This is a genomic window from Actinomycetospora sp. (genome assembly GCF_036497245.1).
Lineage (GTDB): Bacteria > Actinomycetota > Actinomycetes > Mycobacteriales > Pseudonocardiaceae > Actinomycetospora.
The window spans coordinates 1-57,671 of record NZ_DASXJS010000286.1 but is presented as its reverse complement, the minus strand read 5'-3'; the positions used below and the strand labels follow the sequence as shown (position 1 = coordinate 57,671).

Annotated in this window: 47 protein-coding genes and 2 pseudogenes (1 of these 49 running past the window's edge); 39 read left to right on the top strand and 10 right to left on the bottom strand. The window is 74.9% G+C overall.

Annotated features, from left to right (window positions below; translation table 11 throughout):
- The 9 genes from sucC to VGI02_RS28985 all read left to right on the top strand — a co-directional run.
- A protein-coding gene (gene sucC, locus VGI02_RS29025) for an ADP-forming succinate--CoA ligase subunit beta (RefSeq protein WP_331633587.1) crosses the window boundary here: on the top strand, positions 1-241 show its final stretch. Its footprint begins 935 nt before the window's first position; 241 of the gene's 1,176 nt are visible here — the last part of the coding sequence; its start codon lies off the left edge, out of view; it ends in the stop codon at positions 239-241.
- A gap of 1 nt (position 242) precedes the next feature.
- Entirely contained in the window at positions 243-1,124 is an 882-nt protein-coding gene (sucD, locus tag VGI02_RS29020) for a succinate--CoA ligase subunit alpha (RefSeq protein ID WP_331633585.1), read from the top strand.
- A gap of 96 nt (positions 1,125-1,220) precedes the next feature.
- A complete protein-coding gene (locus VGI02_RS29015; protein ID WP_331633582.1) occupies positions 1,221-3,026 on the top strand; it encodes a DUF5336 domain-containing protein in 1,806 nt (601 codons plus the stop codon).
- 117 nt (positions 3,027-3,143) lie between these two features.
- Positions 3,144-4,670 carry a cell division protein PerM gene (locus tag VGI02_RS29010; RefSeq protein ID WP_331633580.1) on the top strand — a complete coding sequence of 509 codons (1,527 nt, stop codon included), beginning with the start codon at positions 3,144-3,146 and terminating at the stop codon, positions 4,668-4,670.
- A gap of 436 nt (positions 4,671-5,106) precedes the next feature.
- A complete protein-coding gene (gene purN, locus VGI02_RS29005; RefSeq protein WP_414638399.1) occupies positions 5,107-5,793 on the top strand; it encodes a phosphoribosylglycinamide formyltransferase in 687 nt (228 codons plus the stop codon).
- Entirely contained in the window at positions 5,790-7,406 is a 1,617-nt protein-coding gene (gene purH / locus VGI02_RS29000; RefSeq protein ID WP_331633578.1) for a bifunctional phosphoribosylaminoimidazolecarboxamide formyltransferase/IMP cyclohydrolase, read from the top strand. Before purN ends, purH begins: the two co-directional genes overlap by 4 nt.
- A gap of 309 nt (positions 7,407-7,715) precedes the next feature.
- On the top strand, positions 7,716-8,297 hold the full coding sequence (locus tag VGI02_RS28995) for a hypothetical protein (protein WP_331633576.1): 582 nt from the start codon (positions 7,716-7,718) through the stop codon (positions 8,295-8,297).
- 101 nt (positions 8,298-8,398) lie between these two features.
- Positions 8,399-9,211 carry a DnaE2-dependent mutagenesis accessory factor ImuA' gene (gene imuA', locus VGI02_RS28990; RefSeq protein WP_331633573.1) on the top strand — a complete coding sequence of 271 codons (813 nt, stop codon included), beginning with the start codon at positions 8,399-8,401 and terminating at the stop codon, positions 9,209-9,211.
- Positions 9,208-10,998 (top strand): DNA polymerase Y family protein, encoded by a 1,791-nt coding sequence (locus VGI02_RS28985; RefSeq protein WP_331633571.1) that lies wholly within the window; start codon positions 9,208-9,210, stop codon positions 10,996-10,998. The genes imuA' and VGI02_RS28985 overlap by 4 nt, the downstream gene beginning before the upstream one ends.
- Before the next feature lie 174 nt (positions 10,999-11,172).
- On the opposite strand, the gene VGI02_RS28980 is transcribed toward VGI02_RS28985, so the two are convergent.
- Positions 11,173-11,613, bottom strand: coding sequence for a VOC family protein (locus VGI02_RS28980; protein WP_331633569.1), 441 nt, complete (start codon positions 11,611-11,613; stop codon positions 11,173-11,175).
- Positions 11,614-11,748: 135 nt separating this feature from the next.
- On the opposite strand from VGI02_RS28980, the gene VGI02_RS28975 reads away from it, so the two are divergent.
- Entirely contained in the window at positions 11,749-15,228 is a 3,480-nt protein-coding gene (locus VGI02_RS28975) for an error-prone DNA polymerase (RefSeq protein ID WP_331633567.1), read from the top strand.
- Between the two features lie 111 nt (positions 15,229-15,339).
- On the opposite strand, the gene VGI02_RS28970 is transcribed toward VGI02_RS28975, so the two are convergent.
- Positions 15,340-16,005 (bottom strand): GPR1/FUN34/YaaH family transporter, encoded by a 666-nt coding sequence (locus VGI02_RS28970; RefSeq protein ID WP_331633565.1) that lies wholly within the window; start codon positions 16,003-16,005, stop codon positions 15,340-15,342.
- A 329-nt stretch (positions 16,006-16,334) separates the two neighbouring features.
- Here VGI02_RS28970 and VGI02_RS28965 point away from each other — a divergent pair, with 329 nt between their 5' ends.
- Genes VGI02_RS28965 through VGI02_RS28950 form a run of 4 tightly spaced genes read left to right on the top strand, consistent with a single transcriptional unit; the run spans position 16,335 to position 20,045 of the window.
- Positions 16,335-16,787, top strand: coding sequence for a hypothetical protein (locus VGI02_RS28965; RefSeq protein ID WP_331633563.1), 453 nt, complete (start codon positions 16,335-16,337; stop codon positions 16,785-16,787).
- 25 nt (positions 16,788-16,812) lie between these two features.
- On the top strand, positions 16,813-18,684 hold the full coding sequence (locus VGI02_RS28960) for an NAD-binding protein (protein WP_331633561.1): 1,872 nt from the start codon (positions 16,813-16,815) through the stop codon (positions 18,682-18,684).
- Positions 18,685-18,691: 7 nt separating this feature from the next.
- A complete protein-coding gene (locus VGI02_RS28955; protein WP_331633558.1) occupies positions 18,692-19,552 on the top strand; it encodes a bifunctional methylenetetrahydrofolate dehydrogenase/methenyltetrahydrofolate cyclohydrolase in 861 nt (286 codons plus the stop codon).
- Between the two features lie 4 nt (positions 19,553-19,556).
- Positions 19,557-20,045 carry a DUF3017 domain-containing protein gene (locus VGI02_RS28950; RefSeq protein ID WP_331633556.1) on the top strand — a complete coding sequence of 163 codons (489 nt, stop codon included), beginning with the start codon at positions 19,557-19,559 and terminating at the stop codon, positions 20,043-20,045.
- Here VGI02_RS28950 and VGI02_RS28945 read toward each other — a convergent pair.
- Positions 20,017-21,384, bottom strand: coding sequence for an ABC1 kinase family protein (locus VGI02_RS28945; RefSeq protein ID WP_331633554.1), 1,368 nt, complete (start codon positions 21,382-21,384; stop codon positions 20,017-20,019). The genes VGI02_RS28950 and VGI02_RS28945 overlap by 29 nt on opposite strands.
- Positions 21,385-21,651: 267 nt before the next feature.
- On the opposite strand from VGI02_RS28945, the gene VGI02_RS28940 reads away from it, so the two are divergent.
- From VGI02_RS28940 to VGI02_RS28900, 9 genes are all read left to right on the top strand, one after another.
- On the top strand, positions 21,652-22,869 hold the full coding sequence (locus VGI02_RS28940; protein WP_331633552.1) for an NADP-dependent isocitrate dehydrogenase: 1,218 nt from the start codon (positions 21,652-21,654) through the stop codon (positions 22,867-22,869).
- 127 nt (positions 22,870-22,996) lie between these two features.
- On the top strand, positions 22,997-24,310 hold the full coding sequence (locus VGI02_RS28935) for an AI-2E family transporter (protein WP_331633550.1): 1,314 nt from the start codon (positions 22,997-22,999) through the stop codon (positions 24,308-24,310).
- Between the two features lie 95 nt (positions 24,311-24,405).
- Positions 24,406-24,753, top strand: a complete 348-nt coding sequence (gene uraH, locus VGI02_RS28930; protein WP_331633548.1) for a hydroxyisourate hydrolase — start codon at positions 24,406-24,408, stop codon at positions 24,751-24,753.
- A 6-nt stretch (positions 24,754-24,759) separates the two neighbouring features.
- Positions 24,760-25,671 carry a factor-independent urate hydroxylase gene (gene pucL, locus VGI02_RS28925; RefSeq protein ID WP_331633546.1) on the top strand — a complete coding sequence of 304 codons (912 nt, stop codon included), beginning with the start codon at positions 24,760-24,762 and terminating at the stop codon, positions 25,669-25,671.
- Between the two features lie 23 nt (positions 25,672-25,694).
- Positions 25,695-27,071 carry an allantoinase AllB gene (allB, locus tag VGI02_RS28920; RefSeq protein WP_331633544.1) on the top strand — a complete coding sequence of 459 codons (1,377 nt, stop codon included), beginning with the start codon at positions 25,695-25,697 and terminating at the stop codon, positions 27,069-27,071.
- Entirely contained in the window at positions 27,068-28,633 is a 1,566-nt protein-coding gene (alc, locus tag VGI02_RS28915; RefSeq protein WP_331633542.1) for an allantoicase, read from the top strand. Before allB ends, alc begins: the two co-directional genes overlap by 4 nt.
- Before the next feature lie 35 nt (positions 28,634-28,668).
- On the top strand, positions 28,669-30,072 hold the full coding sequence (locus tag VGI02_RS28910; protein ID WP_331633540.1) for an 8-oxoguanine deaminase: 1,404 nt from the start codon (positions 28,669-28,671) through the stop codon (positions 30,070-30,072).
- A complete protein-coding gene (locus VGI02_RS28905) occupies positions 30,069-31,331 on the top strand; it encodes a DUF6986 family protein (protein WP_331633538.1) in 1,263 nt (420 codons plus the stop codon). Before VGI02_RS28910 ends, VGI02_RS28905 begins: the two co-directional genes overlap by 4 nt.
- Before the next feature lie 20 nt (positions 31,332-31,351).
- The gene (locus VGI02_RS28900; protein ID WP_331633536.1) at positions 31,352-31,789 is read left to right on the top strand and encodes a VOC family protein; all 438 of its coding nucleotides are present in this window, start codon (positions 31,352-31,354) and stop codon (positions 31,787-31,789) included.
- Positions 31,790-31,793: 4 nt separating this feature from the next.
- Here the strand turns inward: VGI02_RS28900 and VGI02_RS28895 are convergent, their stop codons facing one another.
- Positions 31,794-32,675, bottom strand: a complete 882-nt coding sequence (locus VGI02_RS28895) for an SDR family oxidoreductase (protein ID WP_331633534.1) — start codon at positions 32,673-32,675, stop codon at positions 31,794-31,796.
- Positions 32,676-32,759: 84 nt separating this feature from the next.
- Here VGI02_RS28895 and VGI02_RS28890 point away from each other — a divergent pair, with 84 nt between their 5' ends.
- From VGI02_RS28890 to VGI02_RS28870, 5 genes are all read left to right on the top strand, one after another.
- Entirely contained in the window at positions 32,760-33,332 is a 573-nt protein-coding gene (locus VGI02_RS28890) for a TetR/AcrR family transcriptional regulator (protein WP_331633532.1), read from the top strand.
- Positions 33,333-33,445: 113 nt separating this feature from the next.
- On the top strand, positions 33,446-34,465 hold the full coding sequence (locus VGI02_RS28885; protein ID WP_331633530.1) for an isopenicillin N synthase family dioxygenase: 1,020 nt from the start codon (positions 33,446-33,448) through the stop codon (positions 34,463-34,465).
- Positions 34,462-34,947, top strand: a complete 486-nt coding sequence (locus VGI02_RS28880) for a nucleoside deaminase (protein WP_331633528.1) — start codon at positions 34,462-34,464, stop codon at positions 34,945-34,947. Before VGI02_RS28885 ends, VGI02_RS28880 begins: the two co-directional genes overlap by 4 nt.
- 16 nt (positions 34,948-34,963) lie before the next feature.
- Positions 34,964-35,797, top strand: coding sequence for an FAD binding domain-containing protein (locus tag VGI02_RS28875; RefSeq protein WP_331633526.1), 834 nt, complete (start codon positions 34,964-34,966; stop codon positions 35,795-35,797).
- The gene (locus VGI02_RS28870) at positions 35,794-38,493 is read left to right on the top strand and encodes a molybdopterin-dependent oxidoreductase (protein ID WP_331633525.1); all 2,700 of its coding nucleotides are present in this window, start codon (positions 35,794-35,796) and stop codon (positions 38,491-38,493) included. Before VGI02_RS28875 ends, VGI02_RS28870 begins: the two co-directional genes overlap by 4 nt.
- A 58-nt stretch (positions 38,494-38,551) precedes the next feature.
- On the opposite strand, the gene VGI02_RS28865 is transcribed toward VGI02_RS28870, so the two are convergent.
- The 3 genes from VGI02_RS28865 to VGI02_RS28855 form a co-directional block, all read right to left on the bottom strand.
- The gene (locus VGI02_RS28865; RefSeq protein ID WP_331633523.1) at positions 38,552-39,412 is read right to left on the bottom strand and encodes an endonuclease domain-containing protein; all 861 of its coding nucleotides are present in this window, start codon (positions 39,410-39,412) and stop codon (positions 38,552-38,554) included.
- A gap of 201 nt (positions 39,413-39,613) precedes the next feature.
- Entirely contained in the window at positions 39,614-40,792 is a 1,179-nt protein-coding gene (locus VGI02_RS28860) for an MFS transporter (protein WP_331633521.1), read from the bottom strand.
- Between the two features lie 86 nt (positions 40,793-40,878).
- On the bottom strand, positions 40,879-41,871 hold the full coding sequence (locus tag VGI02_RS28855) for an LLM class flavin-dependent oxidoreductase (RefSeq protein WP_331633519.1): 993 nt from the start codon (positions 41,869-41,871) through the stop codon (positions 40,879-40,881).
- Between the two features lie 288 nt (positions 41,872-42,159).
- Between VGI02_RS28855 and VGI02_RS28850 the strand changes: the two genes are divergently transcribed.
- The 5 genes and pseudogenes from VGI02_RS28850 (at position 42,160) to yhjD (ending at position 49,611) form a co-directional block, all read left to right on the top strand.
- On the top strand, positions 42,160-42,855 hold the full coding sequence (locus VGI02_RS28850; RefSeq protein WP_331633517.1) for a response regulator: 696 nt from the start codon (positions 42,160-42,162) through the stop codon (positions 42,853-42,855).
- Positions 42,852-44,582: a GAF domain-containing sensor histidine kinase gene (locus VGI02_RS28845; protein WP_331633515.1), complete on the top strand. Its 1,731-nt coding sequence runs from the start codon at positions 42,852-42,854 to the stop codon at positions 44,580-44,582. Before VGI02_RS28850 ends, VGI02_RS28845 begins: the two co-directional genes overlap by 4 nt.
- Positions 44,575-46,055: pseudogene (gene cofG, locus VGI02_RS28840) on the top strand (7,8-didemethyl-8-hydroxy-5-deazariboflavin synthase CofG); the annotation flags it as partial. The gene VGI02_RS28845 and the pseudogene cofG, both read left to right, overlap by 8 nt.
- Positions 46,056-46,918: 863 nt before the next feature.
- Positions 46,919-48,391 carry a flavin-containing monooxygenase gene (locus VGI02_RS28830; protein WP_331633509.1) on the top strand — a complete coding sequence of 491 codons (1,473 nt, stop codon included), beginning with the start codon at positions 46,919-46,921 and terminating at the stop codon, positions 48,389-48,391.
- 158 nt (positions 48,392-48,549) lie between these two features.
- The gene (yhjD, locus tag VGI02_RS28825) at positions 48,550-49,611 is read left to right on the top strand and encodes an inner membrane protein YhjD (RefSeq protein WP_331633506.1); all 1,062 of its coding nucleotides are present in this window, start codon (positions 48,550-48,552) and stop codon (positions 49,609-49,611) included.
- A gap of 14 nt (positions 49,612-49,625) precedes the next feature.
- Here the strand turns inward: yhjD and VGI02_RS28820 are convergent, their stop codons facing one another.
- The 3 genes from VGI02_RS28820 to VGI02_RS28810 form a co-directional block, all read right to left on the bottom strand.
- The gene (locus VGI02_RS28820) at positions 49,626-50,870 is read right to left on the bottom strand and encodes a D-alanyl-D-alanine carboxypeptidase family protein (protein ID WP_331633504.1); all 1,245 of its coding nucleotides are present in this window, start codon (positions 50,868-50,870) and stop codon (positions 49,626-49,628) included.
- A 92-nt stretch (positions 50,871-50,962) separates the two neighbouring features.
- The gene (locus tag VGI02_RS28815) at positions 50,963-52,165 is read right to left on the bottom strand and encodes a PA containing protein (protein WP_331633502.1); all 1,203 of its coding nucleotides are present in this window, start codon (positions 52,163-52,165) and stop codon (positions 50,963-50,965) included.
- A 181-nt stretch (positions 52,166-52,346) separates the two neighbouring features.
- Entirely contained in the window at positions 52,347-53,756 is a 1,410-nt protein-coding gene (locus VGI02_RS28810) for a SatS C-terminal domain-containing protein (protein WP_414638401.1), read from the bottom strand.
- A gap of 115 nt (positions 53,757-53,871) precedes the next feature.
- On the opposite strand from VGI02_RS28810, the gene VGI02_RS28805 reads away from it, so the two are divergent.
- The 6 genes and pseudogenes from VGI02_RS28805 to VGI02_RS28780 all read left to right on the top strand — a co-directional run.
- Positions 53,872-54,804 carry a haloalkane dehalogenase gene (locus tag VGI02_RS28805; RefSeq protein ID WP_331633498.1) on the top strand — a complete coding sequence of 311 codons (933 nt, stop codon included), beginning with the start codon at positions 53,872-53,874 and terminating at the stop codon, positions 54,802-54,804.
- Between the two features lie 185 nt (positions 54,805-54,989).
- On the top strand, positions 54,990-55,352 hold the full coding sequence (locus VGI02_RS28800) for a hypothetical protein (protein ID WP_331633496.1): 363 nt from the start codon (positions 54,990-54,992) through the stop codon (positions 55,350-55,352).
- 300 nt (positions 55,353-55,652) lie between these two features.
- On the top strand, positions 55,653-55,955 hold the full coding sequence (locus tag VGI02_RS28795) for a hypothetical protein (RefSeq protein WP_331633494.1): 303 nt from the start codon (positions 55,653-55,655) through the stop codon (positions 55,953-55,955).
- Between the two features lie 211 nt (positions 55,956-56,166).
- The gene (locus VGI02_RS28790) at positions 56,167-56,532 is read left to right on the top strand and encodes a hypothetical protein (protein ID WP_331633493.1); all 366 of its coding nucleotides are present in this window, start codon (positions 56,167-56,169) and stop codon (positions 56,530-56,532) included.
- Positions 56,533-56,759: 227 nt separating this feature from the next.
- Positions 56,760-57,113 (top strand): hypothetical protein, encoded by a 354-nt coding sequence (locus tag VGI02_RS28785; RefSeq protein WP_331633491.1) that lies wholly within the window; start codon positions 56,760-56,762, stop codon positions 57,111-57,113.
- A 367-nt stretch (positions 57,114-57,480) separates the two neighbouring features.
- Positions 57,481-57,671 (top strand): annotated as a pseudogene (locus VGI02_RS28780) (hypothetical protein); the annotation flags it as partial.

Sequence of the window (57,671 nt, the reverse complement as noted above, 5' to 3'; positions counted from 1 at the left end):
GTTCGTCAACGTCTTCGGCGGCATCACGTCCTGCGACGCGGTCGCGAACGGCATCGTCGAGGCCCTGAAGATCCTGGGTGACGACGCCACGAAGCCGCTGGTCGTCCGGCTGGACGGCAACAACGTCGACGAGGGCCGCCAGATCCTCGCCGACGCGAACCACCCCCTGGTCACCGTGGTGGGCACGATGGACGACGCGGCAGCGAAGGCCGCCGAGCTTGCCGCAAAGGCTGGTGCGTGAGATGTCGATCTTCCTGAACGAGAACAGCAAGGTCATCGTCCAGGGGCTCACCGGCTCCGAGGGCATGAAGCACGGCCGCAAGATGCTGGCGGCGGGCACGCAGCTCGTCGGCGGTGTCAACGCCCGCAAGGCGGGGACCTCGGTCGACGTCGACGGCACCTCGGTGCCGGTGTTCGGCGGCGTCGAGGAGGCCATGAAGGAGACCGGGGCCGACGTCTCGGTGCTCTTCGTGCCGCCGAAGTTCGCCAAGGATGCCGCGGTCGAGGCCATCGACGCCGGCATCGGGCTCGCCGTCGTCATCACCGAGGGCATCCCGGTGCACGACTCGGCGTGGTTCTGGGCGCACGCCTGCGCCAACGGCAACCGCACCCGGATCATCGGCCCGAACTGCCCCGGCATCATCTCGCCCGGCCGGTCGCTCGCCGGCATCATCCCGGCGGACATCTCGGGGCCCGGGAAGATGGGCCTGGTGTCGAAGTCCGGCACGCTGACGTACCAGATGATGTTCGAGCTGCGTGACGTCGGCTTCTCCACCGGCATCGGCATCGGCGGCGACCCGGTCATCGGGACCACGCACATCGACGCCCTGGAGGCGTTCGAGGCGGACCCCGAGACCGAGGCCATCGTCATGATCGGTGAGATCGGCGGCGACGCCGAGGAGCGTGCGGCCGACTTCATCAAGGCCAACGTGACGAAGCCGGTCGTCGGCTACGTCGCCGGGTTCACCGCACCCGAAGGCAAGACCATGGGCCACGCAGGCGCGATCGTGTCCGGCTCCGCCGGCACCGCGCAGGCGAAGAAGGAGGCCCTCGAGGCGGCGGGTGTGAAGGTCGGCAAGACGCCGACCGAGACCGCCGACCTGGCCCGTTCCCTCGTCTCCTAGGGGCGGGATGTAGCAGGCTGGGCCGCCGGACCGGCCGCGGTGAGCGCCGCGGCCGGTCCGAACGCCGACGAAGCCGTCCCCCGGGGAGGACATCCCATGAGTGCAGGACCCACGAGCTCCGGTCCGTCGGGGTCCCCGGGGTGGGGTGGCCAGCCCCCTCCGCAGGCGCCGTCGGGACAGAGCCCGTCGCAGGGCGCGCCGGGACAGGGCGCTCCCGGACAGGGGAACCCCGGTGGGGACCCGTCCGCGGGACCCTCGGCGGCAGGCCCGCCGTCGCATCCCGGCCCGGCGGTCGGACCACCGAGCAGGCCGTTCGGCGGTGTCTCGCCGTACGGCGGGTCCTCGTGGGCCGGAGCCGGAGGACCGGGATCGGGCCCCGTACCGGCGAGCGGGGGCCCGGGCCAGGGTGGCCAGCCGTCGGCCTGGGGCCGCCCGGCCCCGCCGCCCACGCCCTCGCGCGGTGTCCCCGCCGAGCGCCAGGGCCACGGCGGCAATCCCGCCGCGGCCGCCACGGTCCCCGCCGCCCCCGCTGCCACGCCCGCGCCGTCACCGGTGGGCGCCACGCCCGGCGGCTCGGCGCGGGCCGCCTCCGGTGTACCGACCGGCCTCGGTCGCACCGCCGCCCTCGTCGCCGCGGGGCTGGGCGTCCTGACGTTCCTCGCGACGTTCCTCACCAGCTTCGACCCGGCCGGTCTGCTGCCCGCCCTCGTGCTCGCGGGCGGGCTCACCGTCGGGGTCGCGGTGCTGCCCGCCGCGCCGCGGACGGTGCTTCCGGGCGCGGTCGTCGCGGTCACCGCGGCGCTGGTCAGCCTGCAGACGCTCTCGGTGACCGACGGCTTCGACATCGTCGTCATCGTGCTCGCGATCCTCACCGCCGCGGCCGCGGTGGTCGCCGCCCTCTCCGCCGTCGGCCTCCTCGCCGGCGGTGGCCGCGCGGGCACGTCGTCCACCGCTGGGACGGTCGCGGGGAACACCCCGCCCGCCTTCGGCGACCAGGCCTGGTCCGCGCCCGGACCGTCCGGCCCCGGGCGTCCCGCGACGCCGCCGGGCGGGCCGCAGCACGGCCAGCAGGGTCAGCACAGCCAGCAGGGTCAGCCCGGGCAGCAGTTCGCCGGGGCGCCGTACGGCGGGGCCTCCGGGCCGTTCCCGACACCGAGCGAGCAGCCCACCCAGCGCGTCGGCCAGTCCGCGGGGCCGCCCGGGCCCGCCTCGGCGCCGACCCAGGCCGTGGGCCCGCAGGCGGGGCAGGGCTCCTCGTCCGCCGCCTCCGGCCGTCCCTGGCCGGCCGCGGGACCCTCCGGCCCCGCGCCGGTCGACGACGCCTCCGCGCGCACCCAGGTCGTGCACCGGGCGTCCGCGACCGAGCCGGGCCCGGCTGCCTCGTCCTCCGCGGCGGGCGCCGTCGCGGACCCGAGCGCGTCGGGCGCCGTCCCCGCGTCGGGCGCGTCGGGCGCCGTCCCCGCGCCGAGCGCGTCGGGCGCGATCCCCATGTCGACTCCGGTGAACGACGGCCGCACGGCGTCCGCCGCCGGTCGGGAGTCCGCGGGCCGGACCCCGGACGCCGCGCCCGCGGGCTCCGAGGCGACGACGTCCCCGGAAGCGTCCGGGGCACGGCCGTCGGCCCCGGAGGGCAGGCAGCCGGCCTCCGCGATGCTCGGCGGCGACCCGGTCGCGCCGGACCGGACGCAGGCCACCGGAGTGCCCACCCCGCCCTCGGGGGAGCACGCCGCCCGTCCGGGGACGGCCGAGCCCGACGAGTCCGGGTCCGGCGAGGACACGCCGCCCTCCGGGTTCCCGCGCGCGACCGGCTGGGGAGCCCCGCCCCGCCGCGCGGAGGCCACCACCGAGACGCAGGCCGACGCCACCGGGCGGAACCGTCCGGGCGCCCACGAGGCCGACTGAGCCGACCGGGCCGGCCGCTCGCGGTGGGGGCCGGCTCCCGAGGGGGCCGGGGCCCGGTGAGATCGGCCCGGCGTGGCGGCCGGATGCGCCCCGCACCGCGTGGAATCGTGGGTCGGCGTGAGCGCAACGGCCCCGACCTCGGGCGCCCCGACGCCGGGTGCGCCGGCCTCGGGAACGCCGACATCAGGAGCGCCCGCCCCCGGAGCGTCGGCCTCGGCCCCCGCCGGGGACGGGCCCGCCCCGCGGCCGCGGCCCGGTCCCCGCACCGGTCTGCCGCCCCGCCTCGGCGTGCTCGTCGAGGTCGCCGTGGTGCCGGTGCTGGTGTCCTACGCGGTGGTCGTGGTGCTGGCCGCGCTGATCACCGCGTCGGCGTCCGGGACCTCGCCCGGTGGAGAGCCCGGCCTCGCCCAGGCCCTCGCGTCGGGCGTGCCGCTCTGGCTGGCGGTGCACCTGGTGCCGCTGACGGTCTCCGGGGCGCCGCTCGGGATGCTGCCCCTGGCCCCGGCGATCGGCGTGGCCCTCCTCGTGGGCACGCTCGCCCGGCGCGGGGTCATCCAGCTCGGTGAGCTGGCGGCTGCCGACCACGACGACGGGACGGCGCGACCCGACCGCTGGACCTCCCACGCCGTCCCCCTCGTCGCGGCGGCCGCCGCCGTGCACGCCGCCGCCGGGGTGCTCGCGGCGGCCCTGCTGACCCCCGACACGGCGATGATCCCGGCGGACGCCTCGCCCGCGACGGCAGGCACGGTGGCGGGGCTGCTCGCCGCACTGGCCGCGGCCGCCGGGGTCGCCGGGCCCTGCGGTCTCGGCGAGCGGGTGCGCACCCTGCCGGGGTGGGTGAGCCGCGGCGTGCGCGCGGGGCTCGCGGCCGCGACCGCGCTGGTGGCGGGCGGTGCGGCACTGCTGCTCGTCGTGCTGCTCGCCCAGGCCGACGCCGTCGCCGGGGCGTTCGCCGCCATCGCTCCCCAGGCCGGCAGCGGCGCGGGACTCTGGGTCCTCGACGCCGCGTACCTGCCGAACGCCGCCGTCGCCGCGATGTCCTGGCTGCTCGGGCCCGGGTACTCCGTCGGCGCCGTCGCGGCCGCGCCGATGTCGACGACGCCGGGCCTGCTCCCACCGGTGCCGCTGGCCGCGCTCCTGCCCGCCGGGCCGCCGCCGACCTGGGCCGGCCTGGTGTTCGCGTTGCCCCTGGCCGTCGGGTCGACCGTCGGCTGGCTGCTCGCCCCCGGCGAGCCCGGCGGGTCCGGCCGCACGGGCCGGGATCTGATGCTGCGGGTGCGCCCGGTCGCGGTCGCCGCCCTGACCGCCGCCGTCGTGCTCGCGGTCGCCGCCTTCCTCGCCGGGGGGCGGCTCGGCTCCGGACCGTTCGACCCCGTCGTCGTCCCGGCCGCCGCGGTCCTGCTCACGACCTTCGTGTGGATCGCGCTGCCCGGGGCGGTCGTGGCCCTGCTCGCCGCACCCACGGGCTCCCCGGCGACGACCCGGCAGCCCGAGCGCGACACCGCCCCGTCGTCGGGCGAGGCTGCGGAGGACTCCTCCGGGGTCGCTCCCGCTCCCGCCGGCTCCGGCTCCGACTCCGGCTCCGGCTCCGAGGCGGCGGCCCCCGAGGACGGGGCCACCTCCTCCGACGACCACGCCGGCTGACGCCGGCCCGGCGGGCGATCGGCGCGATCGGCGCGATCTCGGGCACGGCCCGCTCGCTACTGCCGACGCTAGACAGATGATCATGCCGAGAGCGGCTCCGGGATGTCGCGCTCGACGTGATCATCTGCCTAGTGGGCTGCCGAACGAGCGGGTCGGCCCCGGGGCGGCGGTGATGATCACCCGGCCCTCGAACCCTGGCTCGGCGCGGTGACGGACCTCGGTCATCAGGGATCCGCGGCGATCCGGACTCCGTGAGCGCGTCGCCCCGAAGCCTCGCGCGTGTCGCTCACGAGATCGTGATCATGCTCGGCGACGCCGGGACGCCCCCGGAGTGTCGGGTCCGACACGGCCGGGTCACGGCAGGCGGACTAGGGTGATCGGCGAGGATCGTCGAGACGCCGGGAGCCCAGGTCTGTGCACCGGCGGCAAGGAGATCGTGCTGACCACGCACGCGGGCCCGGGTGATCACGGTGGCGCCCCGGCCGGAATACGGCTCGAGGTCCGGGCGCCCGCGCGCGTCGTCGTCCTCGCCTCCGGCTCGGGCACCCTGCTCCAGGCGCTGCTCGACGAGGCCGGGTCGATCGACGTCGAGGTCGTCGCCGTCGTCTCCGACCGCCCGGACGTCGCCGCGCTCGAGCGTGCCGTCGGGGCGAAGGCCGAACCCGTCGTCGTCCGCCTCGGTGATCACCGCGCCGCCGACGGCACCGTCGACCGCGCGGCCTGGGACGCCGCCCTCGCCGAGTCCGTCGCCGCCCACGACCCCGACCTGGTCGTCTCCGCCGGGTTCATGAAGGTCCTCGGGCCCGCCTTCCTCGCCCGGTTCGGCGGCCGCACCGTCAACACCCACCCGGCGCTGCTGCCCGCGTTCCCCGGCGCGCACGGCGTGGCCGACGCGCTCGCCCACGGCGTCAAGGTCACCGGCGCGACCGTCCACCTCGTCGACGCGGGCGTCGACACCGGGCCGGTCCTGGCCCAGCAGGCCGTCGTCGTCGACCCCGACGACACCGAGGGTTCGCTGCACGAACGGATCAAGGTCGTGGAGCGCCGCATGCTCGTCGAGACCGTGGCCGCCCTGGTGCGCCACGGAGCCACCATCACCGGACGAACTGTGAGGATCCCGTGACCGCCGCTCCGCAGACCGCCCCTGCCGGCCAGGGGACCGACGGCCGACGGCCGATCCGCCGCGCTCTCGTCAGCGTCTTCGACAAGGCAGGCCTGCTCGACCTCGCGACCGGCCTGCACGCCGCGGGCGTCGAGGTCGTCTCCACCGGCTCGACCGCCTCACGGATCGCCGACGCCGGGGTGCCGGTGACCCGTGTGGAGGAGCTCACCGGGTTCCCCGAGTGCCTCGACGGGCGGGTCAAGACCCTCCACCCGCGGGTGCACGCTGGGCTGCTCGCCGACTCCCGCTTGCCCACCCACGTCGAACAGCTCGAGACGCTCGGCATCGCGCCGTTCGACCTGCTCGTCGTCAACCTCTACCCGTTCACCCGGACCGTGGCGTCCGGGGCGTCGCCCGACGACTGCGTCGAGCAGATCGACATCGGCGGCCCCGCGATGATCCGGGCGGCGGCGAAGAACCACGAGACCGTCTCCGTCGTCACCGACCCGACCCGCTACGCCTGGGTGCTCTCCGAGGCCCAGGCCGGCGGGGTCACGCGCGCCGACCGCCAGGGCCTGGCCGCCGAGGCCTTCCGGCACACCGCGTCGTACGACGTGGCCGTGGCGACCTGGATGGGGTCCGTGCTCGCGCCTCCGGGGAAGGACGAGCACGCCGATCGGGGGGCGTTCCCCGACTGGACCGGGACGACCGGCCGGCTGCGCCAGTCACTGCGGTACGGGGAGAACCCGCACCAGGCGGCGGCGCTCTACGGCACGCCCGGCGACGCGTCCGGGCTCGCCGGCGCGGTGCAGCTGCACGGCAAGGAGATGTCCTACAACAACTACGTCGACGCGGACGCGGCCTGGCGCGCCGCGCACGACCACCCGGCCGCGGACGTCTGCGTCGCGATCATCAAGCACGCCAATCCCTGCGGGATCGCGGTCGGGACGGACGTGGCGGACACCCACGCGCGGGCCCACGCCTGCGACCCGACCTCGGCGTTCGGCGGCGTCATCGCGGTGAACCGTGAGGTGACGGTGGCCGCGGCCGAGCAGATCGCGGAGATCTTCACCGAGGTGCTCGTGGCGCCGTCCTACGCCGACGGAGCCCTGGACGTGCTGGCCCGGAAGAAGAACATCCGGGTCCTGACGGCGCAGTGGTCGCCCGCGTCGCTCGAGCAGCGGGCGATCTCCGGCGGGGTGCTCGTCCAGCAGCGCGACGCCATCGACGCTCCCGGGGACGACCCGGCGTCGTGGACCCTCGCCACCGGCGCGGCGGTGTCCGACGAGGTGCTGGCCGACCTCGCGTTCGCGTGGCGCGCGTGCCGGGCGGTGAAGTCGAACGCGATCCTGCTGGCGTCCGGCGGCGCGACCGTCGGCGTCGGGATGGGCCAGGTCAACCGGGTCGACTCGGCCAAGCTCGCGGTGGCGCGGGCGGGGGACCGGGTGCGCGGGTCGGTCGCGGCGTCGGACGCGTTCTTCCCCTTCCCCGACGGGTTCGAGGTGCTCGCCGAGGCCGGGATCGCCGCCGTCGTGCAGCCCGGCGGGTCGGTGCGCGACAACCTGACGATCGAGGCCGCCGAGAAGGCGGGCGTCGCGATGTACATGACGGGGACACGGCACTTCGCCCACTGAGTTGTCGGCGGGGTGGATCGCCGCCGCTGGGGTGATCGTCGCTGCGGTCAGGGCCTTGTCGCGGTCTGTTGCGCCGTCGCCGCTGCCTTGTCGTTGTGATTCACAACGACAAGGCGACTGCCCGATCGCAGTTCCCCGCGACAGGAGCGCGCACCGCTCGCCGGCCCGTTACGGCGGCATGTGGCCGGCCGCCCAGCAGGGCGGTTCCCTGATCACGCGCTGAAGGGTGGTGCCGGGCGGTGGCCGTCCGCCCGGCGGTGGGCGGAGCCTTCAGGTCGGCATCAGCTCGCCCGCCCCAGGAGGAGAACCGTGACCGGACCGCACGACCCCGACGAACGCCACGGGGCCGAGGAGGAGCCCTGGTACGCCACCGCGTCCCACGGGTCCGGGTACGACGACGAGCCCGCGGCGTCACCGTCGACGGGTGACGACGACGGCGAGGCGGCGATCGCGGGGGTCCCCGCCGGCTCGGAGCACCCCGCGGGTCCCCCGGAAGGCCCGACCGACCCTCCGACGCTGCCGGGGACCTCGGGTCCGGGAGGTGCGCACCCGTCGGCGGAGCCTCCGACGGTGCGCTCCACGACACCCGGGGGCGTGCCCGCCGCGGCTCCTCGACAGGGCTGGTGGCGATCGCGGCGGGTGCGCGTGGGAGCCGCCGCGACGCTGGCGGGCCTGGTCCTGCTCGGCGGTGGTTTCGGGGCGGGCTTCGCCGTGGCGGACGCCGCCACCCCGCCCGCCGCGACGCACGCGGCGGCCGGGGCGAAGGGGCAGGCGAAGGGGCAGGGGGCCCGGAAGCGGCACGCGGCGGCGCAGCGTCGCCAGCAGGCCCCGTCGGGGACCGCCACGACGCCGGGCACGGTCCCGGGTGCCGTGGCCGTCCCGACGTTCTGACCGTCACTCCGTCGGTCACGACGTCGTCGTGGCGCACTGTCGGTGGGGTGGGTTAGCGTTCTCCTCGTTCGAACATGTGTTCGATGATCGAGGAGGTCGGCATGACCACGTCCCCGCACGAGGTCCTCTCCCGGCGCGTCTCCGAGCTGGGGCTCGTCCGGGCCTCCGAGCTCCCGGGTCGCTCCGGGCCGGGGAGGGTGGTAGCCGGTGCCGCAGCATCGCACGCCCGCCCGTCGTCGCGGGAGGAGCCGCCGGCGCCGGAGCCCGAACCGGAGCCGGAGCGGGATCCCGAGCGGCGCCTGCTGCCGGTGGCCGGGCCGCTCACCGGCCTGCTGCCGTGGGGCGGGCTGCGACGCGGGTCGACGGTGTCGGTGCACGGGTCGACGGCGCTGCTGCTCACCCTGGTGGCGGAGGCCTCGCGGTCGGGGTCGTGGTGCGCGCTGGTCGGGCTGCCGGGCGTGGGCCTGGCCGCCGCCGACGAGGCGGGGCTGGATCTGGCGCGCACCGCGGTGGTCCCGCGTCCCGGCCCGCGCTCGGCGAGCGTCGTCGCGGCGCTGGTCGACGGGGTGGACGTGGTGGTGCTCGGTGGTGCCTCGGCCTGGCGGGCGGGGGACCGCCAGCGCCTCGCCGCGCGGGTGCGCCAGAAGGGGGCGGTGCTGGTCCCGGTCGGGGCCTGGCCGGGCGCGGACATCGAGCTGCACGCCACCGGGGGCACCTGGTCGGGGCTGCTGGGTGACGGCGCGGGCCGGCTGCGCTCGCGCCGGGTGCACCTGCGCTGCGCCGCGCGCGGGCGGGTGCGGGACCGGCGCGAGGACGTGCTGCTCCCCGGGCCCGAGGGACGTGTGGTGGAGGTCCCGGACACCGCGGGGGTGGTTCCGGCGGCCCCGCTCGACCTGCCGGCGAGGACGGGGTGAACGAGCCCGCGCCCCCGATCCGGGTGGTGGCGCTGTGGTGCCCGGACTGGCCGGTCGTCGCCGCGTGTGCCGAGTCCGGCATCCCCGCCGATCGTCCCGCCGCCGTGCTGGTGGCCCATCGGGTGGTGGCCTGCTCCGCCACCGCCCGGGCGCAGGGCGTCCGGCGGGGTCTGCGACGGCGGGAGGCCCAGGCCCGCTGCCCGGATCTCGCGGTGCTCGGCCGCGACGCCGACCGTGACGCGCGGGCCTTCGAGGTCGTCGCCGCGGCGGTGGAGGAGCTCACCCCGGGCGTCGAGGTGATCCGCCCCGGTCTCGTCGTGCTCGCGGCGCGCGGGCCCGCCCGCTACTTCGGGAGCGAGGAGGCCGTCGCCGAGCGCCTCGTCGACCACGTCGCCGCCCGCTCCCGCGTCGAGTGCCAGGTCGGGGCGGCCGACGGGGTGTTCGCCGCCGCTCTCGCCGCCCGGCACAGCGCGATCGTGCCGCCCGGCGACTCGCCGGCCTTCCTCGCCCCGCGGCCGGTCGCCGAGCTCGAGATGGAGCCCGGGGTCGAGCCGGACACCGCGGGGGCGGACGCCCGGGGGACGACCGCCCGGGCCGAGTTCGTCGGGCTGCTCCGCCGGCTGGGGCTGACCACGCTGGGGGACTTCGCCCGCCTGCCCGCGGCCGACGTCGCCTCCCGGTTCGACGCCGCCGCGGTGCGTGCCCACCGGTTGGCGCGCGGTCTCGACGAACGCCCGCCCTCCCGTCGCCGCGTGCCCGACGAGCTCACCGTCGAGGTGCCGCTCGATCCCCCGGTCGATCGGATCGACGCCGCCGCCTTCGCCTCCCGGGCGCTCGCCGAGCGGCTGCACACCGTCCTGGGCGACGCCGGGCTCGCGTGCACCCGCCTCGGGGTGCAGGCCAGGACGACGGCCGGTGAAGACCTCGCCCGCACCTGGCGCTGCGCCGAGCCGCTCACCCCGGCGGCCACGGCGGACCGCGTCCGGTGGCAGCTCGAGGGGTGGCTGTCGCGGCGGGGTCCGGCCCGGGGGCGGGGGCGGGAGGCGCGTTCGGAGGAGCATGCCGACAGCGGAGCCCGACCCGACGGGGCCGAGGGGCTCGCGCTGCTGCGACTGGTGCCGGAGGAGGTGGTCGACGCCGGACGGCTGCAGCTCGGGCTGTGGGGCGAGACCGGGGCCGCCGACGAGCGCGCCGGGCGTGCCCTGGTGCGCGTGCAGGGGCTGCTCGGCCCCGAGGAGGTGCTCACCGGGGTTCCCGGCGGCGGGCGCGGTCCCGGCGAGCGGATCCGCACCGTGCCCTGGGGGGACGAGCGCACCCCGGGGCTCGATCCGGCGGCGCCCTGGCCCGGGGCCCTGCCCGCCCCCTCACCGTCGACGGTGCCGCCCTCGCCCCTGACGGCCCGGGTCCTCGACGAGGCCGGGAGACCGGTCCGTGCGGCCCCGCGCGGTGGGCTCTCGGCGGCCCCGGCGCAGGTGACGCTCGACGTGGGCCCGGCGGCGCCGGTGCGGGCCTGGGGCGGGCCGTGGCCGGAGGAGGGCCGGTGGTGGGACCCGCGGGCCCCGGCCGGGTGCCTGCGCATCCAGGTCGTGTGCGTCCCCCCGGTCTCCTGGCCCGCGGCGGGGACCACCGGCGCGGACGACGGCCCCCGTGCCGACGGCGGCGATGATCCGGACCCGGCGGCCGACCTGGCGCCCGACCCGGTGGCCTCGTCGGCCGACGCGGTGGGCCTGGCGCTGCTGCTGGTCCTGCGCGACGACCACTGGACGGTCGAGGGGATCTACGACTGAGGCCGGCGCCGCGATGGACGACGAGTGCCGCCGCCGTGCCCTGGCGCGTCCGACCCCAGCATGATCAAGAGCACTGGGCGCAGGTTCCGGGGTGCTCCGAGCTGCCTGGTGTACCCCTCGTCGAGGCGGCGCCGGCTGCATGATCAGGGCGCCGAACGCAGCGCCTCGCTCGCCTCACCCGCCGGGGGCGTGGATGACCTGCCAGAGGTGACCGTCCGGGTCGGCGAAGAGCCCGAGGTATCCGCCCCACGGGGGTGCGGCCGGGCGGGCCACCACCGTGGCGCCCGCCTCCTCGGCCCGGGCGAACACCGCATCGACCTCGGCGTCGTCGCCCGCCGGGAGGCTCAGCAGGCACTCGCTGGTGCCCGGGGCGGCGACCTCGTGGCCACCGGTCACCCACCCGAAGCCTCCCCGGGGGATGAGCATGAGGTGCAGCCCGTCCGCGACGACGACCTGCAACGGCTCGGGCACGCCGTCGTCGGCCGGTGCGCCGACCGCGGTGAGGCCGAGGCCGTCGCGGTAGAAGGCGTGCGCCCGGACCCGGTCGTCGGTGGGGAGGGCGAGGACCACGGGTGCCATGCCGCAGTGGTAGCAGATCAGGATCAGGGAGTCCATCGACGGGATCGCCGGGAGGTCCCCGCTCGGGCGGATCCGACCGACCCGCCCCACGGTGTCGGACCCCGGCGCTACCCTCGTCATCATCGAACACATGTTCGACCACGCGGTGATCGGCGGAGCATCGGAGGGCTGATGGGCTGGGGCAATCCGGCGGTGAGCTGGTCGGAGATGGAGCGGATCCTCGCGGGGAGGCCGGCTCGCCCGTCGTCGGGGACGTCGAGGACGGGGCAGGACGGCGGGGGTGCTCCGGAGGTCGACGGTCCCGGCACGGTCCACCCGGCGGACGTGAGCGCCGTCGGGGTCCGCGAGGCCGGGCGCCGCTCCTCGCGCGACGTGCCGCACCCCGGCGACGGGGGAGACTCGCCCGCCTGGAGCCGCACGCGCGCGCCGTACCGCCCGCCCGTCGACACGGCCGCCACGGTCGCGCCCCCGAGGGTCCCCTTCGCCGAGCTGCACACGCACTCCACCTACAGCTTCCTCGACGGTGCGAGCCAGCCCGAGGAGCTCGTCGAGGAGGCCCACCGGCTGGGGCTGGAAGCCGTCGCGCTCACCGATCACGACGGCATGTACGGGGTGGTCCGCTTCGCCGAGGCCGCGCGCGAGCTCGGCGTCCGCACGGTCTTCGGTGCCGAGCTCTCGCTGGGGCTCTCCGCACCGCAGAACGGGGTGGCCGACCCGGAGGGCGAGCATCTGCTGGTCCTGGCCCGCGATCCCGCCGGCTACCGGGCGATCTCGCACGCGATCACCGAGGCCGCGATGGACCCCGCCGCCGAGAAGGGGCGCCCGATCCACGATCTCGAGCGCACCGCGGCGACGCTGCGCGACCACGTGGTCGTGCTCACCGGCTGCCGCAAGGGTCACGTACGGCGGGCCCTGGACGCGGGCGGGCCGGACGCGGCGGCCCGGGCCATGGACCGGCTGGTGGGCCTGTTCGGGACGGAGTCGGTGGCGGTCGAGCTGACCGACCACGGGCTGCCCGCCGACGTCGAGCGCAACGACGTGCTCGCCGGGCTCGCCGCCCGGGCAGGCCTGGCCACCGTCGCGAGCACGGCCGCGCACTACGCCACACCCGACCGGGCGCGGGTGGCCGCCGCGCTGGGGGCGGTCCGGGCGCGGCGCAGCCTGGACGAGGCCGAGGGCTGGCTCCCTCCGGGCACGGTGCACCTGCGCTCCGGGGCGGAGATGGCGGCCCGGTTCGCGCGGCACCCCGAGGCGGTCACGCACGCGGCGGTGCTCGGGCGGGAGTGTGCGTTCGAGCTCTCCCTGCTGGCCCCGGAGCTGCCGCCGTTCGACGTCCCGGCGGGGGAGACCGAGACGAGCTGGTTGCGCCACCTCACCGATCGGGGGGCCCGCGATCGCTACGGCAGCCGCGCCGACAACCCGCGGGCGTGGGAGGTGATCGACCACGAGATGGCGATCATCGAGGGGCAGGGCTTCCCCGGCTACTTCCTCATCGTCGCCGACATCGTGGACTTCTGCCGCAAGGAGGACATCTACTGCCAGGGCCGGGGGTCGGCCGCGAACTCGGCGGTCTGCTTCGCGCTCGGGATCACCCACGTCGACGCCGTGGAGATGGACCTGCTCTTCGAGCGGTTCCTCTCCCCGGAGCGCGACGGCTACCCCGACATCGACATGGACATCGAGTCCGACCGCCGCGAGGAGGCCATCCAGTACGTCTACGACCGTTACGGCCGGGACCGGGCCGCGCAGGTCGCCAACGTCATCACCTACCGGCCGCGCTCGGCGGTCCGCGACGCCGCCCGGGCGCTCGGCTTCGCGCAGGGGCAGCAGGACGCGTGGAGCAAGCTCATCGACCGGTGGGGGCGGGTGGGCGACGGCGGAGCCGAGCTGGGCGACCAGGTCCCGGGAATGCCGCGGTCGGTCGCCTCGCTGGCGGAGGAGATCGCGAGCTTCCCCCGCCACCTCGGTATCCACTCCGGGGGCATGGTCATCTGCGACCGGCCGGTCGACCAGGTGGTGCCGGTGGAGTGGGCGCGGATGAAGGACCGCAGCGTCATCCAGTGGGACAAGGACGATGCAGCTGCGGTCGGCCTGGTCAAGTTCGACCTGCTCGGGCTGGGCATGCTCTCGGTGCTGCACTACGCGAGCGACTACGTCGCCGCCCACCACGGCAGGCGCATCGAGCTCCATGAGCTGCAGCCCACCGACCCTGAGGTCTTCGCCATGCTGGCGCGGGGCGACTCAGTGGGCGTGTTCCAGGTGGAGTCCCGCGCGCAGATGGCCACGCTGCCGCGCTTGAAGCCCCGGGTGTTCTACGACCTGGTCGTCGAGGTCGCGCTCATCCGGCCCGGGCCGATCCAGGGCGGATCGGTCCATCCCTTCATCCGGCGCCGCAACGGCGAGGAGCGGGTCACCTACGACCATCCGCTCTGCGAGCCCGCCCTGTACAAGACCCTCGGGGTGCCGCTGTTCCAGGAGCAGCTCATGCAGCTGGCCACCGACGTCGCCGGGTTCAGCGCCGCCGAGGCCGACGAGCTGCGCCGGGCGCTGTCGTCGAAGCGGTCCGAGGAGCGGCTGGAGCGGCTGCGGGAGCGGTTCTACGCCGGCATGGCGGCCAACCAGATCACCGGGGAGCTGGCAGACCGGATCTTCGCCAAGACCAAGGCGTTCGCGAACTTCGGCTTCCCGGAGAGCCACTCGATCAGCTTCGCGTCGCTGGTCTACGTCTCGGCGTGGTTCAAGCACTACTTCCCGGCGGCGTTCTGCGCTGCCCTGCTGCGCGCCCAGCCGATGGGCTTCTACTCCCCGCAGAGTCTGGTCGCCGACGCCCGCCGCCACGGCGTGGTGGTCCTCGGCCCCGACGTGCTGCACAGCCGGGCCGAGCCCGGCCTGGAACCGCACCCGGACAGCGAGGGCGGGGTCGCGGTGCGGCTCGGGCTCGCCGGGGTGCGGGGACTCGGGGACGAGGTCGCGGAGCGGGTCGTCCAGGCCCGTGATCGAGCCCCCTTCACCGGGCCCGCCGACCTCGCCCGCCGGGCGGACCTCACCACCGCGCACCTGGAGGCCCTCGCCACCGGGGGTGCGCTCGGCTGCTTCGGGCTCGAGCGGCGGGAGGCGCTGTGGGCGGCGGGCGCGGCCGCGGCGGGCACGGCGGCGGTGCGGGCGGGCGTGCGCCACGACCGGCTCCCGGACACCGCGGTGGGGCTCGACGCCCCCGCGCTGCCGGGGATGTCGGCGGTGGAGCTGACGATCGCCGACGTGTGGGCGACCGGCCTGACCCCGGACGGCCATCCCGTCACGCACCTGCGGGCGGCGCTCGAGGAACGGGGGGCGTTCAGCGTCGCGGGGGTCGCGGGGGTCGGGGAGGGGGAGCGCATCGAGGTCGGCGGGGTGGTGACCCACCGGCAGCGCCCGGCGACCGCGGGCGGGACGACGTTCCTCAACCTCGAGGACGAGACCGGGATGCTCAACGTGGTGTGCTCGGAGGGGCTCTGGGCGCGCCACCGGGTGGTCGCGCGCACGAGTGCGGCGCTGGTGATCCGCGGGCGGGTCGAGCGGGCGCACGACGCCCCGAGCGTGGTCAACCTCGTGGCCGACCGGGTGGAACGGCTCGATCTGCGGGTCCCGTCGCGTTCCCGGGACTTCCAGTGATCATGTTGCCGACCCGACACAGAGCGGCAACGGACACCACGGACAATGACGGCGGTGCCTCCGGCCGGTCCGAACGGCCGGAGGCACCGCCATCGTCGTCGCGTCGCGGGGTCAGCCCCCGATCAGCGCCTTGCCCATCGGCAGCGATCCGCCGCCTGCGGCAGCACTCATCGCGTCGAAGAACAGGTAGACGCCGACGAGCGTGAACGCGAAGACCGCGATCCCGCCGGCGAACAGCAGCCCCGTGGACCCGGCGGCCGTGCCGAGGAGCACGAGCAGCAGCGCGAGCGCCACCAGGACGAACAGCAACGTGAACACCGACGGCAGCCGCAGTGACGCCAGGGCGAGGACCACGATGCCGATCAGCCAGGTGAGCAGGAACGTCTCCTGCGCCGCGGTCGCCGCCGCGGTCTGCGTGGCGTCACCGAACCAGTTGTGCCCCAGCCCGATCACCAGGACCGAGAAGCTCAGCCAGAACCCGGCGAAGATCCCGAAGATCGCCGCCACCGGACCGGCACCGGTCTTGATCGCCCAGATACACCCGATGAGCTGGCCGACACCGGTGCACATGATCAGGATCGGGACCATGCCGATCGCCGCGTTCGTCGATGAACCGGTGAACCCGACGAGGTAGAGGCCGAGGGCGATCGAACCGATCACGAAGGTCGGGACGCCGACCAGCGCGGGATTGGCCGCTGCCGCGGTGGCTTCCGCCGCCGCATCCGCGGCCCGGGTCTCGGCCGCGTGCGCGCCGGGGCTCTCGTCGACTGTGGTCATCGCCACTCCTTATGTGCGTTCTCGACGGGCGGTCGTGTGCACCCAGTCGTCCGTGTGCACTTCATCGACGCTCGCTGACCGTCAGAGTGTGATCTCTCGCACGACGTATAGGGAACCGACTGAGAGTAGGGGTGTGGTTCCCGTCCGTAGGTGAACCGGTTCAGGCATGCTCCCGAGGCATGTGGCGCTCCGCCCCCGTCCGTTTCGTCCCCCGATCCAGTACCCGATCGGGCAGGGCCGTCCGAGTGACCCGCCCCCTCATCGGCCGAGGGCGAGCCCTCCGCCGCCTCGTCAGCGGGGTGCTCGCCGGCGCGGCAGGGACGGCGGCGATGACGACCACCGGCCGGGCCTACCGCGAGGTGCACGCCCGGCGGCGCGGACTGGCCTCCCAGGACATCACGGAGATCCTCGACTACGACGACTCCGATCACGTCGTGGTGGCCGCGTCCGCGGTCCTGCGCCGGGTGTCCGGGTGGGCACCGCGCGGTCCGCGCGGCAGGCGGGCCCTCTTCTGGCTGGTCCACTGGGGCTACGGGTCCGCCGTCGGCGCCGCGCACGCCGAGCTGCGGCACCGCCTCGGGGAGCCCGCCGCCGGACCGGTGTTCTTCGTCGGGTGCGAGACCATGGCCCTGAGCCTGTTCCCGCTCCTCGGCGAGACCCCCGCGCCCTGGCGGTGGGGACCGCGCCTGCTCACCGTCAGCCTCGCCCAGCACGCCGTCTACGCCGGCACCGTCGCCGGCGTCGACGCCCTGCTCGCCCGCCGCGCCCCGCTGACGAGCTGACATGGTCGCCGACGAGCCTGGCGACGTGACCGCCGCACCCCACGCCCCCGTCATCGTCTGTGGACTCGGCGGTCTGGGGCTACGGATCGTCGAACAGCTGCACCACCGCGGCGAGCCCGTCGTCGTCGTGGACGACGCTCGCGGGCACGGTCGCGGTGCGCGCCTGCTGGAGACCTGGGGCGTCCCGCTCGTCGAGGCCGACCCCGCGCTGCCCGGCAGCCTCGACGAGGCCGGGCTCGAGGGCGCCCGGGCGGTCGTCTGCGTCATGGACGGCGCCCAGGGCGAGCTGCGCAACCTGCACGTGGCCCTGCACGTGCGGGAGCGGCGCCCGGACGTCCGGGTCGTCACGTCCCTGGGCAATGCCGCGATCGGGCGCGCGGTCGCCGACGACCCGGGCCCGGGCGCGGTCCTCGACGTCGCCGCGCTGGTGACCCCCGCGCTCGTCGAGGCCTGCCTGCGCAGCCCGGTGCACGCCCTCGACGTGGCCGGGACCCGGTTCGTCGCGGCCGCCACCACCGCCCGCGCTCCCGCGACCCTGCGCGCCCTCTACGGCGACCTGGCCCCGCTCGCCGTCACCGCGTCGGCCGGGGGGACCACCCACCTGTGCCCCAGCCGCGACGAGCGCGTCGCCGACGGCGACCGGGTCACGGTGCTGGGCACCGACGAGGAGCTCTCCGACGCGGGAGTGACGACGACCGTGACGGCGCCGCACCGCCGCGCCAGGACCCGGCGCGGCGGCGGCTACGACCCGGACGCCACCCACGGCCGGGCCGGCGCCGTCCAGCGCGCCGCCGCGGCGACGGTGGCGCTCGGCCGGGAGTCCGATCGGGGGCTGCGCTGGGCCCTCGCCGCGCTGGTGGGGCTGCTCGTCGTCTCCACGGCCGTCATCTCGTTCGGGTACCACTACCCCGACGGGCACGGGCTCGGCCCGGTCGACGCCCTCTACTTCACCGTCGAGTCCGTCGCCACGGTGGGCTTCGGCGACTACAGCTTCGCCGACCAGGCGGTGTGGCTGCGCCTCTGGGCGGTGTTCCTCATGCTCGCCGGGATCGTGACGACCGCGATCCCCATCGCCTACTTCACCGACATGCTCATCAGCCGCCGCCTCGCGAGCACGGCCGGGCAGCGGGCGGCGGCGGGGTCGGTCGGCCACGTGGTGATCATCGGGCTGGGCGCGGTCGGGGTGTCGGTGGCGGAGGCCCTGCACGATCGCGGGCGCGACGTCGTCGTCGTGGAGTCCGACCCGGCGAACCGCCACCTGCCGCGGGCCCGCGCCCTCGGGATCCCCGTCGTGTTCGGCGACGCGACCACGGCGACCCCGCTGCGGGACGCGCGGGTCGGACGGGCCGCCGCGGTCGCCGTCACGACCAGCGACGACATGGCGAACATCGAGACCGGGCTGGCGGTGCGCGACCTGCTCGGCGAGGGGCACGACGACGTCCCGGTCGTGCTGCGGCTGTTCGACCGCGAGCTCGCCCGCACGGTGGCGCGCCGCTTCGGATTCGGGTCGGTGCGCTCGATCGTCGAGCTCGCCGCGCCGCGGTTCGTCGGCGCCGCGCTCGGGCTGGACGTGCTGGGGACGTTCCCGGTGCACGGCCAGGCCTTCCTGCTCGGCCGGCTGCGGGTCGAGGCGGGCAGCGCGCTCGACGGGCTGGCGATGCGCGACCTGTCCCTGCGCACCCGGGTCGTGGCCCTGCGCCGGAGCGAGGTCCAGTACGGCGGTGCCGGCAGCGACCGGGCACCCCTGGAGCACCCCCCGCGCCGCGACACGCGCTTCGCGGCCGGCGACGAGGCGTTCCTCGTGGGGCCGGACGAGGAGCTCCTGGAGGTGCTGGCGCGCTCCCGGGCGGCCCCGACGGCGAGCACCCGGGACAGGACCGGGCCCGGCGCGCGATGATGTGCGCGTGACCGCGACGATCCTGGACGGCAAGGCCACCCTCGCGACCATCATCGCCGAGCTCACGGAGCGGGTCGCGAAGCTCGCGGCGGCGGGCCGCACCCCGGGCCTGGGGACGGTGCTCGTCGGGGAGGACCCGGGCTCGCAGTCCTACGTGCGCGCCAAGCACCGCGACTGCGCCAAGGTCGGCATCACCTCGATCCGGCGCGACCTGCCCGCCGACGCCACCCAGGCCGACGTCGAGCGGGCCGTGGACGAGCTCAACGCCGACCCGGCCTGCACCGGCTACATCGTGCAGCTGCCGCTCCCGAAGGGACTGGACGCGAACGCGGTGCTCGAGCGCGTCGACCCCGACAAGGACGCCGACGGACTGCACCCGACCAACCTGGGCCGGCTGGTGCTCAACGAGCCCGCCCCGCTGCCCTGCACTCCGCGCGGCATCGTCGAGCTGCTGCGCCGCTACGACGTGCCCCTCGACGGCGCGAAGGTCGCGGTGCTCGGGCGCGGCATCACGGTCGGGCGCCCGTTGGGCCTGCTGCTGACCCGGCGGAGCGAGAACGCGACCCCGACCCTGTGCCACACCGGCACGCGCGACGTCGCCGGCGAGATCCGCGCCGCCGACGTCGTCGTCGCCGCCGCGGGGGTCCCCGGGATGGTCACCGCGGACATGGTCAAGCCGGGGGCCGCGGTCCTCGACGTCGGTGTCTCCCGCGGCCCGGACGGCATCCTCGGCGACGTCGCCGACGAGGTCCGCGAGGTCGCGGGCTTCGTGGCCCCGAACCCCGGCGGCGTCGGCCCGATGACCCGGGCGATGCTGCTCACCAACGTGGTCGAGCGCGCGGAGGTCCTGCTCGGGAGCGGGGAGTGATCGTGTGAAGGCCCCGGACGACACCGCGGGCGACCCCGGCCCGGCGACGGCGGCCGACCCCGGCCCGGCGACGGGCCCGGAGCCGGATGCGGCCCCGGGCCCGACCACCGGGTCGCTCCCGACGACCGTGCTGCCGGAGGCGGACGGCGGGCGGCCCGGCGCGGGACGCCACGCCCGGGCGCCCCGGACCGCCGGGTACTACGTGCGGGCCCTCGGGCGCCGCGTGCGGGCCCAGGCGCCGCTCACCGCGGTGCTGGTGGTCGTCGCGATCGCGTTCGTCCGGATCGCGCTGCAGCACTGGCGCGAGGGCACGACGGAGCTGGGGGTCGCGCTGCTGCTCGCCGCGGTCCTGCGGGCCTCCCTGACCGACCGCGTCGCCGGGCTGCTGGCCGTGCGCCCCCGCCGGGTCGACGTCGTGACCTACACGCTCTTCGGCCTCGTCGTCATCCTCGTGTCCCTGACGATCACCGGTGGGCCGCTGGCGAGTCGCTGACCGGGTCGGCGAATCCCGCCACCCAGGTCTCCGCACACCCGCGCGCGGGCACGGTCACGTCGAGGCGGGACAGGACGTTCATCCAGCCGCCGACGACCCGCAGCAGCGACATCCACTGCGCCGGCAGGTCCAGGGACCGGCCGGTGCCCCGGTGCGCGGCGCCGCCGGGGGGCACGACCCGCCTGCCCTGGCGGCGCATCCAGGCCTCGGTGAACCGGAAGGTCTCGTCGCGCAGCGGGTCGGCCATGCCCCCGATCCACGCCGCGACGTCCTCGTCGCCGGTGTCCCCGGTGAGGAAGCCGGCCTCCCGGGCGGCCGCGGTCACCCCGGGGTCGTCGTCGGCGAGCTGCCGCAGCAGCCGCCCGAGCACCGGCGGGACGCCGTCGGGCAGGGGGGCGACCGCGCCGAAGTCGATGAGCCCGACGCGGCCGTCGCGCAGCACGAGGACGTTGCCCGGGTGCGGATCGGCGTGCAGCAGCCCGACCCGGGTCGGGCAGGAGAACAGCAGCTCCACGAGGGCGCCCGCCACCCGGTCGCGCTCGGCCTGGTCGGCGTCGTCGCTCGCCGGGTGGGTGGTCCAGTGCGAGAGCGGGACGCCGTCGAGCCACTCCGAGACGAGCACCTGCGGTGCCGACGCCACGACGGCGGGCACGCGCACCTCCGGGTCGCCCGCCAGCGCGGCCGCGTGGGCGCGCTGGTGGTCGGCCTCGCGGCGGTAGTCGAGCTCCTCGGCGGTCCGGTCCGCGATCTCGGTGATCAGGGCGCGGGCGTCGAGCCCGGGCAGGAGCCGGGCGAGCAGCCAGGCGAAGCGGCGCAGGACGGCGAGGTCGGAGTGCAGGGCCGCGGCGGCGCCCGGGTACTGCACCTTGACCGCGACCTCGCGGCCGTCGGCCCACGTGCCGCGGTGCACCTGGCCGAGGCTCGCGACCCCGCGGGGCTCGTCGTCGAAGTCGGCGAAGCGGTCGTGCCAGCCCCGGCCGAGCTGTTCGGCGAGGACCCGGTGCACGGTCGCGGTCGGCATCGGCTCGGCCGTGGTCTGCAGCCGGGTGAGCGCCTCGCGGTACGGAGCCGCGACCTCCGCGGGGATCATCGTCTCGAACACCGCGAGGGTCTGGCCGAGCTTCATCGCGCCGCCCTTGAGCCCGCCCAGCACCGCGAACACCTCTTCGGCGTTGCGGGTCAGCACCTCGAGGGCCAGCGCGTCGGCGTCCGCGCCGAAGGCCCGGCGCCCCCAGCCGGCGACCGAGCGGCCCGCGGCCCCCAACGGGAGCATCGCCAGCCGTCCGGTCCGTCGCACGGTGCCCCGGGTCGCGCCCGAGTCCGTCCCGTCGTCGCCCATCGGCCCGCCCACCTTCCGTCCGCGCCCGGCGAGTGGTCGCGGTCGTTGCGCAGACTGCCAGATTCACGACACCCGAACGGCGCAGGGCGGGCCGGACGCGTGGGGTGCCCGGGAGCGGTGATCCGGCCGACGCCCACGAACCCGTCGTGCCCGGTGAGGCGTTGATAGCGTGACCGAAGTGGGAGCGCACGGGCCGCAACCGGCCCCGGTGAGCGCCCCCGTGTCCGTGCGGCGCCGTGACCCGGCGCGAGAGGAGAGCCCGCAGACGTGGCGAAGATCAAGGTAGAGGGCACCGTCGTCGAGCTCGACGGCGACGAGATGACCCGGATCATCTGGCAGTTCATCAAGGACAAGCTGATCCACCCGTACCTCGACATCGATCTCGAGTACTACGACCTGGGGATCGAGAAGCGCGACGAGACCGACGACCAGATCACGGTCGACGCCGCGAACGCGATCAAGCGCCACGGTGTCGGTGTCAAGTGCGCGACGATCACCCCGGACGAGGCGCGGGTCGAGGAGTTCGGCCTCAAGCGCATGTACCGCTCGCCCAACGGGACGATCCGCAACATCCTCGGCGGCACGATCTTCCGCGAGCCGATCGTCTGCTCGAACATCCCGCGCTACGTCCCGCACTGGACGAAGCCGATCGTCGTCGGCCGTCACGCCCACGCCGACCAGTACCTGGCCCAGGACTTCAAGGTCCCCGGCCCGGGCACGGTCACGATCACCTACACCCCCGCGGACGGTTCCGAGCCGTGGGAGTTCAAGGTCGCCGAGTTCCCGGAGAACGGCGGCGTCGCGCTGGGCATGTACAACTTCAAGGACTCGATCGTCGACTTCGCCCGCGCCTCGCTGCGCTACGGGCTCGACCGTGGCTTCCCGGTCTACATGTCGACGAAGAACACCATCCTCAAGGCGTACGACGGCATGTTCCGCGACACCTTCGAAGAGATCTTCGAGTCGGAGTTCAAGGCCGACTTCGAGAAGGCGGGCCTGACCTACGAGCACCGCCTCATCGACGACATGGTCGCCGCCGCGATCAAGTGGGAGGGCGGCTACGTCTGGGCCTGCAAGAACTACGACGGCGACGTCGAGTCCGACATCGTCGCGCAGGGCTTCGGGTCGCTCGGGCTCATGACCTCGGTCCTGATGACCCCCGACGGCACCGTCGAGGCGGAGGCCGCCCACGGCACGGTGACCCGGCACTTCCGCCAGCACCAGCAGGGCAAGGCGACCTCGACCAACCCGATCGCGTCGATCTTCGCCTGGACCCGCGGGCTCGCCCAGCGCGGTCGCCTCGACGGCAACGACGCGCTCGTCGACTTCGCGCAGAAGCTCGAGGACGTCTGCGTCAACACCGTCGAGAACGGCCAGATGACGAAGGACCTCGCGCTGCTGGTGTCCAAGGACGCGCCCTACCTGAGCACCGAGGAGTTCCTCGACGCCCTCGACCAGGGCCTCCAGAAGGTCATGGCCGACTGACGACCCGGCCCTCGGCACGACTGACGGACACCCCCGTGGAGATCCCGGGGGTGCCCGTCGCCCGCTTCGGGTACGACTGGACTGCTTCCCAGCGACGGGCCGGGGTGCTCCTCGGAGGGACGAGACCGTGACGCAGCCCAATCCCGCAGCCCCCGGCGGGAGCACGCCGGCCCGGCGCGAGAGCCGGGGCAAGCTCATCGGCGACGGCCTCGCCTGGACCGCGCAGTGGAGCCTGCGCCTGCTCCTCACCGCGCTGGGGATCTCGCTCATCGGCGTGATCATCGGCCAGCTCTGGTCGATCGTGCTGCCGGTGCTGCTCGGACTGATCATCGCGACGGTCCTGGAGCCGCCGGCCACCTGGATGCGCATGCACCGCGTGCCGCCGCTGCTCGCCGCTGCGATCGTCGTGGTGGGCGCGCTCGCGATCGTCGGCGGCGTGATCGCGGTGATCGCCCCGCAGGTCGTCGCGCAGGTCCCGCAGCTCGTCGCGGGCGCCACCGCGGGTCTCAGTGACGTCGAGCGGTGGCTCTCGACGACCTTCGGGCTCGGTCAGTCCCAGATCGGCCAGGTCGTCCAGGGTGCCGTCAACCAGCTGCAGAGCTCGGCGACCTCGATCGCCGGCACCGTGCTCACCGGGCTGACGACGATCGCCAACGGCCTCATCGACGCCGTGCTCGCCCTCGTCCTGGCGTTCCTGTTCGTCAAGGACGGCTACCGGTTCCTGCCCTGGATGCGCCGACAGGTCGGCGCGTCGGCCGGGACCCACTTCGCCGAGGTCGGGGCCCGCGCGTGGGACCGCCTCGGCGGGTTCATCCGCTCGCAGGCGATCGTCGGCTTCATCGACGCCGCCTGCATCGGGGTCGGGCTGGTGGTCATCGGCGTGCCGCTCGCGCTGCCGCTGGCCGTGCTGACCTTCTTCGGCGCGTTCATCCCGATCGTCGGGGCGCTGACCGCCGGCGCGCTCTCGGTGCTCATCGCCCTGGTCTCCAGCGGCTTCACCAAGGCCCTGATCGTGCTGATCCTCATCCTCGCGGTGCAGCAGATCGAGGGGAACCTGCTCCAGCCGCTGGTGCAGGGACGCGGGCTGGGCCTGCACGCCGCGGTGATCATCCTGGCCGTGGCCGGCGGTGGCAGCGTGGCCGGGATCGTCGGGGCCTTCCTCGCGGTGCCCGTGGTCGCGGTCGCCGCCGAGATCGCCCGCTACGTCAACGAGCAGATCGACGCGCGCGCCCGGTCGGACGAGGAGCACCCGTCGACGGTGCCGGGCGGCGCGGAGCCGACGGCGGTGACGGCGCCGCCCCCGAAACCGGTCGACGCGCGCACCAGGTGGTCGTTGCTGCGTCGGGTCCGCGCGGAGGAACCCGAGGATGACGGGGACGGTGCCGACGGTCGGGGCGGTCCCGCCCGGACCGGCGACGGGCGGACTGCGGCGAACGAGTGAACCTCGCCACGCGGCCGAGGTGTTCACCGCAGGGCAACATCGCTGCCCTTCACTCGACCGCGACCTGAGCCGTCGCCGGAAGGAGCACCGGTCCGTTGCCCGAGAGCGAGCCGATCGAGCGGCTGTCGACCCACGTCCTCGACGTGGCGATCGGGAGGCCCGCCGAGGGGATCCCCGTCGTCCTGGTGCGCGACGCCGACCAGGTCGTGCTCGGTCGCGGAACCACGGACGCCGACGGGCGGGTCGCTCGGCTCAACGACGAGCCGCTCGCGCCCGGGGACCTGACGTTGACGTTCGACGTCGACGCCTACATCTCCCGGACGCACGGCACCGTGTTCCACCCGAGGATCACGCTGCACGTCCGGCTCGACGGCACCCGGGCGCACTACCACCTGCCCGTGCTCGCCGGACCGTTCTCCCACACGACCTACCTGGGGAGCTGATCGCGAGTGGGCATCGTCCTGGGCACGAACCAGTACGGGAAGGCCGAGGTGCGGCTGGTCCACGTGGACCGCTCGACGCCGCGGCACGTCATCACCGACGTCAACGTCACGAGCCAGCTGTCCGGCGACTTCACCGAGACGTTCCACACCGGCTCGAACGCCGCCGTGATCGCGACCGACACGCAGAAGAACACCGTCTACGCGCTCGCCCGCACCGGTGGCATCACGACGATCGAGGAGTTCGCGCTGCGGATGGCGCGCCACTTCGTCGACTCCTACGACCAGGTCACCGGCTCCCGCCAGGAGATCGAGCAGTACTCGTGGGGGCGGATCGAGACGTCCGAGCACGGGGCGCACGATCACGCCTTCGTCCGCGCGGGCACCGAGACGCGCACCGTCGTCGTCACCAAGCGCGGGGACGACGAGACGGTGATCTCCGGCCTGACCGACCTCACCGTCCTCAAGAGCACGGGCAGCGAATTCTGGGGCTTCCCCGAGGTCGAGTACACCTCGCTGGTCGAGACCACCGACCGCATCCTCGCCACCGCGGTGTCCGCCCGCTGGCGCTACATCGGCGCCGCCCAGGAGCACGACCAGCGCGACTGGGACCCCTCGTTCGCCTCGGTCCGCCAGATCCTGCTCGACCGCTTCTCGGACACCTACAGCTACTCGCTCCAGCAGACGCTCTACGCCATGGGCCAGGGCGTGCTCGAGACCCACCCGGAGATCGCCGAGATCCGGTTCTCGATGCCGAACAAGCACCATTTCCTGGTCGACCTCTCGCACTGGGGGCTCGAGAACCCGAACGAGGTCTGGTACGCGGCCGACCGTCCCTACGGGCTCATCGAGGCGGCCGTCACCCGGGACGACCTGCCCGCCGACGAGGCCGCCTGGGCCGGGATCGCGGGGTTCTGCTGAGCACCGCCTAGTCTCGCCAGGCGATGGAGCCCGATCAGATCCTCGTCGTCCGCGCCCGCCGCGCAGTGCTGCCCACCGGGACCGCCCCGGCCGTCGTCGTCGTCGCCGACGGCCGGATCGCCGACGTCCTCGCGCAGGACGCTCCGGTCCCGGACGGCGCCGCGGTCGTCGACCTCGCCGACGACGAGGCGCTGCTGCCGGGACTCGTCGACAGCCACGTCCACGTCGACGAGCCCGGCCGCACCGAGTGGGAGGGGTTCGCGACGGCGACGGCCGCGGCCGCCGCGGGCGGGGTCACCACGCTCGTGGACATGCCGCTGAACTCCATCCCGCCGACGGTCGACGTCGACGCGCTGATCACCAAGCGGGATGCGGCGCGCGACCAGGTCGCCGTCGACGTCGCGTTCTGGGGCGGCGCGGTGCCGCTGGCCGGCGGCGTGCCCGACCCCGCGGGCCGCGTCGACCCGGACCGGATGGCCGCGCTCGTCGACGCCGGGGTCTGCGGGTTCAAGTGCTTCCTCACCGACTCCGGGGTGCCCGAGTTCCCGCCGGTCTCGCACGACGACCTCGAGCTGGCCGCCCGCACGTGCGCGGAGCTCGACGTGCCGCTCGTGGTGCACGCCGAGGACGACGGTGTGCTCGGCGAGGCGCCGGCCGCGGGCCCCGACTACCGCTCCTTCCTCGCGTCCCGCCCGCCCGGGGCCGAGACCACCGCCGTGCTCCGGCTCGCGTCGATCGCGGCGCGCACCGGCGCCCGGGTCCACGTGCTGCACGTCTCCGCGTTCGAGGCCGCCGAGGAGATCGGTGCCGCCCGGGCGGCCGGGGTGTCGATCAGCGGCGAGACCTGCCCGCACTACCTGGCCCTCGCCTCGGAGTCGATGACGAGCACCGCAGGCAAGTGCTGCCCGCCGGTGCGCTCGGAGTCCAACCGCGAGCTGCTCTGGGGCGCGCTGGCCGCGGGCCACCTGGCCGCCGTCGTCTCCGACCACTCGCCCTGCCCGCCCGAGCTCAAGGACGGCGGGTTCGGCGAGGCCTGGGGCGGGGTGTCGTCGCTGGAGCTGGCGCTGCGGGTGGTGTGGTCCGGGGCGCACGCCCGGGGACACACCCTCGACGACGTCGTCGCCTGGATGTCGGCCGGCCCCGCGGCCCTCGCGGGCCTGGACCGGGGGCCGTCCGCGAAGGGCGCGATCGCGGCGGGCCGGGACGCCGACCTCGTGGTCTTCGCCCCCGACGAGGTCGCCGAGGTGGACCCCGCCGTCCTGCACCACCGCCATCCGGTGACCCCGTACGCGGGGCTGGCGCTGCAGGGCACGGTGCGGCGGGTGTGGCTGCGCGGCGAGTCCTCGCCGGGCGCGGGGAGCGGGCGCCTGCTCGCCCCGGAGCGGAAGGGGAGCGCGTGACCGCTGGGGCGAGCGAAGCGACGGGAATGGCTGCTGGGGCGAGCGAAGCGACGGGAAGTGCCGCTGGGGCGAGCGGAGCCGGGGCGGGGGCGTTCGTCGACCTCGCGGTGCGGGCCGCGGGCGGCGGGGTGGTGGCCGCGAGCGACGAGACCTTCGCCGAGAAGGAGAACCTGGTCTCGACGGCCGCTGCGACCCATGCGGCCCACACCTTCGGGCACAAGGGCCAGATCTACGACGGCTGGGAGACCCGGCGGCGTCGGGCGGTCCCGGGCGGTCCGGGGCCGATGGACCCGGAGGGCGACGACTGGGCGGTGATCCGCCTCGGCCTGCCCGGGATCGTGCACCGCGTCGTCGTCGACACCGCGTTCTTCGATGGCAACCACCCGGTCTCCGCCGAGATCGACGTCCGCTGGATCGAGGGCCACCCCTCGCCCGACGAGGTCGTCGACGGGCCGTGGGAGCCGTTGTGCGGCACCGACCTGCAGGGGGACACCGCGCACACCGTGGAGGTCGAGCACCCGCGTGCGGCGACCCACGTCCGGCTGCGCATCCATCCCGACGGCGGCGTCGCCCGGCTGCGGGTGCTCGGCGAGGTGCTGCCCGACGTCCGGCGCTGGCGCGGGATCGGCGTCGACCTCGCGTCGCTGGCCGCGGGCGGGCGGGTGGTGGACGCGTCGAACCGGCACTACTCACCGCCGGAGAACCTGCTGCTTCCGGGCAGCGCCGCCCATATGGGCGAGGGCTGGGAGACCCGTCGTCGCCGCGAGGGCGGGTTCGACTGGGTCGACGTGGCCCTCGGCGTCGCCGGCCGGGTGCACCAGGTGGTCGTGGACACCACGCACTTCGTCGGCAACGCCCCCGGCACGGTCCGGCTGGTCGCACTCGGCGGACCAGGTGCCGACCGCGAGGTCGAGCTGCTCCCCGAGACCGCGGTGCAGCCCGACACCGAGCACTGGTTCGGGGTCCCCGACGGGCTCGACGACGACCTCGTCGTCGACCGGGTCCGCGTCGAGGTCCGTCCCGACGGCGGGTTCGCGCGGCTGCGGCTGGTCGGCCGCCCGACGGTGGAGGCCGCCGCCGCAGCGGGGATGCGGCGCTTCGGGGCGATGCCCGCCGCGGTCGCCGAGCAGGTGCTGCTGGGCTGCGCGAGTGCGCCCGACTGGGCGGCGGCCGTCGTCGCCGGGCGCCCGTACGCCGACCTCGAGGCGCTGGTGCGCGCCGCGAGCGCGGGCATCCTCGCGCTCGACGAGAAGGACCTCGCCGCCGCGCTGGCCGGGCACGCCCCCATCGGCACACCCCACGACGCGACCGGGGCGCGCGAGCAGGCAGGTGTCTCGAGTCTCGGCGAGGCGGCCACCCGGGAGCTGGCCGACGGCAACCGCGCCTACGAGGAGCGCTTCGGCCACGTCTACCTGGTGCGCGCCGCGGGGCGGTCGGGCGAGGAGATGCTGGCTCTGCTCCGCGAGCGGTTGGGGCACGACCCGGAGACGGAGGCGGACGTCGCGCGCGCCCAGCTCGCGGAGATCACGGCGCTGCGGATCGAGGCGCTGTGGACGCCGTGACCCCGGGTGTCAGCGATGCCCTATCGGCGTGCTCAATGCGCAGCGCTGGGTCACTGGACGTCAGCAACTCCGCATCCTCGCCGGCCGACCTGCTCGTCCGCGGCGCGACCTTGGTGGCCACCTGCGACGACGACGGCAGAGAGGTCGCCGGCGGCTGGGTGGCGGTACGGAACGGCGTCGTCGTCGAGGTGGGCACCGGACCGGAGCCCGAGGCGACCGAGGTGCTCGACGCGACCGGCTGCCTCGTCACCCCCGGGCTCGTCAACGCCCACCACCACCTCTATCAGAACCTCACGCGCTGCCTGGTCACCGACGGGACGCTGTTCGAGTGGCTGACCGGCCTCTACCCGGTGTGGGCCGGGATCGACGAGGAGGCGGCCTATCTCTCGGCGTGGGCCGGGCTCGCGGAGCTGGCGCTCTCGGGCACGACGACCTCGACCGACCACCTCTACGTCGCGCCCCGCGGCGCGGGCGACCTGTGGGCCGCGGAGATCCGGGCGGCGCGCGAGGTGGGGATGCGCTTCCACCCCACCCGGGGATCGATGACGCGCTCGGTGAAGGACGGCGGGCTGCCGCCGGACTCGGTGGTCCAGGACGACGACGAGGTCCTCGCCGACTCCGAGCGGCTCGTCGCCGCGTTCCACGACCCGTCACCGGGCGCGATGGTCCGCGTCGCGCTGGCACCGTGCTCGCCGTTCAGCGTCTCGCCGTCGCTGATGGCGCGGACCGCCGAGCTGGCCGAGCGCCTCGACGTCCGCCTGCACACCCACCTCGCCGAGGACGCCGACGAGGACACCTACTGCCTGGAGACGTTCGGGCGCCGCCCGGTGGACCAGTTCGACGAGGTCGGATGGCTCACCGACCGGTCGTGGGTGGCGCACTGCATCTTCCCCTCGGCGCCCGAGATCGCCCGGCTCGGCGCGGCGGGCGTCGGGGTGGCGCACTGCCCGTCGTCGAACTCGGTCCTCGGCAACGAACGGATCTGCCCGGTCACCGACCTCCGGGCGGCCGGGGCGCCGGTGGGGCTCGGCTGCGACGGGTCGTCGTCGAACGACATCGCCTCGCTCTGGGTCGAGTCGCGGCACGCGATGATGCTCGGCCGCGTCCGGGGCGGACCCACCGGCATGTCCGCGCGGCAGGTGCTGACGATGGCCACCCGCGACGGCGCCCGCTGCCTCGGCCGGGACGGCGAGATCGGGCAGCTCACCCCTGGCGCGGCGGCCGACATCGCCGTCTGGCCGCAGACCGGGCCCGCGTTCGCCGGCGCGCTGGCCGACCCCGTCGCGGCGTGGCTGCGGTGCGGCCCGACGGTCGCCCGGCACACCGTGGTCGCGGGCCGGCCGGTGGTGCGCGACGGCGTGGTGGTGGCTCCCGGACTCGACGACGTGCTCGCGCGGCACCAGGTGGCGGCCGCGCGGTTGCAGGGGCTCGCGCGGTGAGTGACCCCGATGTCAGAAAAGTCCCGTTGCCGACACTGGACGTCCGAAAATCGGCTCTCACGCCCGGGCTCAGCGCCGGCCTCCTGGACGCCCTCGACGCCCGGCTGGCCGTCACCGACGCCGCCCTCGACGCCGACGAGGCCGGCCGCGCCCGCCTGGCCGCGCGCGACCCCGAGCCGGTGCACGTCTGCTACGTCCCGGCCGACCGCGTCACCCCGACGACCGCCACCGACTGGGGCAACGAGGCCACCGCCGCGTGGGAGCGGTTCGCCGACGACCCCGACCTGCCCGGCGTCCTCGGCCTCACCCCGGCGGCCCTGCGCGAGGCCCTGCCGCGCGTCGCCACCGTCCTGGCCGACCGACCCGTCGCGGACCTGCGCGCCGACCTCGAGGACGGCTACGGCCACCGGAGCGACGCCGAGGAGGACGCGGCGGCGACGGCGGCGGGCACCGCCGTCGCCGCGATGCTGGACGGGCCGCGGGCGCCAGGCCGCGCCGGTCCGCGGGTGAAGAGCGTGGAACGCGCGACCCGCCGTCGGGGGCTGCGCTCGTGGGCGCTGTTCGTCGACGCGTTCCTCGCCGCCGACGGCGACCCCGCGCACCTGCGCGTGACCCTGCCGAAGGTGTCCGCCCCCGAGCAGGTCGCGGCGTTCGTCGAGGCGTGCGCCGCCGTCGAGGCCCGCCACGGGATCGGGCCCGTCCCCGTCGAGCTGCAGATCGAGACGGCGCGCGGCGCACAACGGGTCACCGAACTGATCGCCGCCGCCGGAGCGCGATGCGCAGGACTGCACTACGGCACCTACGACTACTCCGCCGCGCTCGGGATCGCCCCCGACCAGCAGCGCGCCGACCACCCGGCCGCCGAGCACGCCAAGCACCTGATGCAGGTCGCCGGCGCCGCGGCCGGTGTCCCGGTGTGTGACGGGTCCTCGGCGGTCCTCCCGGTCGGCGAGCGCGACGCCGTTCTCGCCGCGTGGTGCATCCAGGCCCGCATCGTCCGGCGCGCCCTCGAGCTCGGCATCGGCCAGGGCTGGGACATGCACCCCGCGATGATCCCGGCCCGGCTCGCCGTCGTGATCGCCTTCCACCGTTCCGGCCTGGAGCCCGTGGTGCACCGCCTCGCGGCCTACCGCGCCGGCACGTCGGACGGGGTGCTCGACGAGCCCGCCACCGAGCGCGCCCTCGTCGGGTTCCTGCGCCGCGGACTCGCGTGCGGAGCCATCGACGACGGCGAGATCGGGGTGCTGCCGGAGCTCTGACGACGGGCAGGATGTCCGGTATGGCACGCGAGGTACAGATCACGTTCGACGGTGCGGCACCGGGCCTGCTGGCCGGGTTCTGGGCGGAGGTCCTCGGCTACCGGGTGCAGCCCCCGCCCCCGGGGTTCGACACGTGGCCGGAGGCGCTGACGGCGTGGGGCATCCCGCCCGAGCGTCACGACGACGCCTCCGCCGCGATCGACCCCGTTGGCCAGGGCCCACGGCTGTTCTTCCAGCGCCTCCCGGAGGGCAAGGCGGCCAAGAACCGGGTCCACCTCGACGTGCGGGCCGCCCCCGGCCTGACGGGCGACGAGCGGATGGCGACCCTGGAGGCGGAGTGCGATCGCCTCGTGGCCCTCGGCGCCACCCGCCTGCTGCGCGTCGACCCGGACCCGCCGCTCGTCGGCGGCAACATCGTCATGGCCGATCCCGAGGGCAACGAGTTCTGCCTCGACTGACGTCTCAGGGCCGGAGGTTCTCCAGGTCCTCGAGGAGGCCGGGGTGCGTCGGTGCCCAGCCGAGGGCCTCGCGGGTATGGGTGCTCGAGGCCGGTTGGTCCATCGCGAAGATCGGGCCGAACGGACCGAAGTCCTCCTCGGGCCGGGGCTCGACGGGCAGGCCCAGCCGGCGGCCGATGACCGCCGCGATGTCCCGCACCGCGTCACCCTCGTCGGCCACGGCGTGCCAGGACGTCCCGGCCGGGGCCGACTCGAGGGCCAGCCGGAACAGGACCGCGGCGTCGAGCGCGTGTACGGCGGGCCAGCGCTGCGTCCCGTCGCCGGGGTACGCCGACACCCCGATGCGCCGCGCCTGGTCGGTCAGCAGGCCCGCGAACCCGCCCAGCCCGTCGCGGTGGACGGTGCGCGGCATGCGGACGGCGGTGGCGCGCACTCCGCGCGGGGCCAGCGCGAGCAGCGCGTTCACCGCGCGGCCCCGGCCCCCGACCGGGCCGTCGGTCGGCAGCGGGTCGGCCTCGGTCGAGGGACGCCCCGGCATCCACGGCGTCCCCGAGACCGCGGCGATCGGGCGGTCGGTCCCCACGAGCTCCTCGCCCAGGGCGTCGAGGGCGGCGCCGTCCTCGGCGACCGACCGCGCGAGCGCGTCGGCACTCGAGTAGTCGGCGCCGAACGCCAGGTGGACCACGCCGTCGGCCTGCGCGGCGCCGGCCCGCAGGACGTCGAGGTCCGCCACCCCACCGGGCCACGCCTGCGCGCCTGCCTTCTCGACGGCCCGCGCGGACTCCTCCGATCGCGCCAGCGCGAGCACGGTGTGGCCGTGGTCGAGCAGTTCGGCCACGACGGCGGAGCCGATGGTGCCGGTGCCGCCGGTGACGAAGACGTGCATGGGAGCTCCTCGTGGGGGTGACGAGACCTTGTCTCATCACCGTAGCACCGTGACGAGACCACGTCCCATCACTAGGGTGGCCGCGTGGCGCGCTGGGAGCCGAACCCGAGGTTGCGGCTGGTGCGCGCCGCGATCGACCTGTTCGCCGAGCAGGGCTACGACGAGACGACCGTCGCCCAGATCGCCGCGCGGGCCGGCCTCTCCAAGGCGACCTTCTTCCGGCACTTCCCCGACAAGCGCGAGGTGCTCTCCGCCGGGCAGGAGGCGCACAGCACGCTGCTCGCCGAGGGCGCCGCGGGAGCGCCGGCCGGTGCGAGCCCGCTCGAGGCCGTCGCCGCCGCGCTCGACACGGTGACCACCTCCTTCACCCCGGAGCAGCGTGAGTTCGGACCCCGGCTGCGCGCGGTCGTGGCGGCCCACGACGAGCTGCGCGAGCGCGACGCGTTCAAGCGGGTCGGCCTCGCCGCGGCGCTGGCCGACGCGCTGCGCGACCGCGGGATCCCCGAGACCACCGCGCGGCTCGCCGCCGCGCTCGGCGTCGAGGCCTTCCACCTCGCCTTCGCGCGCTGGACCGACGAGCCCGACGGGGCGAGCTACCGCGTACTGGCGCGCCAGGCCCTCGAGGAGCTGCGGGCGGCGGCCACCGCGCTGCACTGACCTCACGGGTGGCCCGGCGGCGCGAGCCCCTGACGCCCGGCCCGCCACGACCTACAGTGGGGCGCCGGCACCGTGGCCGCCCTGCTCCACCCGCCGCCACGGAGGTCCGCGCGATGTTCACCGTCCCGACCGTCGACCTCGCGCCCTACGTCGACCCCCACGGCGCCCCGGAGGCCCGCCGACGCACCGCGGCGGCCCTCGACGACGCCTGCCGCACGGTCGGGTTCGTCCAGGTCGTCGGCCACGGGGTCCCGGACGCGGTCGCCGCCGGTCTCGCCGGAGCCCTCGACGACGTCTTCGCCCTCCCGATGGCCGAGAAGAAGTCCCTCGTGGTGAGTGACGGCACCAACCGCGGCTACAGCCCGCCGCGCAGCGAGTCGGTCAGCCGCAGCCTCGGCGTCGAGCAGGCCACGCGCATGAACGACTTCTTCGAGGCCTTCAACGTCGGCACCGCCGCGGACGGCCCGGCGACCGGCGGCGACGGCAACGTCTGGCCCGACGTCGAGGGCTTCCGCGAGCGCGTCGGGCAGTGGTTCGCCGAGGCGCAGCGCGTCGCGCGCACCCTGACGACGGCGTTCGCCGACGCCCTCGGCGTCGACCAGGACACCTTCGCCCGCCTCGCCCACGATCCCGTCGAGGTCCTGCGCATGAACCACTACGCGCTCGAGGAACAGGACCTCCCCGAGGGCGCCGACCTCACCGGCATGGGCGAGCACACCGACTACGGGATCGTCACCGTCCTCTGGGCGGATCGGATCGCGGGCCTGCAGGTCCTGGGTCCCGACGACGGGTGCTGGCACGACGTCCTGCCCGACGACGGCGCGCTGCTGGTCAACCTCGGCGACCTCACCGCACGCCTGACCGGCGACCGGTGGCGCTCGACGCTGCACCGGGTGAAGCCGCCGATCGAAGCGGGCCGCGTCAGGCGACGCCGTTCCGCCGCGTTCTTCCACGACGGCGACCCGGACGCCGTCGTCGGGACCCTCCCGCTCGACGGGGCGCGGCCCTACCCCCCGATCACCGTCCGCGAGCACCTCGCGGCGAAGCTCGCCGGGAGCCGCGGCGGCACGCTCAACGAAGCCGCCGACCGCGAGGCGGCGCGGGTGCACGCCGCGGCGGGGGACCCCCGATGAGCCCGCCGACGGACGAGACGTGGCTGGCCGAGGCGGTCGAGCTCGCCCGCCGGAACGTCGCCGACGGCGGCGGCCCGTTCGGTGCGGTGATCGTCGCCGACGGGCTCGTGATCGCGCGCGGGCAGAACCGTGTCACCCGGGACATGGACCCGACCGCGCACGCCGAGGTCACCGCCATCCGCATCGCCTGCCGGGAGCGGGGCGACTTCTCCCTCGCGGGCGCCTCGCTCTACGCCAGCTGCGAGCCCTGCCCGCTGTGTGTCTCGGCGTCGTTGTGGGCGCGTCTCGATCGTGTGGTGTTCGCCGCCGACCGCCACGACGCCGCCCGCGGCGGGTTCGATGACCGGGAGTTCTACGAGCTCTTCGCCCGCGATCCCGGGACGTGGCCGATGCAGGTGGAGGCCCTCGGCGGAGCCCTCGAGCTGGATCCCCGAGCGCCGTTCGACGACTGGCTCGCCAAGGCCGACCGGATCCACTACTGACCGCGGAGGGATCACGATGGACCAGCTCACCGTCGAGACCCTCGACCGGCCCCGGGACGACGACGCCCTCCGCGCGCTGCTGCCGGGACTCGGACCGGACCGTGCCCTGCTCGGGGGCGGCACCTACCTGTTCTCGGCGCCGCAGCCGCACCTGCGCGGGCTGGTGGATCTCACCGCGGCCGGGTGGACGCCGATCACCGCCGATGACGACGGCCTGACGGTGGCCGCCACGGCCACCCTCGCCCGGCTCGCCGACCTCGATCCCGCCCGGTACCCGCAGTGGCCCGCGCTGCCGCTGATCGCGGGGTGCTGCGAGGCGCTGGTCGGGTCCCGGAAGGTCTGGCACGTCGCGACGGTCGGCGGCAACGTCTGCCTCGCCTTGCCCGCGGGGCCGATGACCACCTTGGCGGCGGCGCTCGACGGGGTCGCCACCGTGTGGGACGCCGCCGGGAACGAACGTCGTGAGCTCGTCGAGGACCTCGTCGTCGGCACCCAGGCCACCACCCTCGCCGCGGGCGAGGTGCTGCGGGCGATCCATCTGCCCGCGACCGCGCTGCGGGGGCGCACGGCCCTGCGCAAGGCCTCGCTCGCCCCGCTCGGGCGCTCCGCGGTGCTGATCGCGGGCCGCCGGAATCCCGACGGGAGGTTCACCCTCGCCGTCACGGCCGCGCTGCCCCGACCCGCCGTCCTGCGCTACGACGGGCTCCCCGACGCGGGCCGGCTCGCCGCCGACGTCGACGCCCTCGCCGGCACCCACGGCGGCTGGTACGACGACCCGCACGGCAGGCCGGCCTGGCGCCACGCCATGTCCCGCCACCTCGCCGAGGAGATCCGGGCGGAGCTGCGGTGACCACCGTCGACGGCGTCCCGCTCCCCGGCGGGCCCCGGCCCGGGCAGTGCCTGCGGACCTACCTGCGCGACCACGGGCACCACGCGGTGAAGAAGGGCTGCGACGCCGGGGACTGCGGCGCCTGCACTGTCCTCGTCGACGACGTGCCCGTGCACTCCTGCCTCTACCCGGCAGTGCGCGCGACGGGAGCCGCGGTGACGACGGCCGCGGGCCTGCCGGAGGGTCCCGACGACGTCCGGGACCGGTTCGTCGCGGCCGCCGGGTTCCAGTGCGGCTTCTGCACGCCGGGGATGGTGACGACCGCGTCCGCGTTCGCCGACCGGCTCGCCGATCCCGCCGCCCGGGCCCGCACCCTGCAGGGCAACCTCTGCCGCTGCACCGGCTACCGCGCCATCGCCGACGCCCTCGACGGCACGGCCAACACCGCGGCCCACGTCGAGGGCCCCGCCGTCGGGACGCCGGCCGCGGCCCCCGCGTCGGCACGCATCGTCCGCGGCGACGAGGGCTACACGCTCGATGGTCCGACGCCGGACGATCTCGCTCATCTCGTCGTGGTGCGCAGCCCGCACGCGCACGCCCGGGTCGTCCGCGTCGACACGAGCGCCGCGCTCGCCGTGCCGGGCGTGCTGGCCGTCCTCACCGCGGAGAACGTGCCGGCCACACTCTTCTCCACCGCCCGGCACGAGAACCGCCTCGACGACCCCGACGACACCCGGATCCTCGACGACGTCGTCCGGTTCCACGGCCAGCGTGTCGCCGCCGTCGTCGGCGCGGACCTCGCGGCCGCGGAGGCGGGTGCCCGCGCCGTCGTCGTCGACTACGGGCCCCTCCCGCCGGTGCTCGAGCCGGAGACGGCCCGGGCCTCCGTGGCGATCCACGGCGACAAGGGCCCGGAGAGCCGCATTGCCGACCCGGGCCGCAACGTGGTCGCCGCGATCCACGAGGGTGTCGGCGACGTGGCCGCCGGGGTCGCCGAGGCGCGCTCCGCGGGCGGCGCCGTCGTCAGCGGGACGTGGCACACCGGGCGGGTGTCGCCGTCGTCGCTGGAGACGCACGCGAGCCGCGCGTGGGTCGACGGGGACGACCGGGTCGTGGTGCGGACCTCCACCCAGGTGCCGTTCCTCGTGCGCGACGAGCTCGCCCGGCTCCTCGGCCGGGAGCGCGACGAGGTCCGGGTGCACGCGGCGCGGGTCGGCGGCGGGTTCGGGTCCAAGCAGGAGCTGCTCACCGAGGACCTCACCGCGCTCGCGACCCTCGCTGTGGGGCGCCCCGTGCAGTGGGAGCTCACGCGCACCGAGTCGCTCACCGCGACCCCGACTCGCCATCCCATGCGCGTCGGCGTCACCGCCGCCGCGCGGCCCGACGGCACGCTCACCGCCCTCGCGATCGATGTGCTCGTGGACGCGGGCGCGTACGGCAACCACTCGGCGGGCGTGATGTTCCACGGCTGCCACGAGTCGATGGCGCTCTACCGCTGCCCGAGCAAGCGGGTCGACGCCGAGGCGGTGTACACGACGACGCCGCCCTCGGGCGCGTTCCGCGGGTACGGGCTCGGCCAGGTGCAGTTCGCCGTCGAGTCGGCCCTCGACGACCTGGCCCGCGAGCTCGGCGTCGACCCCTTCGACCTGCGACGACGGACCACCGTGCGCCCCGGGGACGACTTCGTCGCCTCGGCCGACCCGGCCGACCACCCCGACGACCTGCAGTTCGGGTCCGACGGCCTGCCGGAGTGCCTCGACCTCGCCCAGCAGGCGGTGCGCCGCGACGGCGATCCGGTACCGGACGGTCCGTCGTGGCGGGTCGGCGAGGGGATGGCCACCGCGATGATCGCCACCATCCCGCCGCGCGGGCACCGCTCCGAGGCGAGCGTGACCGTCGAGCCGGGCGGGTCCTACCGGGTGCGGGTCGGCACCGCCGAGTTCGGCAACGGCACCGCCACGGTGCACGCCCAGATCGCCGCGACCGCGCTCACCGCCCGGCTCGACCGCGTCGTCGTGACCGGCGCGGACACCGACGGCGTGGGGGCCGACACCGGCGCGTTCGGGTCGACGGGGACCGTCGTGGCGGGGACGGCCGTGGCGCGGGCCGCCGGGGCCCTGGCCGCCGAGCTGCGGGGCAAGGCGGCGGCGCGGCTGGGGTGCGGGCCCGAGGACTGCGTCCTCGGCCCGGAGGGGGTGTCGGCCTCGGACGGTGCGTCCGTGGGCCTCGCCGAGCTGGCCGGCGCGCGCGGCGAGGGCAGGCACGAGGGCAGCCCCCGCTCGGTGGCCTTCAACGTGCACGCCGTCCGCGTGGCCGTCGACACCGCGACCGGCGAGGTGCGGATCCTGCGCTCGGTGCACGCCGCCGACGCGGGGGTCGTGGTCAACCCCCAGCAGTGCCGCGGGCAGGTCGAGGGCGGGGTGGCGCAGGGGATCGGGACCGCGCTGTACGAGGAGATCCGGCTCGACGACGCCGGGCGGGTCACCACGCGGGTGCTGCGCGACTACCACCTGCCCCAGTACGCCGACGTGCCGCATACCGAGGTGTTCTTCGCCGACACCGTCGACACCCTCGGGCCGTTCGGGGCGAAGTCGATGAGCGAGTCGCCGTACAACCCCGTCGCCCCCGCGATCGCCAACGCGATCCGGGACGCGGTCGGCGCCCGACCCCGGCGCCTGCCGATGACCCGGGACCGGGTCTGGGCGTTGCTGCACTGACGGCGAGTGGACCCGGGCGGTTGCGGGGACAGCCGTGTGCGTCCACTCGGCGTCCCCGTCAGAGGCCGAGCTCCTCGCGGACCCGCGCCTCGAGCCACCCGCGCCGTCGATACTGGCGGTTCGTCACCACGATCACCGTCCAGCCGATCCGCCGCAGGTCGTCGATCCGGTCGATGTCGAGGCCCCGTCGGTCGTCCTTCGTGTGGTCCCAGCCGTCGTACTCGAGCGCGAGCTTGTGCTCCGGCCACGCGAAGTCCACTCGGGCGACCCGCCAAGATCCGGAGAACACCTCGTACTGCGTCACGGGTCGCGGGAGCCCGGCGCGCAGGAGCCGCAACCGGACCCTGGTCTCCTGGGGTGACTCGGCCTTCGGGTCCATCAGCGCGGCGACCTCGTCGATCCGCCGGCGTCCGCGTCGCGGCCCGAGGTCCTCGGCGAGCGCGAGGAGGTCGGCGGCCGAGAACTTCCCGAGGTGCCCGAGCCCGTCGGCCGCCACGACGCCGGCGTCGAGGTTAGTGCGGGCGGCGAGGTCGTAGGCCGTCCGCAGCATGGTCGTCACCCGCACGCCGACCTCCTCCACGACGTCGTCGTCCCGGATCCGGGACCGGCACACCTGGAGTCCGGGTGCGGCCCGCAAGCGTCGGTCCGGCGCGGCCAGCTCCACCGGTGGCGGAGGCAAGGGCAGGACGTCGCACTCCCACCACAGGCAGGCCGACCAGCCCATGACCACGGCATCCGCCCCGGCCCGGACCCACGCGGCGTGGACCGCGAGACGAGGTTCGTCGGGTACGGCCGCGGATACGTAGGTGTCGGCACCGACGCGCCGGAACCGCGGGCCACGTAGCTCCCCTCGGGTGAGCCGGCCCGCCGCGACCGCCTCCGAGCCGAGGAAGGGTCGGGTGACGTCGAAGGTCTCCATGTCCTCTCGACGTCGGCCGGCGCGATCCGGCTCCATCCGATCGTCGAGTGGACCCGCAGGGCTGCGCGGACAGCCGTGGGCGCCCACTCGGCGCCGGTGGCGGTGGGGAGGATCGTCGAGTGGACCCGCAGGGCTGCGCGGACAGCCGTGAGTGCCCACTCGGTGGGGATGGCCGGGGGCGGCGAGGCGGGCGCGGGCGGGCTACAGGCGCCAGGCCACCACCCCGGCGACCACCGCGACCACTCCGAGCACCACGAACGCCGTCCCGAACCCGCCCACGAGCCCCGCGAGGACGACCCCTCCCGCAGGGGCCAGCGCGACGGCCACCGTCGTCGGGGCGGCGAACACCCCGTTGATCCGCCCGAACGACCCGGTACCCCAGCGGTCCGACACCGCCGAGGCCTGCAGCAGCGTGTGCAGGCCCCGGGCCGCGCCCGCCGCGACCGCCACCGCGACGAGCACTCCGACCGGGCCGGGGAGCAGTCCCAGCGCGGTCACGCACGTCCCGCCGACGACGACGACCACGGTCACCCGCCCACCCGGGGAGGTCGCCCGGCACAGCGGCTCGAACACCAGCCGACCCGCCACCTGCCCGACCCCGATCAGCCCGAGCCCGAGCGCCGCCGTCGACAGCGAGGTGCCGCGCTCGACCAGTAGCGGGACGAGGTTGATCGTCGCTGCGTAGAGCCCGAACCCGGTCGCGGTCATGACGACCGCGAGGGCCACGAATCGGGGTGAACGGACCACCGCCCGCGCCCGCTCGGCCTCCTCGGGCGAGGGACCGGCCGAGCCCGAACGACGGGTCCAGGGCGGGGTGAGCAGCAGCAGGTGCAACGGCACCGTCACCACACCGAGGATCACCGCGAGCACGACGTAGCTGCCGCGCCATGTCAGGTGCGAGACGAGAGCGGCCGTGAGCGGCGCGAACACCGTCGAGGCGAACCCGGCCACCAGGGTCACCGTGGTCAGCGCGCGCAGCCGCTGTTCGCCGTACCAGCCGGTGATCGCGGCGAACGCCGGCGGATAGAACGTCGCCGCCTGGGCCATCCCGCCGAGCGTCCAGGCGAGGTAGAACCAGGGCAGCGACGGGGCCCACGCCACCGCGAGGAGCGCGAGGACCCCCAGCACCGACCCGGTCGTCATCACCCGCCGCGGCCCGTGGGTGTCGATCATCCGCCCCGCGACGATCCCGCTCCCGGCCGCGACGATCGCGCCCGCCGAGAAGGCGCCCACGGTCGCCGTCGTGGACCATCCGGTGTCGGCCGAGATCGGGCCCAGCAGCACGGGGAACGCGTAGTACAGCGTCCCCCAGCTCGTGATCTCGGTGACGCACAGCGCCGCGAGGGCCCGGCCGCGCGCGTCGGGACGGAACCGGGCCATCCGCGGAGGTTGTCAGCCACGCACGACGCCCGCCCGACGGCGGGGGAGCGCGTCGTCGGGCGGGCGTCGGGCCGGCGTCGGGCAGATCAGCTGGCGTTGACCTTCGGCATGATCTCGTTGTTGATGCGCTTCAGGTCGTCCATCGTCTTGGCGGTCGGCACGTCGGCGAACGGCGGCCAGATCAGCGGCATCGTCATCCCGGCCTCTTTGTAGGCCTTGAGCCGGTCGGTGAGCTGCTTCTCGGTCCCGACCAGCAGGTTGGACGCGACGCCGTTGATGGTCTGGTCGACCTCCTCGTCGGTGATGACCGTCCAGATCATGCTGCAGATCTCGAGGTCCTTCGCCCGCTTCGGGCTGCCGATCTCCTCGAACTGCTCGTCGATGGCGGTGAGCCACTTCGCGAGGCCCTCCGGCGAGTCCTGGATCCCGATCCACCCGTCGAGGTCGTACTTGGTGATGCGCTTCGCCGAGCGCAGCGGGTCCTTGAGCCCGCTCATGAACATCGGCGGCCGCGGCTTCTGGAGCGGCTTCGCGCCGAACCCGCACGGCTCGAAGTCGGCGAACTCGCCGTGGTATTCGAAGTGGTCGTTCGCCCAGATGCCCTGCATGATCTCGATCGACTCGCGCACGTGCTTGTGGCGCTTCGGGAAGATGTGCGCCGCGCTGGCCGCCGCGAACTCCTCGGGCATCCAGCCGGCGCCGAGGCCGACGTTGAGCCGGCCGTTCGAGAGGTGGTCGATGGTGGCCAGCTCCGCCGCGAGGACGCCGGGCGAGCGGAACGGCGTGTCGATGATGCTCATGCCGATGCGGACCTTCGAGGTCTTCGCCGCGAGCCACGGGATGAGCGGGAAGCCCTGGAGGAAGTTGCCGGTGGAGGCCACGGGCAGGGCGTTGGGGAGCCCCTCCATCATGCCGAAGGAGTGCTGGAGCTGCTCCCGGTCGGAGGCCTCCGGGACGACGATGCGGTCGAGTGTCCAGACCGAGTCGAAGTCGAGATCCTCGGCGAGCTGGGTGAGGTCCTCGAGCTCCTTGACGGTGATCTCGGTACGGAAGTTGGGCAGGTAGAGGGCGAGCTTCATGGGTGAGGGCCTCCTGGGGACGCGTTCGGGGCGGTGGGGCGACCGACGCTGCGGTCGCCGGGCCGCTCGGGCGACCCCGCCACGCGCCGGCGCATCGCGCACGCGCGCGTGTCCGGGAGGCGGGCGGGCATCGCTGCGGGCACGGGCCCACCCTGGGTGACCCGCCTCACAGCGCGGACAACGCTTTCTCAACGGGATCACAACGCGCGCGCCCGGACGGGCCCCGGCCTTGTGGGTCGTGTCACCGGGTGGGCACGATCGGCGCCGACGCAGGAGGAAGGGATCGCTGTGGACCCGAGCGCACCGAAGGTCCTCGTCGTCGACGACGACGAGGCCGTGCGCACCCTCGCGTCGTGGCAGCTGGAGTCCGACGGGTTCACCGTCGACCAGGCGGGCGACGGTGCCGAGGCGCTCACGGCGATCGACGTCGACCGGCCGGACCTGGTCGTCCTCGACCTGACCATGCCCGGCGTCGGTGGCCTCGACGTGCTGCGCCGGGTGCGGACCGCGGCCGCCACCGAGACGCTCCCGGTGATCGTGCTCTCGGGGCGCAGCGGCGAGACCGACCGCATCGTCGGGCTCGACCTCGGCGCCGACGACTACCTGGTCAAGCCGTTCTCCCCGGGCGAGCTCGCCGCACGGGTCCGCTCGGTGCTGCGCCGGGCGCGGCCCGCGTCGCCGGAGCCCCCGGTCGTCGCCGGGCGACTGGCGCTCGACACGGCGGCGCGCGAGATCACCGTCGACGGGTTGCCGGTGGAGCTCACCGCCCGGGAGTTCGACCTGCTGGCCTTCCTCGTCGCCCATCCCCGCCAGGTCTTCAGCCGCGCCCAGCTGCTCGCCCAGGTGTGGCGCAGCGAGGGCTGGCAAGGGGAGGCCACCGTGACCGAGCACGTGCACCGCCTGCGCCAGAAGCTCGGGCTCGACCCGGCCGCCCGCCCGCGCATCCGCACGGTGCGCGGCGTCGGCTACCAACTCGACCCGTGACCGCCCGATCGCAGCCGCGTGATCACCTGGATTCCGCGGACACCTCCGGTCTGCTCGACCGCCAGCACCGGGTGCTCGAGCTGCTGGCCGGGGGCGCCGAACGGGGTGAGGTGCTCGGCGCCGTCACGCTCGCTCTCGAGGAGCTGATCCCGGGCAGCCGCTGCTCGGTGCTGGTCCTGGACCCGTCGCACGGGACCCTCCACCACGGGGCCGCCCCCTCGCTGCCCGCCGCCTACTCCGCGGCGATCGACGGGATGCCGATCGGCGCCGACGCCGGGTCCTGCGGCACCGCGGCGTACCGGGACGAGGCGGTGATCGCCGTGGACATCGCGAGCGACGCGCGCTGGGTCCGGTTCCGCACCCTCGCGCTGCCGCACGGGCTCGGGTCGTGCTGGTCGAGCCCCATCCGGGGTCACGACGGGGTCCTCGGCACGTTCGCGGTGTACCACGCCGAGCCCCACTGCCCCGACGAGCGCGAGCGCCGTCTCGTCGCGCGGTTCACCGACCTCGCGGCCGTGGCGCTGGAGCACGACCGGCTCTACGGCGCCCTCGCCGAGAGCGAGGAGCGCTTCCGCCGGGCGTTCGAGGACAACGCCGTCGGGATGGCGTTGACCGATCTCGGCGGCCGCTTCCTCAAGGTCAACGACGCTCTCGCGGCCATGGTCGGGCATCCGGCCGTCGACCTGCTCGCCGAGGACCTCGACGCCCTGCTGCGCTCGGAGGACCGGGCCGGGGCCCGCCTGCTGCTGCGGCGCCTCGCGACGGGGACGGTGCCGGCCGGGCCGCTCGAGGTCGCACTCGTGCGCGGGGACGGCCGGCTGGTGCAGGCGGCCCTCACCGCGTCGGTCGTGGGCGCCGGGAGCAGTCGCTACGTGAGCCTCAACGTCGTCGACGTCACCGCCCGCCGCGCGGCGCAGCGCGACCGGATCGCCCGGCGCGAGGCCGAGCTGGCGGCCCGGGTCGCCGAGGACGCGAGCCGCGCGAAGTCGGAGCTGCTCTCCATGCTCAGCCACGAGCTGCGCACCCCGCTGCAGGCGATCATCGGGTTCTCGGAGCTGCTCGGCACGCTCGACCTGCCGCCCACCCGCCAGGAGGCGGCCCTCGGGCACATCGACGCCGCCGCGCGTCACGTCCTCGACCTGGTCGGCGACGTCCTCGACCTGGCCCGGCTCGAGGCGCGGGCGCTGCCGCTCGCGCCGGCGACGGTGGATCTCGCGGAGCTGGTCCACGAGGTGCTCGACCTGCTCGAGCCCGTCGCGGCGCGCCGCGGGATCCGCCTGGGTACGGACCTGCCGCCGCGCGGCGGGCCGACCGCCTGCGCCGACCCCCGCCGCGTGCGCCAGGTGCTGATCAACCTCGTGACCAACGGGGTGCGGCACAACCACGTCGACGGCTGGGTGCAGGTCAGTGCCGACGAGGCCGAGGACGGGGCCGCGGTGCGGGTCTGCGACGGCGGCCCGGGCATCCCGGCCGGGCTGGCGGACCGGTTGTTCGTGCCGTTCGCGCAGCTCGGCGGCGGTGAGGGCGACGACTCCGGTGGCGGCACGGGCCTCGGGCTGGCCCTGGTCCGGGGGCTGGTCGAGGCGATGGAGGGCACGGTGACGATCGACAGCGCCCCCGACGAGGGGACGACCGCGACGGTGCGGCTGCCCCGGGCGGGCGGGGCGGACGGCGCCGAGGACGTGGCCGCCGCGGCCGGACCGGGCGTACGTTCGGGCCGTGGCTGATCACTTCGGTGGTGCGGCGCGCGGGGGCGCCCCACCCGACGACGGCGCGCCCACCGACCCCGCCGCTGACGACCTCTCCCGGGCCGACGTCGACACCGTCGTCGCCCTCCTGTCCGCTCGCGGGCCGGACCTCGACGCGCTGCTGGCCCGGGCCGCCGCGCGCCGCGACGCGCACCTCGCCGCCCAGGGCCGGGCCGGGATCGTCACCTACAGCCCCAAGGTGTTCGTCCCGCTCACGCGGCTCTGCCGCGACCGCTGCCACTACTGCACGTTCGCGACCGTGCCGGGGCGGGTGCCCGCCGCGTACCTCGAGATCGACGAGGTCCTCGACATCGCCCGCGACGGTGCGGCCCAGGGCTGCACCGAGGTGCTGTTCACCCTCGGGGACCGCCCCGAGGACCGCTGGCGGGCCGCGGGCGGGTGGCTCGAGGCCCGCGGGTACGCGTCCACCATCGACTACGTGCGGGCCTGCGCGCAGGCGGTGCTCGACGAGACGGGGCTCCTGCCGCACCTCAACCCGGGGGTGATGAGCCCGGCGGAGCTGGCCTCGCTGCGCTCCGTCGCGCCGTCGATGGGGATGATGCTCGAGTCCACCTCGACGCTGCTGATCGAGCCGGGCGGGGCCCACTTCGGGTCACCGGACAAGGACCCCGAGGTGCGGCTGCGCGTGCTGGCGGACGCCGGACGCGCCCGGATCCCGTTCACCAGCGGCATCCTCGTCGGGATCGGCGAGACCCGGCGCGACCGTGCGGAGTCGCTGCTCGCGCTCACCCGCCTGGCCCGGGAGCACGGGCACCTCCAGGAGATCATCGTCCAGAACTTCCGCGCCAAGCCGGACACCGCCATGCGCGGCGAGCCGGACGCGGAGTTCGACGAGTTCGTCGCGGCCGTGGCCGTCGCGCGGCTCGTCCTGCCGCTCGGCGTCACCGTGCAGGCCCCGCCGAACCTGGCGGGCGAGCTCGGTGACGGCGCCACGGAGCACAGCGCCCGCGACGACCAGGCCCTCCTGCTCCGCGCGGGCATCGACGACTGGGGCGGCGTCTCCCCGGTGACCCCCGACCACGTCAACCCGGAGCGCCCCTGGCCGGGACTCGACGACCTGGCCCGGGTCACCGCGGACGCGGGCTTCACGCTGCGCCCGCGCCTGACGGTCCACCCGCGCTACCTCGGCGACGGCCACCGGGGCGGCGGCTGGATCGACCCCGCCGTCGCGCCCGCCGTCGCCGCGCTCGCCGACGCCGACGGCCTGGTCCGCGACCGCGACCGGGTGGGCTCGCCGTGACCGCTCCGGCCGCCGTGCGCTCCCGGCTCGCCGTGGCCGAGCGCGACCCGGCGGGCCTGCCCGACGACGGGTACGTCGAGCTGCTGGGCGCGGACGGCGACGAGCTCGAGGCGCTGTGCGCGCTGGCCGACGGGCTGCGCCGCGACACCGTCGGCGACGCGCTCTCCGTGGTCGTCAACCGCAACCTCGACCCCGCGCTCGTGAGCGACCCGGAGCATCTCGACGCGCTGGTGGACGAGGCCTGGGAGCTCGGTGCCACCGAGGTCTGCGTGCAGGGGCCGGTCCCCCGGGACGCCGGGCCCGACGCCGCGCTGGAGCTCGTCCGCCGCATCACCGCACGCAGGCCGGTGCACCTGCACGCGTTCCGGCCCGCCGAGGTGGCGCAGGCGGCGGCCCGCGGTTCCCGGACGCCCCGCGAGTTCCTCTCCTCGGCGCGCGCGGCGGGCCTCAGTTCGGTGCCCGGCACAGCGGCGCGCATCCTCGACGACGACGTCCGGCGGCTGCTCACCGACGGGGCCGACATCCCCGCGGCGCGCTGGATCGAGCTGGTCACGACGGCCCACGAGGTGGGCCTGCGCTCGACCGCGACGATCGTCTACGGCCACGTCGAGACCCCCTCCCAGCAGGTCGCGCACCTGCGGGTCCTCGCGGCGATCCAGGACCGCACCGGCGGCTTCACGGAGCTGATCGCGATGCCGCTGGTGGACGTCCCGCCCCACCTCGTGGGGCGGGTCCGCGGCGCCTCGGCCCGCGAGACCCGCGCGCTGCACGCCGTCGTCCGCCTGCTGCTGCACGGCCGGGTCGACCACGTCCAGGCGGCGTGGCCGAAGCTGGACCGGAGCGTCGTCCTCGACGTCCTGCGCGGCGGCGCCGACGACCTCGGCGGGCTCCTGCTCGACGGCACGCTCGACCCGCAGGCAGGCGCGGAGGCCGGGCGGGCGCTCACCGCCCACGATGTCTCCGCGATCGCCGGCGAGCTCGGCAGGCCGGTCCGTCAGCGCACCACGCTCTACGACGACGTGCCCGCCGACCGCGTCACCGTGGGCCGGTCCCCGTGACCGGCGGGAAGGTGGACGTCGCCATCGTCGGGGCCGGCTTCGCCGGGCTGGGCCTCGGGATCCGGCTCGCCCGCCGGGGCCACGCGGACTTCGTGGTGCTCGAGCGCGCGGACGACGTCGGCGGGACGTGGCGGGACAACCGCTACCCCGGGGTGTCGTGCGACGTCCCCTCGCACCTGTACTCGTACTCGTTCCGCCCGGCGCCGGACTGGTCGCGCGTGTTCGCCCCCGGCGAGGAGATCCACGACTACCTGCGGCGGGCCGCGGTCGAGGAGGGCGTCGAGCCGCACGTGCGCTACGGCGCCGAGATGAGCCGCGCGCGCTGGTCGGCGCCCGAGGGCCGCTGGGAGGTGACGACGACCGCGGGCACCTGGTGGGCCCGGGTGCTGGTCGTCGCCGCGGGCCGTCTCGCCGAGCCGCGCGTGCCCGACGTCGAGGGGCTCGACGACTTCGACGGCCCGGTGATGCACACCTCCCGCTGGGACGACGACGTGGCGCTCGCCGGCGCCCGCATCGGGGTCGTCGGCACCGGGGCGTCCGCGGCGCAGGTCGTCCCTCGCCTGGCCGGCCGGGCCTCGCAGCTGGTGGTCTTCCAGCGCACCCCGACCTGGGTCGTGCCGCGCGGGGACCGCCCGTACACCCACGGCGAGCGCCGCAGGCTCGCCGAGCACCCGGAGGCCGCCCGGGCCCTCCGCGAGGAGATCTTCGACGACGCCGAGCGGGCCGTCGACGCGCGGCGCCGCGTCCGGCCGGCGATCGACGAGCTGCGGGAACGGGCGCGGCACCATCTGCGCGACCAGGTCGGCGACCCGGCCCTGCGGGCGCGTCTCGAGCCCGGCTACGAGATCGGGTGCAAGCGCATCGTGCTCTCCGACGAGCTCTACACGGCGCTCGCGCGCGACGACGTGACCCTCGAGGACTCGGCGCTCGCCCGGGTCGAGGGGCGTACCGCGGTCGCGGTGTCCGGCGCGCGGTACTCCCTCGACGCGCTCGTCCTGGCCACCGGGTTCCACGCCGCGCGCCAGCCCTACGCGCCGCGGGTCCACGGCAGGCGCGGCACCCTCGCCGAGCACTGGGCGGACGGGATGACCGCGTACGCCTCGACCACGGTGCACGGCTTCCCCAACATGTTCGTGCTCGACGGCCCCAACGCGAGCCTCGGCCACAACTCCGCGATCTACATGATCGAGACGCAGATCGAGTACGTGCTCGGCGCGCTGGACCACCTCGCGCGCGCGGGCGGACCGCTCGAGGTCTCGGCCGCCGCCGAGCGGGACTACGTCCGCGACGTCGACGCGGCCGCCCGGGACACCGTGTGGCTGCGCGGCGGGTGCCGCAGCTGGTACGTCGACGAGGCCAGCGGGCGGCTCACCCTGCTCTGGCCGGGCTCGGCGCGCTCGTTCCGCGAGCGCAATGCCCGTTTCGACCCCGCGCCCTACCTGTCGCGAGGCGTGTCCGGCGCGTCCTGACGTGTGTCCCGGTGCGGACGCGGCGTGATCGTCGGCTCCGGTGGGTAGCTACCCCTGGTGCATGCCCGCCGGGCCGGGGTCGCCCCGGTGGCGGGGTGTGCGTCGGGGACCAGCGCCCACCGGGAGGTCCCGGGGGGCACGAGAGGGGCGAGCGCGCCATGACAACCGCCACCGCCGGCACCACTGCCGACGGCACGTCCGAGCCGACCAAGTTCGAGCAGATACGTGCGCGCTACCCGTGGCTCGACCATCTCGTCCGCGCGGGCGGGCGCTACACCGAGAAGCACGGCGACCACTACGCGGCCGCCATCACCTACTTCTCCATCCTGGCGCTGGTGCCGCTGCTCATGATCGCCTTCGCGGCGGCGGCGTTCGTGCTGGCCAACAACCAGGACCTGCTCACCGAGATTCAGACCAGCATCACCCAGGCCGCGCCGCAGGGTCTCGGTGACCTCCTGAACAGTGTGATCACGCAGGCGATCGCGCAGCGCAACGCCGTCGGCATCATCGGTCTGCTCGGCGCGCTCTACTCCGGCCTGGGCTGGATGGGCAACCTGCGCGAGGCGCTCTCCGAGCAGTGGGACCAGCGCGACGACCCGCCGGCGATCCTCAAGCGCTACGGGGGCGACCTCGTCGCGATGATCGGGCTCGGCGTGGCGCTGGCGCTGTCGTTCGCGGTGACCGCGCTCGCCACCGGCGGCTCGCACGCCATCGCCGAGGCCCTCGGGCTCGCCGGGCAGCTCTGGGTCCGGGTGCTCCTGTCCATCGCGGGCATCGTGATCACGCTGGCGGCGAACTGGCTGGTGTTCGTCTGGGTGATCGCGCGGCTGCCCCGCGAGCCGGTGACCCTGCGCTCCGCGGGCCGGGCCGCGATCCTCGCGTCGGTGGGCTTCGTGATCCTGCAGCAGGTCATGACGGTCTACATCTCGAGCGTGACCAACTCGCCCGCGGGTGCCGCGTTCGGTCCGATCATCGGCCTGCTGGTGTTCGCGAACTTCGTCTCACGGTTCATCCTGTTCGTCACCGCCTGGGCGGCCACGCTCAGGGAGAACGAGCGCGAGGACATCCCCGAGCCCGCGCCGGTCATCGTCCGCCCCGAGGTGACGGTGGGTCGCACCCCCGGGGCCCGGACGACGGCCGGGCTGCTCGGGGCCGGGGCCGTGCTCGGTGTCGTCGGCAGCATCGTGGGCGTCAACGGGATGCGGCGCGGGCGACGCTGACGGCGGGCCGGGCGTCAGCCCCGGCGGCGTAGCCGCGCGGCGAGCACGATGAGCCCGAGGACGACGACGGCGCCGATCGCCAGCGGGGTCTCCCAGTTGGTCGTGCCCGTGGCGGGCGAGGCGGCGCCGTCGTCGAGCGACGCTCCCGCGGCCGGGGACGGCGCGGTGGTGTCGCCCACGGTCTGCCCGGCGGGCGGTTCGGTCAGCTGCCCGACCGACGCGCCGCGCGGCAGTTCGAAGCCGTAGTCGAGCAGCGCGATCCCCTGCTCGTACATCGGCACCGGTCGCTGCTCGCCGTGCATGAGCACGACGACGAGGCGGCGGCCGTCCCGCTGTGCGGACCCGATGTAGGTGTGGCGGGCGTCGTCGGTGAACCCGGTCTTGCCGCCGAGCGCGCCGGGGTAGCGACCGAGGATCTTGTTGTCGTTGCTCACCGGGACCGGCGGGTTCGGTCCCCAGCCCGGGATGACGGTCTGCTTGGTGCCCACGGCCTGCGCGAACGGCTCGTGCTGCATGCCGAGGCGGAAGATGCTGGCGAGGTCGTAGGCCGACGACGACTGGCCGGGACCGTCGAGGCCGGACGGGGTGGCCGCACGGGTGTCGAGGGCACCGATCTGCGTGGCGGTGCGGTTCATGAGGTCGACGGTGCCGGGGACCGAGCCGGTCAACTGCAGCGCGAGCGCGTGCGCGATGTCGTTGCCCGAGGCCATGAGCATGCCGTGGAGGAGCTGGTCCACGGTGTACTGCCCGCCCGGGCCGATACCGACGCGGGTGCCCTCCTGGTTCGCGTCGTCCTGGGTGCCCACGACCCGCTGGTTCATCGGGAGCTTCTGGGCGACGAGCAGGCCGGTCAGGGTCTTGAGCAGCGACGCCGGCCGCAGGCGCGCGTGCGGGACCCGCGCGGCGAGCACGGCCCCGGAGTCGAGGTCGGCGACGACGTAGGACTGCACGCCCACCTCGGGCGGCGCGGGGGCACCCTTCGGGACGACGGTGCCGCACGTGCCCATCTGATCGCCCCCCACGGGCCGGGCAGGGACCGGGAGCGCCTTGGGCGCGGACTGGCCGGGTCGCGGGGCCTCGGACTCGTCGATCGGCGGTGCGGGGCGGTCGACCCCGGTGCACGGCGCCGCGGCGGCGACGCCCGGCGCCGACTCGCCGGCGACCGCCCCCGGTGCGGCTCCCAGCAGGAGCAGGCCCGTGGCGATCGTGGTCGCGGTCAGCGCTCGCGACCAGCGGGCGGCCCGCGTCGTCGGTGACATCGGGCACCGAGACTAGTCGGCGACGATCCGACGACGGAGGGCCCGCCCACCCGATGGGTGGACGGGCCCTCGCGCGCGACGTCGGGGAGGCCTCAGGCCTCCGCGCCCTCCTCGTCGGGGGCGTGGTCGCCGTGGCCGTTGAGGCTGGGCTCGCGTCCCGAGGTGAGCGCGGGCTTGCGGGCGCTGCGGCGGGCGGCCGGGCGTGGCGGCGGGGACTGCTGCTGCTGTCCACCGGAGCCCAGGATGATCTCGGCGAAGGTCGAGAGCGCCTCGTCGAGCTGCCCGGCCTGACGGTGCTCGGACTCCTCGTTCGAGCGGTTCACGAGGGCGACGACGGCCTCGTGGTCGGGCCGGTTCACGAGGGTCCCGTCCAGCTTGTCCAGCGACGCCTCGAGCCCGGACGCGACCGTGGAGACCCGGTCGGACAGGCTCGACTCGACGCCGTCGACGCGGGCCGTGAGCCCGGACAGGCTGCGCTCGACTCCGTCGACCTTGCCCGAGAGCGTGCTGTCGAGGCCCTCGATCGCGGCGCTGACGGTGCTCTCGACGTTCTCCACGCGGCCGGAGAGGTTGTTCTCGACGCCCTCGACGCGCGTGCCCATCCCGTCGAGGCGCTCGGTCAGCGCCTCCAGGCGGCCGGTCAGGTCGCGGACCTGCTCGGTCGACTGCTCGCGCGTCGACTCGGCGTCGGAACGGGCGGCCTCGCGCGAGCCCGAGATCTCCTCGGAGAGCGACCGGGAGGTCTCGGTGAGCGCGCGGGAGGTCTCCTCGACCTGGCCGCGCAGCGACGACTCGACGGACTCGAGGCGCTCACGGACCGGGCCGGTGACGGCGGCGGGGAGCTGGTCGAGACGCATCTCGTGGCGGTCGAGGCGGTTGTCGAGGTCGTCGAGACGCTTGTGCAGGCCCCCGACGCGGTCCTCGAGGCCGTCCATCCGCCCGGCGACACCCTCGAAGCGCCCGGCGACGCCGTCGAGGCGGCCGTCGAGCTGGGCGAACGGGGTGGCGAGCCGCTCGGAGACGCGGTCCACGATGCCCTCGACCAGGCGGGCCAGCGAGGAGACGGCCGACTCCTGGGCGTCGAGCTTCGCGACGGTCTCGTCGAGCCGCTCGGCCAGCACGCTCATCTCGGTGCGGTCGGGGACCTCGGCGAGCCGCTTGCGCATGGCCCCGAGGGCGTCCAGCGCGGCGAGGCGACCGTGGATCTCGTCGAGCGAGTCGAAGATCTGCTGCTGCTCGCTGTCCCTGACCTCCGCAGCCCGGACGAGCATGCTGCGCATTCGGTCGAAAGACATGGTCTGATTGGAGTCGATCACGCGGAGGCCCACTCTCTGCGGGGATGACGGGCAGTGGGAGACGTCGCGGAGGGGAGCTCGACCCCGAACGTCGTCCGAGGCAGGCTAACCAGGGCCGATGACCCGATCGGACGCGCCCCTGGCTCCGGGTGGCGACGAAGTGCCACGTCCGTCACACCGGTCACGGATGACGCAAGCGCCCCAGGAATCGGTCCTCCAGCTCACGCCACCGGGTCGCCTCGCGCTGGAACGGCGGCGACGGGGTGAGCCGGTTCGGGTCCGGGCGCAGGACGAACGAGACCAGCCATCCGAGGGACTCGGAGGTCGCGAGCGCCTCGCGGGTGACCTCGTCGCCCGCCCAGTCGGCCGAGTCGAGGAGCAGCTCGACGGCGAGCTCGAGCTGCGCGGGGTCGACCGCCTGGGGGCCCTCGAGCAGGTCGTCGGCGAGCCCGACGAAGGCGTACCGGTTCTCCGGGGCGATCTCGACCTCGAGGTCCCCGCCGATGGCCGCCGTCGTCACCTCCGACCACGTCGAGACCTCCGCGAGGTCGTGGCCGTCCGCGCCCTCGCCGGCGATCCAGGAGCGCAGCGCCCGGGCGTTGGGGAAGACGTCGATGCGCCCGCCCCGCCCGAGGAACACCGGCTCGTCGTCGAGGAAGCACCGCAGGGTGATCACCTCGCCCTCCGCGGAGAGGATCGAGATGGGGTCGACCCCCACGTCCTCCCAGAAACCGGGCGCGGGCTCCTCCGAGGCGTCGGCGAGATCGCTGTGCAGGGACTCCCCGGCGGTGTCGGAGCGGAGGTCGTCGGGGGCGTCGGCGAGGGGGCCCGAGACGGCCGAGTCCTGGGGGTCGGCGGCGACGGCGTCGTCGTCGGCGGGGAGGTTCTCGGCGTTCTCCCGGCTGCCCGAGCGCGGCTCGTCCTCCGGACCGTCCGCGTCGTCGTCGATGTCGTCGGACGTCGCCGCGTCGAGGTCCCCGCCGGTGGGGGTGGCCGTCGCGCGGAGCTTGGCGGCCAGTTCGGTATCGACCTCCGGCACCCGCACGAGTGCGTCGAGGGCGTCGAGCACCTCGTCCCAGCGCTCGGCGACGACGTCCGCGAGCTCGGTCCACAGCGTGGCGCCGTCCCGGCCGCCGAAGGCGAGCACGCCGCCCGCGAGGGCGGCGAACGCGGGGGTCGAGTCCAGGATCTCGGTGACCGTGCCGAGGTCGCAGACGTCGGCCAGGGACCGGACCATCGCGGTGATCTCCGCGAGGTCGTCGACCGACCAGGTGTCCGGCTCGTCCGCGACGAGCTCGGGAGCGCCGATCACGTCGTAGCGCTGGATGTCCTCGGGGGTCAGTTCGTCGACGGAGAGGCCGCCGACCACCGCCCAGGCCGGGTGGTCGAGGAGGTCGTGCGGGGTGCCGTCGGCGTCGCTCGTGCGGATCCAGGCGGCGAGATCGGCGGCGTCGGCGAAGGCGAACACGTGGTCGTCGTCGCCGAGGAAGGCCTCCCACTCCTCGCCGTCCTCACGCCAGCGGGGAGCCCACAGGGTGACCAGATCCCCCTCGGTCAGGGCGAGGGTGATCGGGACGATGTCCTGGGCCACGGTCGGCCTCCGGGTCTTCCAGCGGGTGATCACGTGCGCGGCCACCCTAGGGGTGACGGGGTGACCAGGCCGTTCGGGGACACCGACGGGCTCCGGTGATGGCACGCTGCGGGCCGTGCGACTGCTGCGGACCCCTGACGAACGCTTCACCGGTCTCGATGGTTTCGGCCACCCTCCCCGCTACGTCGAGGTGGCCGATCCGGACGGATCCACGCCGGTGCGGGTGGCCACCTACGCGGTCGGGCCGCAGGACGCCGGCCCGACGGTGCTGCTCCTGCACGGCGAGCCGACCTGGTCCTACCTCTACCGCCACGTCCTCGACGCGCTCGCCGGCGCGGGGGTGTCCGCCGTCGCGGTGGACCTCGTCGGCTTCGGGCGCTCGGACAAGCCCGAGGAGGTCGGCGATCACACCTACGCCCGTCACGTCGCGTGGGTGCAGGAGGCCGTCGGGGCGCTCGGCCTCGACGACCTCGTGCTCCTCGGGCAGGACTGGGGCGGGCTGATCGGGCTGCGGTTGGTCGCCGCGGCCCCCGAGCGCTTCCGGGCGGTGGTCGCCGCGAACACCGGGCTGCCCACCGGCGACGTCGACATGCCGGAACCGTGGTGGCAGTTCCGCCGGGCCGTGGAGCGGGCCGAGACGCTCGACGTCGGCCGGCTCGTCGCCTCGGGCTGCGCCCGGGGGCTGGCGCCGTCGGCGCGGGCCGCCTACGACGCCCCGTTCCCCGACGAGTCCTACAAGGCGGGCCCGCGGGCGATGCCGCTCCTGGTGCCGACCCGCCCCGACGATCCGGAGACGGAGGCGAACCGGGCGGCCTGGGCGTCCCTGGCCGACTACGGGCGCCCGTTCGTGACGGCCTTCTCCGACTCCGACCCGATCACCGGGCCCATGGGACCGGTGCTGCGCGACCACGTGCGCGGCGCGGGTGCCGGGGGCGGTGCGGACCCGGGCCACGCCGTCCTGGGCGGGGCCGGCCACTTCCTCCAGGAGGACGCGGGGGCGGAACTGGCCTCGATCGTCGTCGGCGTGGTCCGCAGCCTCACCCACTAGAGCATCCGGAGTAGCACTTGAGGCCAAAAATCAAAGAACGCACGAACGAATGAAGCAACGCCTGGAGCCGTGACCCGCGATCCGGGGTCCCGTTGGACCTGTTGTGACAGCTGGACCCGTGTACCTGCGGGTCCGGATTACCTGGGACCCCTGGAGAAACGATCGTGTCGATGATCCGTAAGACCGTGCTGGCATCCGCAATCATCGGTGTCGGCCTCGGTTCCATGACGGGTGCGGCCTTCGCGGGCGACGACCCGAGCGACGGCGGCCACGGTGGCCACGAGGGCCACAGCAGCTCGTGGGGCCACGACAAGGGCCACGACAAGTCGTCGTCGTGCAGCAACGACGTCAAGGCGGCCAACGAGACCAAGGGCGGCGGGCTCGCCGACGTCCTCGGCGGCGACCAGATCCTCGCGCCGATCAACGCCTGCCACATCCTCGACGACAACAAGCTGCTCAACGGCAACAACGTCGCGCTGCTCGGTGGCTCGATCCACAACGGCGACAGCAGCGGCTCGTCGAACCCGCTGACCGACCTCGCCGGCTGAGGCTCTCCTCACCGCCGACCACGGGCCGGCACCCCCGGGACATCACGTCCCGGCCGGGTGCCGGCCCGTTGTCGTGTGTCCGGGGTTAAGTCCCGGTTACTGCTCCAAGCGGGTGATTCCCGCCCGCGTTCCTCCTGCTCAGCGTCGATCTCCTCCCGCCGACCACGCGATCTCCGAAACTCGGCCGTGACCTTCACTCGATCGAGGCGTTGAAGTCACCAAGTCGTGATCCCGTTCGTGGGTTCCGACCGACGCGGCGTGATCCCTCCGATCGCGCCCACCACGACCAGGGGAGAAAGCGTGTCGACCTTCCGCAAGACCGTCCTGACCACCGCGATCATCGGCGCCGGCCTCGCGACGACCGCCGGCTCGGCCTTCGCGACCGACTGCCACGACGGCGGCCACAAGTCGCACGAGTCGAGCTCGTCGTCGAAGGGCTGCAGCAACACCGCCCTCGGCAAGATCGACAACAGTGACTCGAAGACCCTCATCGGCGTCGTCGACGGCAGCCAGGGCGCGCTCGGCGCGAACATCTGCGACAACCTGAACAACAACAAGGTCCTGAGCGGCAACCACGTCGCCATCCTCGGCGGAGTCGTCTGAGACTTCGTGCCCGAGCGGTTCGCACGACCGCGTCCCGACGACCCCCGGATGCCGGGGCACGACGGCGGCGAGCCGCAGGATCGAAGCCTCACGGCGTGATCGACGCCCACGTCGGCCGGACCCTCCCAGGTCCGGCCGGCGGGGCGATCCGCCCGCCCCGCACGAACGGCGGGCATCCCCCCAGCATTCGCGAGCAGGAGAAGAGTCCAGCGTGTCAATGATCCGTAAGACCGTGCTGACCACCGCGATCGTCGGCGCCGGTCTGGCCTCGACCGCCGGTGCCGCGTTCGCCGGCGATGCTCCCGACAACAGCGGTGGCGACAGCTCGCACTCGTCGCACTCCCACTCGTCGCACAAGTCCTCGTCCAAGGGCTGCAGCAACACCGCCGTGGGCGAGATCGACAACACGGGCGCGAAGACCCTCGTCGGCATCCTCGACGGCAGCCAGGGCGCCCTGGGTGTGAACCTCTGCCACAACCTGAACAACAACAAGGTGCTGAGCAACAACCACGTCAGCATCGCCGGCCAGGACCTTCCGACCGAGGTCCCGTCGGTGCCCGGCGCCCCGACGATCTGACACGTCAGGCACCTCGCACAGCACGACCACGGCCGGCCCCGGCCTCCCGCGAGGGAGGCTCCGGGGCCGGCCGTCGTCGTCTCCGAAACCTCCACGAACGGGCGAAGGTCGTAACAAGGCCGTGACCCGGCCCGGCCGCCCGCGTTGGAGCGGTGTCATCAATCGGACATGGAGCACCCGTTCCGTCCGGTTCACTTTCTCGACACTGCATCGGGGGATACATGTCGATGTTCCGTAGGGCCGCCGTCGCCACCGCCATCCTGGGCGCCGGGCTCGCCTCCACGACCGGGGCCGCGTTCGCGACCGAGTCCCACGGTCACGGCCACGACTCCGGTCACGGCTGCTCCAACGACGTCGCGGCCAAGAACAAGACCGAGGGCGGCGCGCTGAGCGTCCTCGGCGGCGACCAGATCGCGGCGCCGATCAACGTCTGCCACATCCTGGACGACAACAGCCTGCTCAACGGCAACAACGTCGCGGCGCTGGGCACGATCACCAACGGCGACACCACCTCGTCGACGCCGGACATGTCGGTGCCCATCGGGACCGACACCGGCGACTCGGGCAACGAGGTCAGCTGAGCGTTCGCTCTCCCGGCACGACAGGCCGGGCCGCCCCGTGGCATTGCCACGCGGAGCGGCCCGGCCGTCGTCGTTTCCGGGGTGTTCACGGTCACGAGAAACGCGACCCGACCTTGCCGGAAAACTGTCGACCCCTGATTGGGGGAGTCAATTCTCGACACTTTTCACCGCATCGGAAGGCAAGGCTCTGAGCTGCGATGATGCGCCGAACGAGCCGATGGGCCGCTTTTTCTCGGTCACGAACGGGGGATCGTCGTGATTGGGCCGTGACCTTCGCTGAGCTGATCGCGTTGATGAATGCGTCGCCGGAGCGACGTGATCGTGATCCGGCAATCGACGTCACCGAACCTCGGGGGAACGAGACCACATGAGCATGCTCCGCAAGACCGTCCTCACCGTCGCGATCGCCGGCACCGGCCTCGGCGCGATGTCGGGCGCCGCCTTCGCGAACGACTCGCACCACGGCGACTCCCACGACAAGCACTCGTCCTCCTCGGAGGGCTCGTGCTCGAACAAGGTCAAGGCGCTGAACGAGACCAAGGGTGGCGGCCTCGCCGA

Coding starts and splice junctions, on each gene's coding strand:
- VGI02_RS28785 (WP_331633491.1), top strand. CDS start 56,760: ATGTTCCGTAGGGCCGCCGTCGCCACCGCCATCCTGGGCGCCGGGCTC.
- VGI02_RS28855 (WP_331633519.1), bottom strand. CDS start 41,871: ATGAAGCTCGCCCTCTACCTGCCCAACTTCCGTACCGAGATCACCGTC.
- VGI02_RS29015 (WP_331633582.1), top strand. CDS start 1,221: ATGAGTGCAGGACCCACGAGCTCCGGTCCGTCGGGGTCCCCGGGGTGG.
- imuA' (WP_331633573.1), top strand. CDS start 8,399: ATGACCACGTCCCCGCACGAGGTCCTCTCCCGGCGCGTCTCCGAGCTG.
- yhjD (WP_331633506.1), top strand. CDS start 48,550: ATGACAACCGCCACCGCCGGCACCACTGCCGACGGCACGTCCGAGCCG.
- allB (WP_331633544.1), top strand. CDS start 25,695: ATGGAGCCCGATCAGATCCTCGTCGTCCGCGCCCGCCGCGCAGTGCTG.
- VGI02_RS28945 (WP_331633554.1), bottom strand. CDS start 21,384: ATGGGCGACGACGGGACGGACTCGGGCGCGACCCGGGGCACCGTGCGA.
- VGI02_RS28975 (WP_331633567.1), top strand. CDS start 11,749: ATGGGCTGGGGCAATCCGGCGGTGAGCTGGTCGGAGATGGAGCGGATC.
- sucD (WP_331633585.1), top strand. CDS start 243: ATGTCGATCTTCCTGAACGAGAACAGCAAGGTCATCGTCCAGGGGCTC.
- VGI02_RS28880 (WP_331633528.1), top strand. CDS start 34,462: ATGAGCCCGCCGACGGACGAGACGTGGCTGGCCGAGGCGGTCGAGCTC.
- VGI02_RS28895 (WP_331633534.1), bottom strand. CDS start 32,675: ATGCACGTCTTCGTCACCGGCGGCACCGGCACCATCGGCTCCGCCGTC.
- VGI02_RS28860 (WP_331633521.1), bottom strand. CDS start 40,792: ATGGCCCGGTTCCGTCCCGACGCGCGCGGCCGGGCCCTCGCGGCGCTG.
- VGI02_RS28910 (WP_331633540.1), top strand. CDS start 28,669: ATGCGCAGCGCTGGGTCACTGGACGTCAGCAACTCCGCATCCTCGCCG.
- VGI02_RS28815 (WP_331633502.1), bottom strand. CDS start 52,165: ATGTCTTTCGACCGAATGCGCAGCATGCTCGTCCGGGCTGCGGAGGTC.
- VGI02_RS28885 (WP_331633530.1), top strand. CDS start 33,446: ATGTTCACCGTCCCGACCGTCGACCTCGCGCCCTACGTCGACCCCCAC.
- VGI02_RS28980 (WP_331633569.1), bottom strand. CDS start 11,613: ATGGACTCCCTGATCCTGATCTGCTACCACTGCGGCATGGCACCCGTG.
- VGI02_RS28970 (WP_331633565.1), bottom strand. CDS start 16,005: ATGACCACAGTCGACGAGAGCCCCGGCGCGCACGCGGCCGAGACCCGG.
- VGI02_RS28965 (WP_331633563.1), top strand. CDS start 16,335: ATGACGACCACCGGCCGGGCCTACCGCGAGGTGCACGCCCGGCGGCGC.
- VGI02_RS28875 (WP_331633526.1), top strand. CDS start 34,964: ATGGACCAGCTCACCGTCGAGACCCTCGACCGGCCCCGGGACGACGAC.
- VGI02_RS28900 (WP_331633536.1), top strand. CDS start 31,352: ATGGCACGCGAGGTACAGATCACGTTCGACGGTGCGGCACCGGGCCTG.
- VGI02_RS28820 (WP_331633504.1), bottom strand. CDS start 50,870: ATGTCACCGACGACGCGGGCCGCCCGCTGGTCGCGAGCGCTGACCGCG.
- VGI02_RS28865 (WP_331633523.1), bottom strand. CDS start 39,412: ATGGAGACCTTCGACGTCACCCGACCCTTCCTCGGCTCGGAGGCGGTC.